The following is a 57,671-nucleotide window of genomic DNA, read 5'->3' on the forward strand; positions in this document are numbered from 1 at the left end:
TCGACGAGGTCCTCGAGACCCCCGTCAGCCTCGATATCTACGTCAAGGACCGCACAGCCAGCGTACGCTTCACTGGCGACAGCTTCGTTCTGCCGTCGACGGCCCGCCGCGGGATCCCGATCGTTTCCGTCAACATGCCTTCCGCCAATCTGAAGCTCTATCGTATCGGCGATCGCGGCATCGCTCCGCTTTTGACGAGCTCGCAATTTTTGACCCAGCTCGACGGATACAGCGCACAGCGCATCGAAGACGAGAGCGGGGAACTGGTCTGGCAAGGCTCGATCGAGATGACCAACGACCTCAACAAGGATGTCGTCACCAGCTTCCCGGTGGATGAGGCGCTGCCCGAGCGAAAGCCTGGTGTCTATGTGCTGACGGCAACGGCGCCGAACGCCCCGGATCAGGATTGGAATGCGCAGGCGACACAATGGTTCGTGGTTTCCGATATCGGGATCACGACATACGCGGGTACCGATGGCCTCAACGTCTTTACCCGATCGCTCGCCTCGGCAAAGCCGATCGCTGGCGTTGAGCTCCAGCTTCTGGCGAAGAACAATGAAGTACTCGGCACTGCAACGACCGATGAGAACGGTCGGGCGACGTTCACCGCCGGTCTGATGCGTGCGACGGCTGCCCTGACGCCCGCTGTCATCACCGCCCGGAAAGGGGGCGCCGACTATGTCTTCCTCGATATGACGCGCGCGGGCTTTGATCTCTCCGATCGCGGCGTCACCGGGCGTGCTTCTCCCGGCGCCATCGATGTCTTGAGCTGGACGGAGCGCGGCATCTACCGGGCCGGGGAAACGGTCCACGCCGCTGCCCTTGCCCGCGATACCGATGGCAAGGCAATCGAGAACCTGCCGCTGACCTTCATCTTTCTGCGCCCCGATGGTGTCGAGGATCGCCGGATCGTCAGTCAGACCAGCAATGTCGGCGGCTATGCGATCGACCTCCCCGTTCAGGAAAATGCCATGCGCGGCACCTGGACGATGAACATTCACACCGACCCAAAAGGCTCGCCGATCGCGACGAAAACCTTCCTGGTCGACGACTTCGTGCCTGATCGTACCGACATGGAGATCAAGACAGAGGCGAAGGTTATCGGTCCGGAGACGTCAGCGACAATCAATATATCAGGCAAGTATCTCTATGGCGCACCTGCGGCAGGGCTGTCGCTCGAAGGCGATGTCGTGATCAAGCCGACCCGCGAGGCGGCCGCCTTCCCCGGCTATTTCTTTGGCCTTGCCGACGAGGAAGCCAGCGAAGAGACGCGCCAGACCATAGAAGGCCTGCCCGACCTCGACGAAGATGGCGAAGGTATCACCGACCTGACTGTCGGCGATCTGCCGGCGACGACGCAGCTTCTGAACGCCACGGTCTATCTCCGCATGCAGGAAGCCGGTGGCCGCGCCATCGAGCGTTCGCTCGTGCTTCCCGTCAAAAACCAAAGCCCGATGATCGGCATCAAGCCGGAATTCTTCGGCGACCTTGGCGAGAATTCGATCGCGAACTTCACCGTTATCGGCGTTGATGAAGACGGGGCGAAACAGGCGATGAGCGGCCTGCGCTGGAAACTCTACAAGCTGAACCGCGATTATCAATGGTATCGCGACGGTACCGCCTGGAAATACGAGCCGATCTATACCGCCGAGCAGGTCGCCAACGGCAATCTCGATGCGTCCCTGGACGGAGCGAAGATATCGTCTCCCGTCGCCTGGGGGCGCTACCGCCTCGAGGTCGAAAGCACGCAGACCGACGGCCCTGCTTCGAGCGTTGAATTCGATGCGGGATGGTTCGTCCAGGCAACGTCGACGGAGACGCCTGACGGGCTTGAGATCGCGCTCGACAAGGAGAGCTACAGGATCGGCGAGACGGCCAAGCTGAAGGTCTCATCGCGCTACGCAGGCGAATTGATGATCGCGGCCGGTACGGAAACCCTCGTGGCCATCCAGAACGCATCCATTGGCGAGAACGGTGGCGAAGTCGATATTCCTGTCACTTCAAATTGGGGGGCTGGCGCCTATGTCACCGCGACATTGTTCCGCCCCGGCGATGCTCAGGACAGCCACATGCCGATGCGCGCGATCGGCGTGAAATGGCTGAAGGTCGATCCGGCGGAGCGAGCATTGCAGGTAGCGATCGATGCGCCGGAGAAGATGCTGCCGCGCGCACCGCTGCCGATCACCCTTGCCGTTGCCGGCGCGGGCGCCAACGAAGACGCCTATGTGACGGTTGCGGCTGTTGATGTCGGCATTCTCAATCTGACCCGCTACGAGCCACCAAACCCAGAAGACTGGTATTTCGGCCAGCGCCAGCTCGGTCTCGAAATTCGAGATCTTTACGGACGGTTGATCGATGGTTCGCTCGGCACTGCCGGCAAACTGAGAACCGGCGGCGACGGAGGCGCTGTGGCTCTTCAGGGAAGCCCGCCGACGCAAAAGCTGGTTGCCTTCTTCTCAGGCCCGGTGAAACTGGATGCCCAAGGCAAGGCGAATGTGAGCTTCGACATTCCCCAGTTTAACGGCACTGCCCGCGTGATGGCGGTCGCCTGGTCGAAAGCCGGCCTTGGCCATGCGACGAAGGACGTCATCATTCGTGACCCTGTCGTGGTGACGGCGAGCCTGCCGGGCTTCCTCGCGCCCGGAGATACCTCCGAGCTTCGGCTCGATATCGCCAATACGGACGCGCCGGCAGGCGACTTCAAGCTGACCGTTGCCGGCAATGATGCCGTGCGCATTGGCGAGGCGTCGCAGACTGTTCATCTCGAGGCCGGCGCCAGATCAGCCGTGACACTCGCTGTTACCGGTACGCAACCGGGCCATGGCAGCGTTTCGATCAATCTCGCTGACGCGGCCGGCCTGTCGCTGGAACAGACGGTTGACGTTCCTGTTCGACCAGCTGTTCTGCCGATGACCGAACGCCGCGTCCTGGCGCTCAATCCATCAACCAGGCTGACCGTCGACAAGGCATTGCTGGCAGACAGCGTTCTACAGGGCGCCTCCGTCAGCGTCAGCGTCACGCGTTCGGCCGCCTTCGACATTCCGGCTCTGCTGATGTCGCTCGACCGCTACCCATTCGGCTGCGCCGAGCAGACGACCAGCCGTGCCCTGCCGCTGCTCTATCTGAGCGAGCTTGCCCATGAGGCCGGTCTGGAGGATGACGCCGACGTCAAGAAGCGCGTTCAGGACGCAATCTACCGCGTGCTTTCCTATCAGGCGTCCGCCGGAAGCTTCGGCCTTTGGGGACCTGACAGCGGCGACCTCTGGCTCGATTCCTATGTCACCGATTTCCTGACCCGCGCACGCGAGCAGAAATACGAGGTCCCGGATCGTGCATTCGCGCAAGCTCTGGAGAACCTTCAGAACGCTTTGAGCTATGACGTCAATGTCAAGGATCAGGGCGACCAGATTGCCTATGCGCTCTACGTTCTCGCCCGCAACAAGAAGGCAGCGATCAGCGACCTTCGCTATTATGCCGATACGATGATCAACGACTTTCCGACGCCGCTTGCAAAGGCGCATATCGCAGCGGCACTGGCGCTTTATGGCGATGCGACGCGATCGAAAAACATCTACGTCGACGCATTGCAAATGTCGGAACAGTCCATGGTGACGCGCGTCAATCTTTCGAGAACGGACTATGGCTCTATCCTGCGCGATGGTGCCGCAATCCTTGCTCTTGCCGCCGAAAGCCGTCCGGTCCCGCCGGTGGTTCCGGAATTGGCCAAAGCGGTCGCCAAGGAATGGAACCGCAGCAAATACACGAGCACCCAGGAACAGGCCTGGATGCTGCTTGCCGCGCGCGCCATTCAGGGCGGTGACGACTCGATCAAGATCGACGTCAACGGCGCGCTGCACAATGGTGCCTACATGGCGAAGATGACCGGGGACGCCTTGATGGGCAACGCGCTCACGCTCACCAACCAGACCGGCGAGCCCGTCTCGGCGGTGGTGACGACGGTTGCTGCCCCTGTCGTGCCGCCGCCCGCAGGCGGTGACGGCTTTGCCATCGAGCGCACCTACTACACGATGGATGGCGAGCAGGCGAATGTGACCGAAGCCAAGCAGAACGAGCGCTATGTCGTTGTGCTGCACGTCACGGAAAGCAACAACTGGCCGTCGCGGATCGTCGTGACGGACCTGCTTCCGGCCGGCTTCCAGATCGACAATCCGAACCTGGTCGACAGCGCGCAACTGACGAACTTCGACTGGATCGGCGAGGTGACGGCGGCCCACACCGAATTCCGCAATGACCGCTTCGTGGCCGCGTTCAATCGGTCGGCGGACGACAATCGCGAAATCAATGTCGCCTATGTCGTGCGCGCCGTGACACCCGGCATCTACGATCATCCGGCCGCCGTCGTCGAGGACATGTATCGACCGCAGCTCTCCGCGCGCACCGCGACTGGCAAGATGGAGGTTACCGCAGCGTCGAAATGAGACTTGCAAGGAAGCTCGCGATCGGAAGCGCTGCCGGGATCATCCTTGCCGGCATCGGGTTGGTCTTGCTTGACATCGCCGACCGGGCCTATCCGCCGCCGCTCGACAAGGCGGAAACGGTCTCTGCGGAAGTGGTCGATGCGGATGGTCAGTTGCTGCGTGCCTTTGCAACGCCTGAAGGCCTCTGGCGTCTGAAAACCACAGCCGCCGATGTCGATCCACAATTCCTCAAGATGCTGATCGCTTACGAGGACCGGCGTTTTTACAGCCATGCCGGTGTCGATCTTCAGGCAATGGCACGTGCCGCCCTGCAGTTCGTCACCAATGGCCGCATCGTCTCAGGTGCATCGACGCTGTCGATGCAGGTCGCCCGGCTGATCGAGCCGCGTCAGGGCCGCTCGCTGTCGGCGAAGCTCCTGCAGATGGCACGCGCCATCCAGATCGAGCGGCGGCTATCCAAGGAGCAGATCCTCGATCTCTATCTGACGCATGCACCCTATGGCGGCAATCTCGAGGGTGTGCGGGCGGCGAGCCTCGCCTATTTCGGCAAGGAGCCGCGACGGCTGACGGTCGCGGAAGCCGCTCTCCTCGTCGCTCTGCCGCAATTGCCGGAAAAGCGTCGGCCGGACCGCAACCTCGCGACAGCCGAGGTGGCGCGCAAACGGGTGCTCGAGCGAGTCGCTGTCGCCGAGGCTGTCGGCGAAGGTGAGGCGGCGCGTGCCGAAATCGTGCCGGTGCCGTCTCAACGCATGCAGCTTCCGGCGCTTGCGGCGCATGTTGCCGAAGCAGCACGACGCAAGGATCCGAAAGCAAGGCAATACGAGACGACCCTGAAGAAGCAGGTGCAGGCAGGATTGGAGGCCGTTGCCCGCGCCTCCGCCTTGAAACTGGGCCCCAAGCTGTCAATCGCCATGGTCATGGCCGATGCACAAACGGGCGACATTCTCGGCGAGGTTGGCTCGGCCGACTACTTCGATGCCAGCCGCTCGGGCTGGATCGACATGACGCGCGCCAGCCGTTCGCCAGGCTCGACGCTGAAGCCATTCATCTATGGCCTCGCATTCGAAGAAGGCCTTGTCAGCCAGGAGACGATCATCGAGGACCGCCCCGCCGATTTCTTCGGCTACAGGCCGCGGAATTTCGATATGAGCTATCAGGGCGACGTCACGGTGCGCGAGGCGCTGCAGCTGTCGCTGAACGTCCCGGCGGTGAAGCTGCTCGATGCCGTCAATCCGGCCAAGCTGCTGATCCGCTTTCGCCGCGCGGACGTAAGTCCCCAGCTGCCCCCGGACGAAACACCCGGCCTGGCCATCGGTCTAGGCGGCCTCGGCATCACGCTGAAGGATCTGGTCCAGCTTTACACTGCGCTTGCCAATCGCGGCCAGCCGGTCCGCATCGGCGATGGCGTCAACGACCGCCCCGGCAAGATCGATGGCGAGGGAATGCTTGATCCGGTGGCCGTCTGGAATGTCGCCGATATCCTCTCGGGCGTCATTCCACCAGCCGGCGCTCCGAAACGCGGGATCGCCTACAAGACCGGCACCAGCTACGGCTATCGCGACGCCTGGTCCGTTGGCTACGATGGCCGCTACGTGCTCGGCGTCTGGGTCGGGCGCCCCGACAACAGCGCTGTCCCGGGATTGACGGGTTACGGCACCGCGGCGCCGATCCTCTTTGAAGCTTTCGCAAAGTCAGGGATCGCGACGACGCCCCTCCCGCGCCCGCCCTTGGGAGCAATACGGATCGCCCAGGCCGAACTGCCGATCAGCCAGCGTCGCTTTGCCATCAATCCAAGCGGCCTTTTGGCGTCCACGGGACGTGAACCGGCGCCGCAGATCGTCTATCCACCGGAGGGCGCACATGTCGACCTTGGGGCGAAGAGCGGCGGTCTCTCGCCGTTGATGCTGAAGTTGCAGGGCGGGCGGGCGCCTTTCCGCTGGCTCGCCAACGGCAAGCCTTTGCCCGATATTTCCCGGCGCCGCACCAATCAGTGGATGCCGGACGGCGGCGGCTACTCAAAGCTCACAGTGATTGACGCCATGGGCCGGGCCGCAAGCGTCGGCGTCTTCATCGATTGATCGTCTGCAGCGATCAGTCATATTTCCTCCAGGTATGCCGGATCCAGAACGCGTTGACCGGCTCCAGCGTGGTTCGCCGAACAATCTGGTGACCATCGCGATTCGTGAGACTAGTCCGCGCGCGGCCGGAGGGCCCAGTTTGCCGCAAACCCCAGGCCGACGCCAATCGCTGCACCGACAGCCTTTACAACAGCGTCCTCAAGCCGCGCATGCCGGGTTGGTGAAAGATACTGAAGGAACTCTATTGCGGCCGCTCCGAATATGACCAGCACAGCGCAAACCCAAAAACGGCGGGGATAGGCTACGACGAACAGGAAAGCCATTGTCGTGAAGGCGAGCGCTCGGTCATCGCGCACGGACATGACGTCGTGCGGTCGCAGACCGATCGGCGAAACGGTCACGAACAGGATGGCGGCAAGCGACAACCAAGCGGCGATCTTCAGGAGTCGGTCGAATAGCATGTACTCAGGATAGCGAAGTGCTCCAGCTGTATCCAGTCGGGTTGGTCGGCTAAACCATGCATTTCAATGCACCAACAGGTCTTTTTGCCACCTGGATGGAGAGTTCCGGCTTCGAGCATGGCGGCACCACAGGAGATGTGCCCTTTATTGCAATATTACTACATCTGAATGTACAACTTTTGAGCGATAAAATCGGCCAATTTGGGAAGTAGCGCGTTCAACCCCATACGTTCAGAATTGCAGGTGTCTACATGGGGATTGTCGATGGCTGAAGAATATAGTCTCCGTACTGAAGACTCAGGCTGGTCTATCATCGATCGGGCGACGCACGAGCCAGCGCGCCTGGACGGCATCCCACTGTCCGCGATGGATGCCGAGGAAGCCAAGCACATGTTGGCCATTCTCAGAGGCATTGATCGCGTGCGGACAGCGTCAAAAAGAGCCGCATCATTCGCGAACAAGAAACGTGCCAATGCGGGCCAAACCGCGGCAAGTCCTCAAATCAACGCAGGTTTCGGAATGCTGAGACCCTTCAGAGGCGACTGAGCGCGCTGCGGCAGCTGCAGGCAGATATGCGGACGACGTCGATGAATTGTCAGATCGCGCGAAGGAAGCTGCCGGTTTCGGCAGTAATGAAACAGTCGCAAAATAAAGCCCTAAACATGTCACTTACGAAGTCTCTTCCCGCTCGGACCCTTCGGTATCAGTGCGCCGGCCGAGAGATGCGACCCCATCAGCTTTGATCGGCAGATGCTGGTTGGCGCTGAGCGTGGCGATACGAGCGCGCAGGGCCACGGAATGCGGCTACACCCAACGGAGTACGTGCCATCGAAGGGGAGTTGCGACACTATTGGATCATACCAGAACGATCGGTTGTATTGGATACCCCATCACTCTTCGTCGGCTTTTCCTTGTTTGCGTCGTCGGCAAGCCAAGTCTGCATCCCGCAGTGCGATCAACAGGGACGTGAACATGAACAACAGCGAAGAACCCCAGTGGGAGCTCGACGACGAGTTCAAGACGTTGACGATCACCTTTCCGACAGATCCGCCCGTCGCATTCGTGCTTGATACCGAGTCCCTATCAAAGCTCATTGAAGGCGCCGGCCAGATCAGGGCGGAGATGCCGCCGCCTCACGACGAGACCTGGGAAGGCGGGAAAATGGTCGACGCCGTGCTTGATCCACGCTGGTACACAGAGCCCGACGCATTGCTTGGAGAACCGCTTCTGCACATTCGCGATCCTCGCTATGGATGGCTGCACTACGCCCTGCCACGAGAGTCAGCCAGAGCGCTCGGAACCCTGCTAATTCTTCAGGCTGATGAAGGCCCGGCGGACGATCAGGAGCAGCCTCGCAAGAACTGACTGAATGACGGGCCTCGATACTGCTTTTTCCTGAGGTGCGACCCTTAGCCGGGTGTGGTGTTATGTCTCGCAGGATGCGGAATTTGTTACTAGTCGTATTTCAATATCGGCCATTATCTCAAGCAAGGCCTGCCTCGCGGCAGGCCTTTTTGTTTCACGACGCCGTTTCTTGAGGCGATGATCGGGGGCGCGCCGACCGCAGCCTCAACTGTCGCAACCGCTGTCTTTGCCGTGAGAGGTTCCTGCTACTCGGGGCCATGTTTCCCGTTCGCCCGGGCAACCTTACGACAGGCGCGTCAGAAGCGCGTCGAAATGCAGCCGCAGGTCCGATTGCACTGTTCAATCCACTTTCGTCGTTGCGCAACTTTCCCCTTGACCTTCCAGTTGCTGGAAGGTTCATAAGGGTGTCCAATGCCGCATCGGGCAAGGGAGATTTGTATGGATAGAACGCACGACAATCACAACCACGGGCATCATGGCCATGACCATGAGCACGGCGCTTCCACTGCGGATGACGTTGTGCGCGATCCAGTATGCGGCATGACCGTCGATCCCCAGGCAGGCAAGCCCTCGCTCCGGTATGACGGGCATGCCTATCATTTCTGCTCGGAAGGCTGCCTGCGAAAATTCGAGGCTGCGCCACAAGACTACCTGACAGCGAAGGACCCGGTCTGCGGCATGACCGTCAACCGGGCGAGCGCCCGGCATTTTCTGAAGCAAGAGGGCGAAAAGTTCTACTTCTGCTCGGCCGGCTGCAAAACGAAGTTCGAAGCCGATCCCGCCGCCTACCGCGATGGAAACCGCCCCACCCCAAAGCCGATGCCGAAAGGGACGCTCTATACCTGCCCGATGCACCCAGAGGTCGTCAGCGATCATCCAGGCGACTGCCCGAAATGCGGCATGGCCCTGGAACCGATGGGTATTCCACCGGTCGATGAAGGTCCCAACCCGGAACTCGTGGATTTCACCCGCCGGCTCTGGGTGAGCGGTGTGCTCTCGATCCCGCTGCTTGCAATCAGCATGGGGCCGATGATCGGCCTGCCGCTGCGTGACTGGATTGGAGAGCCGCAGGCGACGTGGATCGAGCTCGTTCTTGCGACACCTGTCGTCCTTTGGGCCGCCCTGCCCTTCTTCCGCCGCGCCTGGGCTTCTCTTGTCAACCGCAGCCCGAACATGTGGACCCTCATCGGCCTCGGCGTCGGGACGGCGTATCTTTATAGCGTCGTAGCGGCGATCCTGCCTGGCATCTTCCCCCATACCTTTCGCGGCCATGGCGACACGGTTCCTGTCTATTTCGAGGCCGCCGCCGTCATTGTCGCTCTGGTGTTCGTGGGTCAGGTTCTGGAACTGAAGGCCCGCGAGAAAACCGGTTCGGCCATCCGTGCATTGCTTGATCTTGCGCCGAAGACCGCGCGCCGCATCAACGAAGACGGTTCTGAAACCGACGTACCGGTCGATGATGTCCGGGTTGGCGATCATCTTCGAGTGCGCCCTGGCGAGCGCATCCCGATCGACGGATCCGTCAGTGAAGGGCAGTCGACGGTCGACGAGTCGATGATAACCGGAGAACCCATCCCGGTCGAAAAACAGAAAGGCGACGCGGTTACCGGCGGTACCATCAACAAGAATGGCACCCTGGTGATGTTGGCAGAAAAAGTTGGCGCCGACACGACCCTGTCGCGCATCGTCGACCTTGTCGCAAAGGCACAGCGTTCGCGCGCCCCGATCCAGGGCGCGGTGGACCGCGTTTCTGCCGTCTTCGTGCCCGCCGTCGTTGCCGCGGCTGTCGCTGCCTTTGTTGTCTGGAGCCTTGTTGGCCCCGAACCGCGCATGGCGCATGCGCTGCTCGCGGCCGTTGCCGTGCTCATTATCGCTTGCCCGTGTGCGCTCGGTCTTGCGACCCCCATGTCGATCATGATCGCAACCGGGCGCGGCGCTCAGGAAGGCGTTCTCATCAAGGATGCAGAAGCGCTTGAGCGCTTCGCGCGCGTCGACACTCTGATCGTCGACAAGACGGGCACGCTGACAGAGGGAAAGCCGAGGCTTACGGATGTCGTCGCGCTTGGCGGTATTAAAGAGGCTCGCCTCCTGCAGCTGGCCGCCAGCCTGGAGCGTGGATCCGAACATCCGCTGGCCGAGGCGATCGTATCGGGTGCCGGGGAGCGTGGCATTGAGCTCAGCGATGTCACCGACTTTGAAGCACGAACGGGCAAGGGTGTCGTGGGCAAGGCAGGCGGGACAGTCGTTGCGCTCGGCAACGCCGCAATGATGGATGATCTCGATATGGACATCACGCCGCTCGCCGAGCAGGTTCGGTTACTGCGCGACGAGGGCAAGACGGTGATGTTCGTCGTCATCGATCAAGATCTCGCCGGTTTCGTTGCCGTTGCCGACAGGATCAAGGCAACCACGGCGGCTGCGATAAAGGCGTTGCACGAGCACGGCCTGAAAATCATCATGGCCACCGGCGACAACGAGCGCACTGCGCGCGCCGTCGGAAAGAGCCTTGGCATCGACGAGGTGCGCGCCGACATCCTGCCCGAAGGCAAGAAGGCTCTGGTCGACGAATTGCGCGGCAAGGGTGCCGTGGTCGCAATGGCAGGCGATGGCGTCAACGATGCACCAGCGCTTGCGGCAGCCGATGTGGGTATCGCGATGGGCACCGGTGCCGATGTGGCCATGGAAAGCGCCGGCCTGACCCTGGTCAAGGGCGATCTGACGGGTATCGTGCGCGCCAGACGCCTTGCCATGGCCACCATGCGCAACATTCGCCAGAACCTCGGCTTTGCCTTCGGTTACAACGCACTCGGCGTGCCGCTCGCCGCTGGCGTGCTCTATCCGGTGTTTGGCCTGCTGCTATCGCCGATGATCGCCGCGGCCGCCATGAGCCTGTCGTCCGTCTCGGTCATCACCAACGCGCTTAGACTGCGGCTCGTCAAACTATAGGAGATTGGCATGAACATTGGGCAAGCATCGGAACACTCCGGACTGGCTCCGAAAACGATCCGCTACTACGAGGACATTGGCCTGATCCGCCCCGACCGGGGCGGAAATGGCTATCGCGACTATGCCGAGGCCGATGTTCACAAGCTGCGCTTCCTTCAAAGGTCGCGCGGCCTTGGTTTTTCCGTCGAGGAATGCCGCCAGTTGCTGGCACTCTACGAAGACAAGAGCCGGGCGAGTTCGGATGTAAAGGAACTGACGCAGGCGAAGCTGACGGAGATCGATCGGAAGATCAGGGAACTTACCGAACTGCGCCGGACATTGGAGCATCTGGTCCACGCATGCCACGGCAATGACCGGCCTGATTGCCCCATCCTTGAGGAGCTGTCGGACGCTCGGCCTGAATAAGGTCCCGCAGCCTCCTGCGTGTCTTTGCCTCAGCGTCATCGCGACGCCAGCCCTCCGGCTTCCTACCGATCCGCGGAAAACCAAAATTTTTTGGCGGCGGCTGGAATAACTCTTCGCTTGCATCCGTATACTCAGTCATGGAACGGAAAGAACGCCCATTCGATGTCATAAGCCAGCTTGCGGCGCTTCGGCGCTACGCGCGCTCGCTCGTGCGCAATTCGGATGATGCGGAAGACCTCGTTCACGACGCGCTGATGCGCGCCTACGAGAAAAAGCAGAGTTTCCGTCGTGGCGGCAACCTGCGTACGTGGCTGCTGTCGATCATGCACAATGCTCATATCGACCGCATCCGCCAGGACCGCTCCCTGGCACGCCGGCACGACGAGGCAGCTCTGGAGACCGAACAGTCTTTGCAGGCCGGCCAGGAACACGCCGTTCGCCTCCAGCAGGTGCGGGACGCGTTCTTCCATCTTCCGGAAGAACAGCGCGAAGCTTTGCATCTCGTTGCAATCGAGGACCTTTCCTACCAGGAAGCGGCAGCGGCCCTCGGCATCCCAATCGGCACATTGATGTCGCGCATATCACGCGCCCGTGCCCAGCTTCGCGAGTTCGAGGAGAAGACGCCGCGCGCAGTACATCTGAGACTCATCGGAGGGAACGGCAATGAAGGCAATTGATCCTATCGTCGACGCTGATCTCGATGCTTATGTCGACGGTGAACTCGATGTGGCGCGCCGCATTCAGGTGGAATCCTTCCTGTCAGAGAACCCGGCGATTGCCGCCAAGGTCATGGCTGACCTCAGCATGAAGGGTGAATTGCGCCTTGCGCTTGCCAGCGAAAACGCCTTCGGCCGTCCGGAGACGCGCGATGCTGCTCGACGCCTGGAGCGCGGCCTCACCTATGGTCGGATCTTCCATTCGATGCAGCGGATTGCGGCTGTCGCCGTTCTCATCTCCGCGGGCTGGGTCGCTCACACTTCCTTCGGCGCGTTTACTGCGACCGAAGTAGCCGCCTCTGTGCCGGCGCCGGCCTATGTCGAAGATGCAGTGCGCGCCTATCAGACGGCGCTGCTTCGCCAGTCCGTGCCGTCTCAGCCCGTCGCGAGCTACAAGGCCGAGGACATTCGCGCAGCAACTGCGATCGTCATGCCGCAATTGCCGGAGAACTGGAAGATCTCCGACGTACAGATCTTCCCGTCCGAGTTCGGTCCGAGCGTCGAAATGGCGATCAAGACGTCTGAGGACAAGCAGATCTCGCTTTTTGCCGTCCGGCCGGGTGTATTTGCCGTGCAGTCCGTAAAGCATGTCGCCCTCGACAAGGCCGAAGCAGCCTACTGGCAGATAGGCGAAGTGGCGTATGCGCTCGTGACCGGCGATCGCGACATAAATCTCGATGCGGAAGCCGACCGGCTTGCCCGCACGCTCTACTAGTTCACTCAACCGAGGAGATCAGTATGAACCCCACCAATCCGCGTTTTGGCTACGGCTCGGCCGCCGGCTCTCAGGCGCTGTTCGACGAGGGCCTGCGCCGGCATATGCTGCGCGTCTACAACTACATGGGCCTCGGCCTCGTCATCACGGGCATCGTCGCATTCATCGTCGGCAGCACACCGGCGCTCTACGTGCCGATCTTCCAGTCCCCGCTGAAGTGGGTCGTGATGTTTGCGCCGCTTGCCTTCGTCTTCTTCTTCTCGTTCAAGCTTCAGACGATGTCGGCCAGTGCGGCCCAGATGACCTTCTGGGCCTTCTGCGCAGTCATGGGCCTGTCGCTCGCATCTGTCTTCCTGGTGTTTACGGGTACGAGCATCGCGCGCACCTTCTTCATCGCCGCGACCATGTTCGGCGCGACCAGCCTTTACGGCTATGTGACCAAGCAGGATCTCTCGCGCTTCGGCTCGTTCCTGATGATGGGCCTGATCGGCGTCGTCATCGCGAGCATCGTCAACATCTTCCTTGGCTCGAGTGCCCTGCAGTTCGCCATCTCGGTGATCGGTATCCTCGTCTTCGTCGGCCTGACCGCCTACGACACGCAGAACATCAAGGAACAGTATTCCGAGAATTATGATCAGGAATCGAACCAGAAGCTTGCCGTCTTCGGTGCGCTGTCGCTCTACCTGAACTTCGTCAACATCTTCCAGCTGCTGCTCAATTTCACGGGCGAGCGGGAATAGGGCTAAGCGCTTCTGGGGGCAATGGAAGCGCTAGGCACCCGGTTCGCGATCTGTGACAGGATGCGCGGATCGGGTGCTCACTAACGACAGCGGCCGGGTCTCCACGCCCGGCCGCTTTCGTTTCTTCTGAAATCAGATGATGCCCCAGGCGCGGTAGCGCCCTCGCCCGGTAATTTCCCGGATGCCGATATCATTCAGCAGATTAAGCGCACCACGGCTCGTTATCCGCAACTCGCGGGCCACCATTGCCGAGGAAACCATCGGCCGCGACAGGACAAAATCCGCAAGCTGCGGCAGGCTGCTGTTCGAGCGACGATCCCTGAATCGGATTTCCATCTGTGTACGCGCCAACGAAAGCCGGTCCATTTCCTTCAAGCCCGCAGCCGCGCTTTCCGCCATCGCTTCAAGGAAGGCCTGTAGTCGCGTCAAGCGATCGCGCGAACGTCGTCGCTCATAGCGTATCGTCTTGAGGCCGGCATAGAAGGCGAAAAGGTGCGATGTGACTTTGCCGCGGGCGCGCAGATAGCTGGCAACCAGAAGCCCACCAAGCCAATGCTGACGACGAAGTGGCTCCATCCGTTCCCACGCATCAAACAGTAAGGCCGCACCAAGCGCTGGGGGCAGGCTGTCGGCGATCGAAATGGTCTTGCGCCAAGCGCGAAGGCGCGCCGCCTCATCCCATTCTTCATCGTCGAAGAGGCCGAGAGGGTCGTCGCTCCGCTTCTCGCGAACGCGGTCAGGCGCCTCATGCGGCTCCGGCGCACCAGGACTGCCATGGCTGTCCAATAGCCGCTGCGATCTCTCCAGGATCGCATCAATCTCGGCCAGTTCAGCAGAGAGAAGCGCATCTGCTTCATTTTCGGCATCGTCGTCTTCGACCAACGCCTTTGCGCTCCTGGTCTCTGGAGCAGTCCCCTCCCCTCCAGTGTCGCCGCCGAGGATCGACAATCCTGAACCGCTCAAGGCCCAATCCGGCGCTGCCGTCCAGATGCGCCGTCGTGCGCGCAGGATCGAATGGGCAATCGTCAACTCGTGGCTTGGCGTTCGTGTGTCCATATGTGCGTCATGCAGGACAAGGTCCTCGACGTGAACCAACTCGCCTGCGACCCACAGAGCACCGACCGCATCAAAAAAATGCCGGCGCTCGGCAAAGCCTTCAGCGATCGCTGCGCGTGCCGCACGCTCATCGAGCCTCGCCAGGCCATCTTCGGCCTCGACAATCGTCGGCAACAGACTGACCAGCAAAGGACTGTCGATTTCATAGCGCATTGTTAGCTATTTCGATTTCCCCGCAACGGAACCCAAATCAACGTTAACTTCCGTCATGTATGACATGAGTGGAGAGGACATTCAAATCGCCGGACGGGTAAATTCTCGCCTGATACTGAAGATCCAGAGCTTATTGGCAGGTTCAGTGCTGTCGTCGGCCTCGGAAGGTTATTTTCCGCCCCTGAACGCGTCGTAGAGATCGTCGAGGTGACGCGAAATGTAGTCGCCAAAGTCTGATGCATCGCCCGTCTTCAGCGTGATGGTGAACGAATCACCGGTGCTCCTGATGCGGCCCTTGATCTTGCCCGGCTGCTTCGGAGCCCATTCGTACTCGCTCACCGCTTGCCGATCCGGCTTCCTGGCCAGTTCGGCGACAACGAGCTCGAAGCGTCGATCGCTGTCCTGATCGGCGAACTCAGTGGAGCCAAGGAGCTTGCGCAGGCGCGAGGTCGTCGCATTCGTCCAACCTTGCGCAAGGGCAATCCATTTGCGCCGTCCGGCAGCCGGCGCCGCACCGATCGCTCTGATCACGTCCATCGGGATCGTCCTGGCGACCGAGATCAGTTTCGACAATTCCGTCTTGTCGGTTGAAAGCGCCTTCATGATGACGGATCGCTCGAAGCCCTTGCTCTCGAGATTGAAGGCAAAGACGGCCCGCTCGACATAGGACAGGTTGCGCCTCGCAGAGTTCTCGATACCTTGTGCAATGACGACATCAACATCGTCGAGCGTCCTGATGATCGCCTGTACCTTGCGCCCAAGCAGTCGCAGCGCCTGGAGACGCCGATGGCCGTAGACCACCTGGTAACGCGCATCGTCGTCAGGATGCTGGCGAACGAGAATAGGGACCTCCTGCCCATTTTCCTCGATCGAGCGCACCAGCTCATCGGCGAGATCCTGCGGCAGGTCGGCAAGACGATCCCTGACGAAGGACATGTCCACGAGTTCAGGATCGAGTTCGACGACGCGCTCACCTGACAGCAGCGCCTCCTGCATCGCCCTGCTCTCTTCCTCCATGCGCCCCAGCGTCAGCGCCATCGAGCGAACCGGGCCGGCCGGTCCGCGCATGGGCGCTTCATCTTCCGGGTTGGCCGCGGCCAACTCCTGTGCGGTATCGTCGAACAGCCCCTTCAGTCGATCTCGTCTGCTCATGTCCGGCCCCATGCCTTGTGAATTCCGGCAAGCACCTCGCCATTGGCGGCGTTCACCGACTCCAGCGCTCTGTCGTAGGTAGAACGCCGGACCTGACCCCTCTCGATCTCATAGAGCGACTGCTTCGTCAGCCCGGCATCGGCGATCGCCGTGGACTTGAGGATGGTCGCCGTCAGGACATCGTCGCCAAACAGGTTGCGGAGTAGCGCAACGATCTGTGATTGCGGCGCATCGAAGGGCTCATGGCGCGTGACCACGTACTTGATGAAATCATGCTGCAAATCGCCGCCTGCCTTGCGTACGACCGACAGCAAATCGGAGGTCATGAGCAGGAATTGCGACATCGAAGCCACATCGACCATCTGCGGGTGGATGGTGATGAGAAGCGACGTTGCCGCACAGACGGCGCCGAGCGTCAGATAGCCGAGCTGTGGCGGACAATCGATGACGACGACATCGTAGTTGGCCTCAACCTCAGAAATGGCAACGCCGACGCGCCGGAAGAACACCTCGCCGGTCCGCTGGCGATCGCCGAGAGCGCGTGGCGTCTCATGCTCGAACTCCATCAATTCGAGATTTCCGGGCACCAGATCCAGACCGTCGAAATAGGTCTTGCGCACCACGTCCTTTAGCGAGCGGCGGCTCCCGTCATAACGGATCGCACCATATAGCGTATCGCCCTCAGCGAGATCGAATTCCGGCTGGACGCCAAGCATCGACGATAGCGATGCCTGTGGATCGAGGTCGATTGCCAGCACGCGATAGCCGTTCAGCGCCAGATACTGGGCGAGGTAAAGCGTTGTCGTGGTTTTCGCCGAACCGCCCTTGAAATTCGTCACCGCGACCGTCTGAAGCTTTTCACCCGGCCGACGCCAGGGCAGATAGGACAGCGCGTCCTTCGGCTTGATCCTGGCCATATGCTGTCGCAACTCGCTGATCTGGCCGAGCGTATAGGAACGCCGACCGTTTCCGGAGAGCTCCGGCTGCGGCCCCTTGCCGTCGAGTGAGAGCTGCCGCAGGTATCCGTCCGATACGCCGATCATCTGCGCTGCTTCCCCTGAAGTGAATGTCCGCAACGTCTTTTGCGACAATGGCGGGAAGAGCTTTTCGCGGAGGAGCTTCAGCTGACGAGAAAGCTGATTGGCGTGCCGCTCGATGCGCACGTCCGTCGTCGATACGCTAATGTTGTCCAAAACACCCGATCCCTATCAATGCGCTTTTCTATCAACATCGCGCTAAAAAGCGTATCAAAGATGCCATGATTCGCGAATCGCGACAACAACAGCCATGCTGGCCTTTGCCAAGTTGGCCGCGGCCAACTTCTCGCCTTGCCCCTTGCGGAGACAGGCTGGCTGCGCCAGAAACGGACAGAACCAAAGAGGAAAAGGCGTGCGTCGTATTCACATCATCGGCATCGGGACAGGAAATCCCGAGCATCTGACCGTCCAGGCGATCAACGCGATGAATGCCGTGGATGCGATCTTCATTCCGACGAAAGGCGCTGAAAAGGAAGGACTTGCGGCCGTGCGCCGGGAGATCTGCAGCCGATATGTTACAAACAGCCGCACCGCCATCATTGAATTTGCCGTGCCGAAACGCGCCACCACCGACCGGACTTATCTTAAGAGTGTGGATGTGTGGCATGCCGCCATTGCCGAGACCTATGTGCGCCTCATCAAAGAGCTACCGGAAGCCGGCGAGGGTGCATTCCTCGTCTGGGGCGACCCCAGCCTCTATGACAGCACCATCCGCATCCTCGAGCGCGCCCGAAAAGCCGGCACCCTCGCCTTCGAGTTCAGTGTCATTCCGGGCATTACGAGCGTCCAGGCACTCGCCGCAAGCCACCGCATACCGATCAACCTTGTTGGAAAGCCGCTTGAAATCACCACGGGCCGACGTCTCCTCGAACAAGGCAGTCAGGCCGAGAGCACAGTCGTGATGCTCGATGGCGAAACCGCCTTCTCGAAAATCGATGACCCCGACGCGGAAATCTTCTGGGGCGCCTATCTCGGAACGCCGGACGAGATTACCCGGGCCGGCCGATTGGCTGATGTTGCAGAGGAGATCGTCCGGCTCCGGGCTGAAGCACGGGCTCGTCACGGCTGGATCATGGATATCTATCTGCTTCGCAAGGGACATGATTTCGACGATCTTTGACTCGGATCAGGTTTTGCGATGATCACGCCGGCTATATAAGGACGTGATCGAAGGAACGGGCAGTGATGACATTGGGCGAACAGACCGCGCATAGCGGCCGGGAAGAGGCACCCTCGACCTGGCAGCGCCGTGGCGCCTGCCCGACGCTGCTGGAACCGATGCAAACCGGTGACGGCCTCCTGGCGCGGCTGCGCCCCACCGGCGGCATTCTGACTGTCCGGCAATTCATCCGGTTGGCCGAGGCCGCGAAAAGACACGGAAACGGGATCGTCGAGATCACGGCACGCGGCAGCCTGCAGATCCGCGGCCTTCGATCAGGCTCGGTCCAGCCGATCGCAGCCGATCTCGCGGCATCAGCTATCTCGGTTCCCGCCGGCCCGGTCATCGAGCTCTCGCCGCTGCATGGTATCGCGCCCGATGAGATCGGGAATCCGGCCCATATCGAAATGCTGCTGCGCGAAGAACTTGCTGCCGAGCTCCTTTCGCCGCTACTGGCCCCAAAGCTGTCGATTGTGCTCGATGGCGGCGGCAGCGGTGGCCTTGCTGCTGTTACTGGCGACATTCGCGTGAGCGCGGTTTCTGCTGGTGCCTGGCGGGTTGCGATCAACGGTGACGAACGAACGGCGCTGCCGTTGCTGACGGGGAATGCGGCTGAAGCAGTTCGGGCGGTCGGTGAGCTTCTTCGCCAGCTTGTTTTGCTCGGTCGGCACAAACGGTGCCGGGATATCGAGCGTGAATCTCTACTGTCAGCCTTTCCTTCGATGGAGGCGATGACGCCCGCAAGAGCGTCCAAGCGCAAAGATCCTCTGGTCGGCACCCTCGCCTTGCCTGACGGTTCGGCAATCCTTGGCCTCAGGCCGCGCTTCGGCCAGATGCATGCCAGCGAGCTTATTTCATTCCTTGAACAAGCCGAAGCGCTGGGCGCAACACAAGTCCGGCCTGGCCCCGGGCGCATTTTCTTCCTGGTGGGGCTCGACGGCCAGTCAGCCGCAACCGTTGCGGAGATGGCGCCCCGGTACGGACTGTCAGTCGACGGCGACGATCCGTCGATGCATATCGCCACTTGTGCCGGCGCCGGCGCCTGTGCTTCCGGCCGCTTTCAGACCAAGGCCTGTGCCGAGAGATTGGTCGCCAAAGCACCGGAACTGCTGGACGGCTCGATGACTGTTCACCTCTCCGGCTGCGCCAAGGGCTGCGCCCGTCCGCGACCCGCTCTTTGCGTTGTCGGCGCGGACGATGGTTATCATCTCATGTTGGACGGCGTGGCATCGGACATTCCCGATGCACAGATTGCTGGCGGCGATATCGATTCCGCTATAGAGAAACTCGCTCGCCTCATCAAAAACGAGAGACAAGCTGGCGAATCGGCTGCCGCCTGCCTTAGACGGATCGGCAAACACGACGCCATAAAGGCGCTGCGACAGGAATAGGAATGCCTGACTACGACTACATTCACAGCGGGGACGCCATCTACGAGCGGTCCTTTGCGATCATCCGCAGCGAAGCCGACCTTTCACGGTTTTCTGTCGAGGAAGCCGATATTGCCGTGCGCATGATTCACGCATGCGGGCTCGTTGAGGCGGCAGAGCATTTTGTGTTCTCGCCAGGCTTCGTCAGCGCCGCACGCGCCGCCTTGCATGATGGCGCACCGATCTTCTGCGATGCGGAAATGGTGGCGCACGGTGTCACCCGGACACGCTTGCCCGCCCAAAACGACGTGCTCTGTACCCTGCACGATCCGCGCACCGCGGAGCTTGCGAAACAGAAGGGCAATACCCGCTCGGCAGCGGCGCTCCATCTTTGGCTGGACCGGCTGGAAGGCAGCGTCGTTGCGATCGGGAATGCTCCGACAGCCCTCTTCCATCTGCTTGAATTGCTTCGAGATGGCGCACCGAAACCGGCTGCGATCATCGGCATGCCGGTCGGCTTCGTTGGTGCGGCCGAATCGAAGGATGCGCTGGCTGAAAACTCCTACGGCGTACCGTTCGCGATCGTGCGTGGCCGTCTCGGCGGTAGCGCCATGACGGCCGCCGCTCTGAATGCCCTTGCGAGGCCCGGGCTATGACGAATCCTGGCCGTCTCATTGGCGTCGGCACTGGTCCCGGCGACCCGGAACTCCTGACGGTCAAGGCCGTCAAGGCGATCGAGGCAGCAGACGTGGTTGGCTATTTTGCCAAGCGGGGCAGGGGCGGCAACGGCAAGGCGATCGTCGAGCATCTCCTGACCGCGGAAAAGACGCTGCTGCCGCTCTACTATCCGGTGACGACCGAGGTCGAAAAGACGGACGAGGCCTATCGAAACCAGATTACCGCCTTCTACGATCAATCGGCCGCTGCAGTGGCGGCTCACCTGGAGGAGGGCCGCACCGTCGCCGTGCTGAGCGAGGGTGACCCGCTGTTCTATGGTTCCTATATGCATCTGCATGTACGCCTGGCGAACCGTTATCCAACCGAGGTGATCCCCGGGATCAGTGCGATGTCAGGATGCTGGTCGCTCGCCGGCCTCCCGATCGTTCAGGGAGATGACGTGCTTTCCGTACTGCCGGGTACAATGGCGGAGGCCGAACTGCAGCGCCGACTGTCAGACACACAGGCCGCGGTGATCATGAAGGTCGGACGCAACCTTCCCAAGATCCGCCGCGCGCTGGAGGCATCCGGACGCCTTGCCGAGGCCGTCTATGTCGAGCGAGGCACCATGGTCAATGCGGCGATGACGAAACTCGTCGACCGGCCCGACGGCGACGCACCCTACTTTTCATTGGTGCTCGTGCCCGGCTGGGAGTCTCGCTGATGACCGGCAGGCTCTTCGTGATCGGGACCGGTCCCGGCAATCCGGATCAAATGACACCGGAGGCGGCTGCGGCGGTTTCTAAGGCAACGGAGTTCTATGGATACGGACCCTATCTCGACCGGCTGAACCTCAGATCCGATCAGCGGCGACAGGCCTCCGATAACCGGGAGGAGCTGGATCGGGCATCGACCGCGCTGCGGGCGGCAGCAACCGGCGCTACCGTCTGTGTCGTGTCCGGCGGAGATCCGGGAGTCTTTGCGATGGCGGCCGCAGTATGCGAGGCCATAGACAACGGTCCGAAAGAATGGCGCACGATCGACCTCGTGGTGCTGCCGGGGATTACCGCCATGCTTGCGGTTGCCGCTCGAATTGGTGCGCCGCTTGGTCACGACTTCTGCGCCATTTCGCTGTCTGACAACCTAAAGCCTTGGAATATAATAGAAAACCGTCTTGCGATGGCGGCAAAAGCAGGCTTCGTCATTGCGCTCTACAATCCGATCAGCAAGGCACGGCCCTGGCAATTGGGCAAGGCGTTTGACTTGCTGCGCTCGGACCTGCCGGCAACGACACCAGTGATTTTCGGTAGAGCTGCAGGACGCCCCGACGAACAGATCACCATCCAGCCGCTTGCTGAAGCCGACGCGACGACGGCTGATATGGCAACCTGTGTCATCATCGGTTCGCCCGAGACAAAGGTGATCACTCGAGACGGGAAGCCGGACCTCGTCTACACTCCGCGGTTCATCGCAGGGGGAAACAGGTGATCGACCGCCGCGAGCATCGCTTCAACAGTGGCAACCGTCTCCATAGTGGCGGCTGGCGCCCGCGCGACCATGAATACGTCGATGCCGAGCTGGCGTGCAGCCTGGATCTTTGCATAAGTCGCCGAACCGCCACTGTTCTTGGTCACAAGGGCATCGATGCGATGGGTACGGAGCAGCGAAACTTCGCTTGCGACGTCGTAAGGGCCACGATCGAGAACGAGCTGGACGTCGGGAAGAACAAGCGGCGGGTCGACAGGATCAACGCTTCGCACAAGGTAAGAGTGTTGGGGGGCGGCTTCGGCGCGATGGGCTTCCTGGCGCCCGATTGCCAGGAAGACCCGGCGAGGGGAGGGGCCAAGCCGCTCTATCGCTTCCGCGATGGTCGCGACCGGCGTCCACCGATCACCCGGCTCAGCCATCCATTCTGGCCTGCGCAAGGCGAATGCGGGTATGCCTGTGGCAGCAGCAGCCTCACTGGCACTTCTGGAGATGCGAGCCGCGAACGGGTGCGTTGCATCGATCAGAAGGTCGAAACCACCATCACGCAGAAAGGCAGCCAGTCCTTCGGCACCACCAAAACCGCCGATGCGCAGCGGAACCGGCTGATCGGAGGGTTTCTCCGTTCGACCAGCAAGCGAGAGCAAAGTCTCGTACCGGCCAGTGCCCTCAAGCGCTTCAGCGAGAGCGCGCGCTTCGCCGGTGCCTCCGAGCATCAGGATGCGGATTTTGCCCATGTCTGATCTGCCTTCCGCTCCCGGCCAACGCTGGCTGACTATTATCGGCATCGGCGAAGATGGTCCAGCCGGACTGGGTGACGAGGCGAAGCGGCTGATCGCTGCCGCACCGGTCGTCTTCGGTGGCAAGCGGCATCATGAGCTCGTGGCCGGGCTCATCACCGGCAAGAGGCTCGCCTGGGAAAGCCCTTTCGAGAGGTCTATTGAGGCAGTCGCCGCGCATCGGGGCTCACCGGTCGTCGTCCTCGGTTCAGGCGATCCGTTTCTCTACGGTATTGGCGCAACGCTGTCGCGCCGCATAGGTGCCGAGGAAATGCGTGTCATCCCGGCGCCTTCCTCGTTCAGCCTGGCTGCCTCGCGCCTTGGCTGGCCACTGCAAGAGACGGCTACAATTTCGCTGCATGGCCGACCGCTGGATCTGATCCGGCCACACCTGCACCACGGCAGGCGGATCATCGCACTGACCTCCGATGGCGAGACGCCGGCGCAAATTGCGGAGCTCCTTCGCGTCACAGGCTTCGGCGAATCCCGCCTGCACGTCCTTGGGGCACTTGGCGGGGATCGCGAGCGGCAGCGCTCAGCGCGTGCCGATCGCTTCGACCTGGGAGAGATTGACCCGCTCAACGTTTGCGCGATCGAAATCGTGGCAGGGGAGGGGGCGCGAACGATACCGTTCACATCGGGGCTGGACGACGCGCTTTTTGAACACGATGGCCAGATCACCAAACAGGAGATCCGTGCAATCACGCTTGCAGCCCTGGGTCCGCGCCATGGTGAACTGCTTTGGGACATCGGCGCAGGCTCCGGCTCGATCGGCATCGAATGGATGCTCGCCGACCCGTCACTGCGCACAGTCGCCATCGAGCAATCGGGTGAGCGAGCCGCGCGTATCGCAAGAAATGCGGTTTCTTTCGGCGTTCCCGGGCTTGCGATCGTGGAGGGAACCGCCCCCGAGGCACTTGCGAACCTGCCCGAGCCCGACGCGGTCTTCGTCGGCGGCGGCGGCAGCGAGGAAGGTGTACCCGAGGCAGCACTTCACGCCTTGAAGAGGGGAGGGCGTCTCGTTGCCAATGCCGTTACCCTTGAAATGGAGTCCATGCTGTTTTCGTTGCAGCAGCAGCATGGCGGCACATTGACACGTATCGAAATAGCGCGCGCGGCGCCCCTTGGCGGTATGACCGGTTGGCGTCCGGCGATGCCCGTCACGCAATGGCGCTATACAAAGAAGTGAGAGAAAGCAGATGACGACAGTGCATTTTATCGGCGCGGGGCCGGGGGCAGCGGACCTGATTACGGTGCGCGGCCGTGACCTCATCGCCAAATGCCCGGTTTGTCTCTACGCGGGTTCGATCGTCTCCCCGGAATTATTGCAATATTGCCCGCCCGGCGCACGCATCATCGATACAGCACCGATGTCGCTTGATGAAATCGAGGCCGAGTACCTGCGGGCCGCCGCAGCCGGGGAGGACGTCGCGCGATTGCATTCGGGCGATCTTTCCGTCTGGAGCGCCGTTGCCGAACAGATCCGCCGGCTGGAAAAGCACGATATCGGCTATACGATGACACCTGGCGTGCCTGCCTTTGCGGCGGCAGCGGCAAGCCTTGGCAGGGAACTGACCATTCCAGCCGTAGCGCAAAGCCTTGTGCTCACGCGTGTCTCCGGCCGCGCATCCCCAATGCCGAACGAGGAAACGCTGGCGAGATTCGGAGCGACGGGCTCGACGCTCGCTATCCACCTTGCCATTCATGCCCTGGAGCAGGTTGTTGCGGAACTGACACCGCTCTACGGCGCTGACTGCCCGGTTGCGATCGTCGCCAAGGCGTCCTGCCCGGATGAGAGGATCGTCCGGGGGACGCTTGGTGACATCGAGGAAAAGCTGGCTGCCGCTCCCATCGAGCGAACGGCCATCATCTTCGTCGGCCAGACGCTTGCGGCCAGCGGCTTTCGCGAGAGCTCGCTCTATGATGCGTCCTACCAGCGACGCTTTCGCGGTCGGGAGTAGGGGAGGGGACTGCGCGCCTCAGACCTCAGCCGAAAGGTAGTCCATGCTCGCCCGCAGCGCCTTTGCCGGATCGTCGAGGTCATGCACCTTGGCCGCGAACGGTTCGAACGAAAACGGTCCGGCATAACCCGCCTTTATGAGAGCACGCATTTGCCCGGCATTGTCCAGACGATCATCCGCCGCCACCAGAACACGGTGGGGATCGCGCATATCCGCGATCGAGACGGCAGGATCGCTGACACCGGAAATATGAACCAGCCCGGTCAAGTCAGCGAAGAGTTGTTCTTCGCCGGCAAGGTGATGATGGAAGGTGTCATGCACCAGCTTGAACGTGGACCGTCCAGCCACAGCGTCGATTGCCTCGACAGCCTCCGCCTTTGACCGGAGCGAACAAATCTCGAAGCCGAGGGGTTCGACAAGGCCCATGATTCCGGCGGCATCGAGCATCGGCTTCAAGGCAGCCAGCGACCGGCGGAGATTTTCCTGCCGCTCGCCATCGGCACGACCAGTGCCATCGTTTTTCGGGACAAGAACAAGAGCGCGCGCGCCGCATCCCTTGGCATAGTCGATCAGTTCTCGGGCTTCGTCGGCACGCGTGGCGTTCCACTCGTTGAAGCGCTGCAGCGCATTGATCGAGAGAATGGTCAGACCATGACGCTCTGCGGCCTGGGCAACAGTCTCCGGCAACGTCCCATCGAGGATCGCATTGCCCGCAAGATCGTTGCGGATCTCAACCGCGTCAATGCCAAGCGACGTCGCCAACGCAAAGAGATCTTCAATCGCCAACGATGGCGCCGCCATATGGTTGAGGGCAAAACGAACGAGCGGCATTCTTGGTATCCTCCTAAACCTTGGTATTCACGGCAGGTGTTAGGCAACTCTCTATCTCAATCGGCTCCCTGATCCATCCACTGCGAGCACCGAGGCGCTTTCATTCGTGACAGAAAATAGGCCATCCATGAGAGATGTCCCTCATGGCGAGGCTCCCACGGCAGCACAAGGCGCAATAGCGGTCGGGAGCGCGCAACGAACGTTATATAAGAATAGTAGGGTCTGTATATTCGGCGATTGGAAGAAAACTAAACAGTTACTTCGGCGCAACTCAGGGCGCTAGGAATACATAAAATGCGCTTCTCGGGCGTATTTTTGGTTAACAAAGATCCCCCCTGTAACATAATTCAGGATTTTTATTCTAACGCAATTCAGTTGGCATGGCCTTTTAATACTGCGTTTTTATCTATATGAAACTGAATTTCACGATTTACCAAAGATAGGTATAAATTTGTATGCCGTCCTTTTCTGCGTTAACCTTTGGAAATATTTTTGTATTGCTTATTAGCATCTATGTATGTAGCTTCTTTATAAAGTAGAAATTCGACATCCACAAAATAGTTGTTGGGCACAAGTTGGGTCTCTACTTTATGCATACTAAAGGGGATCATCACTGCGTTCAGGGGACCGTCGCAAAGTATTGCGTATACTTGATGCGAACCATCCCCCCAGCACTAAAGGGTATGAGGGCTAGTATGAATTACGTACCTTCGGAATTTGAAAGTGGCAGAATCGCATTGAACAGGCTGCGGCCTGTACCGACACTCTCCAAGGCAAGCACGGAGTTCGAGGATATTGAAAGGGAGCAAGGCGATGATCAGTGCCTGCTGATTATCGACGCCAGAACGCTCGAACGCGAATGCCTTGCGACGACCTTGAAAGCGAACGGCCTTAGCATGGGTGCTATTGCCGTCGGCTCGATTGAAGAGTGGCAGCGCAAGAAAGATACCCACCGCCCGGTTGGCGCGGTCCTTCTCAACATTGCCGGCCGGAGGGCTGAGGATGCCAGCCTGTCCGAAGAAATCGCGACGATCACCGCAGAGCTTGCACCGGCTCCGGTCGTCATTCTGGGCGATGGCGATGACCTCAACCAAACCTTGAAGATGCTCCAATGCGGCGCGCGCGGTTTCATACCGACGTCCGTCGGAATTGAGGTGTGCGTCGAGGCACTTGCTCTTGCGGTTGCAGGTGGCACCTTCATCCTGGCGGGGAACAGCTTTTCTCCGTCTGCAGCAGAAACTGCCTCGATCGACATGAGCCAAAACCAGCAGCGGCCGAAGGAACTCACGCGCATCTTTACGCTGAGGCAAGCCGAGGTCGTACAGGCGCTTCGCAAGGGAAAGGCGAACAAGATCATCGCCTATGAGCTCAATCTGCGCGAAAGCACTGTCAAGGTTCACATCCGGAACATCATGAAGAAACTAAAGGCAACGAACCGGACCGAAGTTGCATACAAGCTCAATGACATGTTCCAAAGCGATGCAAGATGAGCTAAAGCCGCCGAGTAGTTTTTACAGGCATCCACCTTCCGGTGGGAAATGATATCGCGGATGATCTCAGCGTGAAGTTGAGATCATCCGATGTGGTGTGTTTTTATATTGCCCGACAGCCTGGCAAGGATCGCCTACGGTCCATAAGAATGCCACCGCTTAAAGGGCGTTGAGGCTTGCAACTCGCTGACGCTTCAAATCGTGTTGATTTGAGTACCTGCGAGCAACATTTAAACCCGCCGCTTTTGCGCGATATGCTTCATCCGGCTCAGCTGAGCGATTGAAAGCACTGTTTCAGAATTACCTTCAGATTGGTTCCATCAACGTCGATTTGGCGGGTTGGCGGAATCTTGCCAATTAACGCCGCCGTCACTGAGAAAGTAGACTGGCTGGAATGGATAAGCCAATCGCATCGCGCGAGAGCCCACATGTCGATCAAGGCGTTCCGTGCCTCACGCAGCGGATCTTCAAAAGTATCGGCGGCCTCGTGTAGAGGCCTTCCATCACAAGTCAAAGCTTTATCAACTAAAAATACCCGCTGGAACGATTCCTTGATTCTTGTTTGTATTTCAGCGTTGTCGGTAGCAAGAAATATATCCGAGTCTGGAAGCCGCTTCCGCAGCCTCCTTAGTTCCCGCTCGATACGCGAGATGGATACCTTGCGATCCGTAAAGCGGACATGCACCCCGATCACCGCGCGACCGCGATCCGCAAAAAGGGCATCAACGGCGTTTAGCACAAGCGGCGTCGGAGTGAAGTGAAGCTTTAGCTTCTCGTGGATAATTTCGCCGCGCGAGCGACCCGCAAATCGGGGATCACGGTTCATCCGGTGCCGTAGACGCAACAGCTTCGGAAGATAAGACCAGAATACGCCCACAGTTTGCGGCGGATCTTCGCCAGCAAGGTCAATCGACAGCTTTCGGTAGATAAAAGGACTGCTATGGCTTCGAGGGAAGCTCTCGCTCACAATATCGACTGGATGGCTAGCCAGTTGGCCAGACCAGAGTGCCGGTGCCACTTCGCGCTCATCGTCGTAGCAGGCAGGATCAATTCCCACAGGGTCCTGGAACAGCAAAGGATAAACGTTAACTCCTGCCGGAGCATACGTGCCATCGCGCCAGTCAATGACGGGCACCCGTCCCCCGAGTTCGGCAAGCACCACGCCGGTCACTGCCGATAGCATGCGATTACCAAAGCCGCCCTTGGCTTTGATCAAGAGCACCTTCAGGCCTGCTAGCTCGCGATCAACGGAAAAAAAAGACTTCGGCTGCACTGTGCGATTGGAAATCTCGACCATTTCTTGCCTGAGGACCTTTTGCTGAACTCCGATACCTCGTGACACGATAAACTGCTGCCACGTAACTTATGACCGCCCCGACACCTTCTTCTTTGGCGAAGACAAGGCTCTTTGCTTTTTTATTCGCACCCCGACGTTTTAACTGTCATTTAACAGAGCATACATCATACTTAATGTATATTTTGCTTACGCTAACATGCGTTATTAGTATTATGCAACAATTATCAATTTTCTGCTTCGCAGCAAAAACTTGAATATAATTCGCCTTCACAGTATTTCTTTATTCACCCAAAATCGAGCGCAATATATTTTCAGACCAAAAAAGGAACAATGCCCTTTCCGACCGACCATTCTTTTTTGCGGCGTTGATAACAGTCGACTGTGCGACTTTAATGCGCCCAGCGGTTTCTGCGTCGAGTGTTAGTCAGGCGGGCGTCGCTACGGGAGAAGCCATTTGATCGGTTCGGAATCAGAACCATCAGGCAGCCCTTGAAGCCGCATTGAGCCCTGTACGACCGATCGTTGGCAAACTGACAGTTCCTCGCAGAATGGCCCCTCTATTCTAGTTCGGGATTACCGCTGGGTTCGTAACGCGCCTGCCGAGGCGAGCCGCTCGCAGGATGACCTTTGAGCGATGGCGGCTTCCGCCCCAGGATCTGCCTGAACCCTTTCGCAGAAAAGGGCTGCACAAGTTGCGCCAGAAAGCCCTCGGCAACCCTTCCGCTGATTCCGATCTCCACAGGCGGCCTGCGCGCGGGATTGAAATAAGTACCAAATATCTGATCCCACAGCACAAGGTTTTCGCCATAGTTGGTGTTGCCCTCGGCCAACACCCTGGAGTGATGCCATCGATGCAGTCGGGGTGTGCTGAAAATCCAGTCGAGCGGACCTGTCCTGACATCGATGTTGCAGTGGGTGAGAAGGCCGATGAAGGCCGTGACGGCACTGGTCCAGAGAAAGACCGGCAAGGGCGCGCCCAAGAGATAGAGGGGGATCTGGCTAAGCGCTATCTTGAAAAGTGAATCAACGACGTGAAAGCGGCCGGTGTTGACGACCCACAGGCGCTCGACGCTGTGATGCAGGGCATGAAACCGCCAGAGCGAAAGAAACTCGTGCGCAGCACGATGCGCAACGTAGAGACCGAACTCCGCGATGATCAACCCCAATACAGCTTGAAAGAAGACAGGCCAGTGATCCGGCCATATTGATGTTGGCGATGTGACTGCCGGCTGTACAACGGTGGCAATCGCCATAGGGGCTGACGCTCCGATCGCCGCGGCAAGTTGCACGCCGCCTTTTGTCAGGAGCGTGTGTGCGATGTCGTTGAACGTTTCGCCATCGTGCTTCAGCCATTCCTGTTCATAAGGCATCAGCCGCTCGAAGCCTGCGATCGCCGCCACGATCGACAGATAGACGACGTTGAACCACAACAGCGGTGCCCCAGTGTGAAAAGCCCAACCCGCCCCGATCAATCCCGCCGCAAAGAGCGCGGGCCATAGCGCCCACGACGCCACTGTATAAAGCGCCGACTTGCCTTCATTCATCACGCGCACCCTTCTGCCTTGCGTCAGATGGGGCATGATACACCCCAGTTGTGCCCACGAGGCAAGGCCCGATGCGAGGTTCTTCCCACATCAGGCAAAGCATCGGCGTCACCGCGAGCGCCAAGACGCCGGATTGGCCGAGGCAGCTTTGCATTACGATTTCTTGCGATTGTCACGAGGCGAGCTTCTTGATAGGCGTCACGCACAAGACGTAACTCCCGCCGCAGGCCAATGCTCCAACGATCCCCTGACCACGCCCCGAGCCCGCTCGTCGGAATTGCGCTCGCCTGTTCCGGTTATTCACTGTTTGCCATCCAGGACGCGGTGGTGAAGTGGCTCGTGGCGGATTATGCCGTTCCGCAGATCCTCTTCATGCGCAGCATCATGATTGCGGTTATCGCCGGCATCATGGTCCGTCGGCTGCGGCATCCTTCAATGCTCAAAAGCCCACACCGGAAATCGCTGCTGTTGCGGGCGGGCCTCATGCTTTCGGCATGGATGGCCTATTATTCGGCTGCACGCCATCTCGGTCTCGCGGAGATCACGACGATGTATTTCTCGGCGCCCATCATGGTCGTGGTGCTGTCGATCTTCATTCTCAAGGAAAATGTCGGGCCGATGCGCTGGCTCGCGTGCATCGGCGGGTTCGCCGGCGTGCTGCTTGCCGCCAATCCCGCAGAAGCGCCAAGCCTTGTGCCGGCGGGGATGGTCATCTTCGCAGGCTTCTGCTGGGCGTGGAGCACCGTCCTGGTTCGTCTTGTCAGCCGCACCGAGAGCACGCTGAACCAGATGATGGCAACAAGCTTCCTGTTCGTTGTCGCCTGCGGCGCGATGCTGCCGTGGCTGTGGAAGACGCCGGATCTTTTCGGTTGGGCATTGATGATCGGCCTCGGCTTTGTCGCTGCAGCCGGTCAGTATCTGCTCTATGAGGGCTTCCGCCATGCCCCCGCGTCAACGCTTGCACCGATGGAATATAGCGGCCTCGTCTGGGCTTTTCTCTACGGTTATCTGATCTGGTCGGAAGTCCCGACGGTCAATGTCGTTGCAGGCGCAGTCCTGATCGTCGCCTCCAGCCTCATGCTTGTATGGTGGGAGCGCCGACAGGTGCTCTCGGCCCGCCGCCTGACGGCATAGATCATAGCCACGCTGTCAGTCGGAAGGCTCTGCGCGCCTGCCTCTGGCCATGCGCGTGTCAGAACAAACAGACCTCAAGCTACTTTCGAGCCTCCGCATCAGCACGGTCAATCGCCGGTCGCAATCATCCATCTGCCGTCAGGCTGGCTTTCGGAGACCTTGCAGGTGCGGCGCGATCAATGCAATTCGAGAGCAATTGCATGACCGGCATAATACCAGTATAGCTCCAGATGGCGATTTCCAAGAATCTTTTGGCAATCGATCCGTTGCGAGGATAGGCATGCCAGGTATCAGCTTGATCGAACTTGTCAGCAAGGAACTGGGCCTGACGGCACCCGATGTGCCACTTTACAAACGGCTCAAATCGGCAATTGAAGCTGCCATTCGCTCCAATGCCGTGAAGGCCGGCGCTGTCCTGCCGGGAGAGCGGGTTCTTGCCGAGAGCCTGTCACTCTCACGCGTGACGGTTCGCAAAGCCTTGGCATTGCTTGAGGAAGAGGGTCTTCTCAATCGCCGCCATGGCTTCAAGACGGAGGTCGGATCGCGCGTCGAGAAGTCGATGTCGACCTTGACGAGTTTTTCGGAAGACATTCGCGCTCGCGGCATGGTGGCGGGATGTGTGTGGATTTCCAAGCACATAAGCCGACCTTCGCCAACGGAGATGATGGCGCTCGGGTTGTCAGCCAATGCAAATGTGATCCGCATGAAACGCGTCCGCACAGCGGATGGCGCACCTATCGCGGTCGAAACATCAACCGTGCCGACGCGCTTTCTTCCCTCGCCCGATCTGGTCCGGGATTCACTATACGAAGCGCTTGAGGCGCGTGGCTTCATGCCGCAACGGGCAATCCAGCGCATGCGTTCGAGAGCAGCAACCAGCGAAGATGCGCGCCATCTTCATTGCGAGGTGGGTGCACCACTCCTGATGACCGAAAGACGGTGCTTCCTGCCTGACGAGCAGATCGTGGAATACTGCGAGACACGCTACAAAGGTGACGTCTACGACTTCGTCTTCGAGCTTCAGCGATAAGACCAGATACAAACTGGTTGTAATCTGGTATTTTCCTTTTATCGTGATACCGAAATGGAGTGTCACGAGTGCAACGGGAAGACATCAGGAATAGCCTTATCGTATCCTGCCAGCCGGTTCCCGGCGGGCCGATGGATCGTGCCGATTTCGTCGCTGGCTTTGCGAAAGCGGCACTGAACGCCGGCGCCAAGGCACTGAGGATCGAGTCGGTTGCCTATGTGAAAGCTGTTCGCCCCGTCGTTTCCGCTCCGATTGTCGGCATCGTCAAGAGGGATCTTCCAGACAGTCCGGTCCGCATTACACCTTTCGTCTCCGACGCCGAGGCGCTTGCCGATGCCGGTGCCGACGTCATCGCCTTTGACGCGACGGATCGGCCTCGCCCGGCTTCGGTGGAGGAACTGGTCCGCATCATCAAGGCGAGGGGCAAGCTGACGATGGCGGACTGCTCCTGTCTCGACGACGCCAGGCGGGCCCTTGCCGCAGGCGTCGATTTCGTTGGCACTACACTCTCAGGCTATGTTGGCGGACCGGAACCCGTGGACCCGGACATTGAGCTCATCGCGGCGATGCGACAGCTCACGCCCTATGTCATCGCCGAAGGTCGCATCCGTTCGCCGGAGCAGGCTCTGGCGGCCGCGCAAGCGGGGGCGTTTGCGGTCGTCGTTGGTTCTGCCATTACCCGCACCGAGCATGTGACCTCATGGTTCAATGAGGCGATCGCCAAGGCCTATAATGGCGCAAACCGCGAAACCGTCCTCTCCATCGACATTGGCGGCACCAAGACGATGGCAGCACTCGTCAGCGGCAGTACAGTTGTGGAAGAGATCGTCGTTCCGACCGCGCGCGACGCTGGACCGGACGCCTGGCTCTCAAAGGTGGCCGAGAGTACCGCAAATTGGCGGAACCGATACGAACGGATCGGGATTGCAGTGACCGGCTTCATCGAAGGCGGCCACTGGTCGGCGCTCAATCCGGCAACGCTTTCAATTCCTGATCGCTACCCTCTGGTCGATCGCGTCGCTGCACTGTTTGGCAAGCCCACTTTTGCCGTCAATGATGCGCAGGCTGCAGCCTGGGGGGAGTACAGATTCGGGGCGGAGTCAGGTGATGATCTTGTTTTTTTGACGATCTCGACCGGTATCGGAGGAGGGGTTGTCATCAACGGCAAGCCGCTGTTGGGGCTTGCCGGCCACTTTGGCCTGATCCGGTCACCGTCGCAGGGGCAGGCTCCCTTCGAAGATCAGACATCCGGCAGATGGATCGCGAGCGAGGCCCTGAAGGCCGGGCACCCGATCGACGCCGTCGAGGTTTTTGAGCGCGCGCGCAACGGTGAAACTTGGGCAGCCGATATCATGTCCCTTTCGGCCCATCGCGCCGCGACGCTCTGCCGGGATATCCAGCTGATGTTCGATCCCGATGTGATCGTGATCGGCGGCGGCATCGGCCTGGCGGAAGGCTATCTCGATCTGATGCGCAGCCATCTGTCTGGCATGTCGCCTCGGTTCACTCCGCGTCTGGTGGCTGCAAAGCTCGGCCGCCGCGCCGGTATCATTGGCGCTGCAGATCTTGCTGGTGAGGGCAAGTAGCGGCGAGCGAATGGCATGAAACCTGATAAAAGAAAGGGAACGACGATGAAATCCATAACCAGGTCTCTTCCGGCACTGGCTGCGCTCCTTGCGAGCGTCGCACTGCCGGGTATTGCAAACGCGACTGTAACGGTGCTCGGCTGGCCAGGTGGCTCGGAGGAAACCGCGCTCAGAGCTACGGTCGAAGCCTACAATGCTCAGGCCGGCATCAGCGACGCCGACAAGGTGCAGTTGCTGTTCTTCAACCGCGATGGCTTCTTCGACAAGCTGCAGGCCGACATGGCCGCCGGCTCCGATGCCTTCGACGTCAATCTGGTTGCCACTTATTCGATCGGCCGTTACGCGCCTTACATGGAGCCTGTCGAACTGGGTTCGGACGCCGCAAAGGTGTTTGGCCCTTCTGTCCTCAAGACGATGCAGTTCGATGGCAAGCAGTATGGCGTGCCGACAGACCTCTCCCTGCACTTCATGTACTATCGCAAGGATCTCGTCGACGCCCTGATGAAGGACGAGGCGGCCAAGAAGACCTACGGGGAAATCGCTCAGAAGTACCTCGGCAAGGAACTCCAGCCGAAGGATCCCGACAGCTGGACCTGGGACGATTGGGCAGCAACCGCGCTCTATTTCAGCAAGCAGGCGAATTCGGCAAGTCCCGTGCGCTACGGCACTGTCCTGCAGATGAAGAACCTGCTTTTCAACATGATGGTCTTCCAATCCCTGCCACGCTCCTATGGCGGCAACTGGATGGACAAGGACGGCAAGATCACGGTCGATTCCGATGCGTACAAAACCGGCCTCGAGCTCTACAAGAAGCTCTATGATGCAGGCGCTTCCCCGAAGGATTCGCTGAGCTACGAGTACGCCGAGACCAATGCCGCCTATAGCTCCGGCCAGGCTGCAACTGCGCTGCAATGGAATGCAGCAGCGGCCGATCTGACCAACGCTGAAAAGTCGCCGGCCGTTGCCGGAGTGACCGGCATCGTCGCGCCGCCCGCTGGCCCTGACGGCCGCGCGGATCACATCCACGGCCTCGGGCTTGGCCTTAACAAGAATGCCAAGAACAAAGAAGGTGCGACCAAGTTCCTGAAATGGCTGGCAAGCGAGGACGCCGCACTTCTCTATGCCAAAAGCGGTGGTTCTCCGGCCCTTTCGCCCGAAGTCGTCGCCAAGGTCGCCAGCGAGCGTCCTGATCTCGTCAAACTCGGCGAATTCGCGAGCAAGTATGGCTATGTGATGAACGGCGCCACCTCCGCCAATGCCTTGTCGGTCTATGAACTTCAGGCAAAGGAATTCACGGGCTACTGGGCGGGCCAACAGGGCCTCGACGACGCGCTTGCCCATGTGAAGACGGGCATGCAGGATCTCCTGAAGAAGTAGGACGAACCCGGCGTCAGGTTTCGCCTGGCGCCGGCACACCCGGCGGACCATAATGGCTATTGTAAAACGTGCCGAAGGCAGAGCTTATCTCGCACCGCTTGTGGCATTCCTGCTTCTCTTTCTGGGCTTTCCTGCGCTCGTCAACCTCATCTACTCGGTCTCTACCGTCAGCTTCGAGAACCTGCGCAGTCCGAGCCTCAGCGGGCTTGGCAACTACGCATCAGTGCTGGTAGACCGAGAGTTCTGGCAGTCTGTATCTTTCTCGATGCGCTTTGGCATCCTGACCGCGCTTGCCGAATGCCTGATCGGCCTGTTCCTTGCGATCTTCCTTGCGCCACTGCTTGCGAAGCGATCGTTTCTAATGGCGCCGTTGATGCTGCCATTGATGGTCGCTCCCGCCATGATCGGCCTGATGTATCGGCTTGTGCTGCACGAGTTTGCCGGACCGGTGCCCTATTACCTTTTCCTGTGGTTCGGTGACAGCCCGGCCTTCCTCGACATCAATAATGCCTTTCGCACGCTGATCGTCGTCGAAACGCTGCAGTGGACGCCGTTTGCCTTTCTGCTCTTTTATATGGCCTACGTTGCGATACCGCTCGATGTGCGGGAAGCGGCCGAGCTCGACGGCGCCCCGTGGTTCAAGATCCTTTGGTGGATCGAACTGCCGCTGATGCTTCCCACACTCGTCATCGCCTTCTTCATCCGCTTCATCGATGGCTTTCGCGTGTTCGACAACGTTTATGCGCTGACCGGCAGTGGTGCCGGGGGATCAACGACATCGCTTTCGATCTACATCTACCAGGCCTTTTTCAAGGAGGGCGCCATTGGCAAGGCGGTTGCGGCATCCGTCATGCTGTTCGTCGCCTCGCTTGCGGTGCTCTATGGTCTCAACTGGCTTGCCGGTCGCAGGAGGAGATAGCGATGCTGAACACTGCTCGTTGGCTCGTCTTTGCAATTGCTACGGTCGCAATGAACTTTCCGGTCATCGTTACACTCGTCACCTCGTTGAAGAGCGCGAGTGAACTGTCAATCAATCCCGGTCTCTGGATAAGCCAGCCGACACTTGAGAACTACCTTCGGGTTCTGACACACACGGATCGGTTCAATATCTACTCGTATCTTTTCAACAGTACGATTGCCTCGCTCATCGGAACGAGCCTTGCGATCCTTCTGGCCTTCCCGGCGGCCTATGCCATTGCTCGAAGCGAGGCGGGCAAGCGCACCCTGTTGCCTGTCATCATAAACCTGCGAGCCGTGCCACTGATCATTTTCGCGATCCCGCTTTATATGATGTATCAATGGCTTGGCCTCCTGGATACTCGGCTTGGGCTGGGCCTGATCTTGACGATTGTCAATACGCCACTTGCGCTCGTCATCATGGTCAATGCCATTTCCGACGTGCCACTGGAACTTGACGAAGCAGCGAAGGTGGATGGTGCCAGTTCCTGGCAAGTAATGCTGATGATCATCCGGCCCGTCGTCAGGCCGGCATTGGTGACCACCTTCATCTTCGGCTTCATCACCGCCTGGAACGAGTTCCTGTTTGGCCTCATGCTGACGACCAGCCAGGCTGTTCCAATGACGGTCGGCGCCTCCTTCTTCTTTGCCGCCAGCGGAGGCGGGGTGCAGTGGGGAACCGCATCGGCCGTCATGATGCTCGGCGCGCTGCCGCCTGCGGTGCTCGGTCTCGTCATGTACAGGCAGATTTCCGGCTCAATGACCGCCGGCGCCGTGAAGGGGTAGGGACACCTGCAAGCCCCCAGGATCTCTTCCGAAACCCGGAGGAATCTTGTCGATCAGTGATTGCTCATATACCTTTGCAGGGTTGGCAACGAAGGAGCCGGACCATGCTGAGACTATCTCTTGTCGCCTCCGCCCTGCTGTCATTATCCGTGCTCAGTGCTTTCGGTGACAGCCCCTGGTATCGGATGATTCCGGTACCAAATGCGCCAGGCTGCAAGGTTCTTGCCGACCCGGGCGGCCGGCCCATTTTGCAGCGCTACGAAAAAGGCGGCACGCGCATGTATGGCATCGGTGGCAAGGCATGCCCGGAAAAGTTCCCAGGAATAGACTCCGCTAAGATTTCGATCGCACGGTCAATTACGACGGACGGGAATTTTGCGCGTATCACAACAAGGACACGCAAGCTGGTGGTCACCCGCGCGGGCACCGGTAGCAACTATCAGTTCGCCGTCAACAAGCTGGACGTACCGAGATAGGCAAGGCCGGCGGTTTGCCCGGCAAACTCGGTATTTTCAGGTTCGACGACGATCCCGGCATTAACGACTTGGCTTCCGCTCGGCAAACATGGCGCAGGTCGGCGACGAATTAGGCGCACCTAAAGCCGATCTCACATAACCACAGGCGAAAGTGAGCCGATTGAAAACAACAGATCTGGATTAGCCGACTTGCACAAATACAAATTAATAGAAACCCATTCGTAAAATACAATCTGCGCTGCGTATTACAAAAATATACTTTCCGTGCTTCGATATATATTCAGGCATTGTCTCAACGTTACGCAATAAGGCGTATCTGAGGATAATTGTTGGACACGTTTAACCCATGCTAACTATACGGCAGGGTTGAGGGTGTGCTTCATGACCATTCCAGTCGAACAGAACTGGGGCCCGCATCTTTCCGTCAAGAGCGACCGGAAATGGTTCGGCTTCCACAGCATCGCGATTACCTGCATCGCAGCGGCGTTCGATTTTGTCGTCCTCCTTGCGGCGAGCGCCGCAGGGCATTTGTTCTATGAGCAGATGACCTACGGCACCCTGGCTGACCCGTCACGCTACATCGGGATCGGTTTGCTTGTGGCAACGATTTTCGTACTGGCGATGTTCAGCGTCCACGCTTATCGACCAAGCGAAATGTTCTCCTTCCGTCGCCAATTGTTGCTGATCGTCGCGTTTCTCCCCGCCGCCCTGTTCTTCCTTTTCGCAGTCATCCTGTTCCTCAAGATCGACATGGCGATATCGCTGGGCGCAATCGTCACAAGTGCGGCCCTCTCTTTAAGCGGACTGACGGCGTTGCGCTTGTTCTGGTATCGCTACCTTAATAGGGCGATGGCGCGCGCGGTGTTTCCCACCCGTCGGGTCCTGCTTGTATGCCCAGGCGCGATGTCGACGGAACCGGTCGTTCAACGTGCAGCACTCAGCGGTCTCTCCGTTGAGCATACGATGCGAATTTCCGAGGGTGATCATTCGCTGGCTTCCACGAGCGACGCTTATGTGAAGAGCGGCATAGGCGATGTCGACGAGGTCTTGGTTGCCTGGAGCGACTACGGCAATTTGCGGGCACTCGAGGAGTGTCTGAACACCCTGCGCCAGTTCTGTGTGCCGGTAAACGTCATGTTCGGCGGAGTGGTCGGCGATGTCGTCGAGGGCTTCGCGCAGACGGTCGGAGAACGGCGCGTATTTCAGACCCACCGCCCACCGCTCGAGCTTTACGAACGCGGGCTGAAGAGAGCGTTCGATATCGCCTTCTCGATCGCGGCGCTGGTGGTCATGTTCCCGATCTGCGCTGCGGTTGCCGTCGCCATCAAGCTCGACAGTCCGGGACCGATTTTCTTTGCGCAGTCCCGAAAAGGATATAACGGCCGGACGTTTCGTATCCTCAAGTTTCGTAGCATGTCTGTCATGGAAAATGCCGCTGACGTGCGCCAGGCGACACGCAATGATCCTCGCGTGACCCGCGTTGGCGGCTTCATTCGATCAACGAGCCTGGATGAACTCCCGCAGTTCTGGAACGTCCTTCAAGGTGACATGTCGGTGGTTGGCCCGCGTCCGCATGCGTTGGCGCACGATGACCTTTACGGAGCGCTTATTGCCCAATACGCATCCCGTCGCCACGTCAAGCCGGGCCTGACAGGCTGGGCCCAGATCAACGGATGCCGAGGCGAAACCCCGACCGTGGATCGCATGGTTGACCGCGTTCGCCACGACATCTGGTACATCAATAACTGGTCACTGTGGCTCGACGTGAAAATAGTCTTCATGACGATGGGCACTGTGATTGGCCGCCACAACGCCTACTAGCTCGTCAGCCTTTGCAAGTGTTTGCAAGGTGCGTACGCGATGCGTCCGTTTCGCCCACGGCTTTCCCGCACTCTCCGATTCTGCGCAATTCCTCTACAGATGACGGACGTCTACTGGCCCGAGAACGAGCGTACAGTCATCTGAATGACACCTCGCTGAATATTTGCTGGCGATGGGTGTGATGACTGCCTTTCACGAAAGGACGGTGCTCTTCAATAGATGCCGAAGGTTTTGCAGATGCACGGTATTCTTGAGGCTTTCGTTTTCTTCGCATAGCTGTAATTTGCACTTTCTTGCAAACCGGCGACGACAGGATGTCCGACGTGTCCGACCAAATTGCCAGCGGGCTGACCTTCGTCGTCGTTGCCCAAGCAATCGCATGGGTACTGCTTGTGTTCATCCTGTTCGTGACGATCGCTCCCATAAGGCTGCGTCCGCGGACGATCACTCACGTCAATCTTGACAGGAGCCTCGCTTTCGCGGCGATGGCCTTCTTCTTTGTGCTTGGCTATTCGCAGTCTCCGATGCTGATTGCGATCAGTTGCACTGTCGGCGCCGGCCTTTCGGAATTGCTACAAGTGTTTTCACCGTCACGACATGCGCGAATGCCCGACGCCTTGGCGAAATCCGTCGGAGCCGCCGTCGGCGCTATTGCAGCGATGGCAACGCTAACAACGTCCGCTTTGGTAGGACATTGACGCCGCGGCCGGCGGGTTGCAATGACGCTTTCCGGAAACGTTTTAGTATGGCAGATAGGGAGCAGAAGCGTTCAATCGGGGAGGAAGATTGCCGCAAATGAAGGGAATTCGCCAACTCGCCAAACATCTCGACATTTCGATCGGGACGGTTTCGCGTGCGCTGAACGACAGGCCTGACGTCAACGAGGAAACCCGCAAGCGCGTGCTCGCGGCGGCCGAGGAGCTGGGTTATGTGGCGAACCAGTCTGGCCGGAGCCTCCGCCAGGGCACGACCAATGTCATCGGCCTGATGATCGAGTCCAGCAAGGAAACGGTCGAAAACAGCGACAACTTCTTCCTCGGCGTTACTGGTGGCCTGCAGAGTGTGCTGTCCCGTCACAAACTTGATCTGTTGATGTTGCCGTGCCCAAACGACGAGGATCCGCATGAATACCTCAAGCGCATGGTAGCGCGACGCATCGTCGATGCGATGATCATCTCGGCAACGCAGCGGGTCGACAAGCGCATCGATCTTCTGGTGAAGGCCAAGATCCCCTTCGTCGCGCTTGGCCGCAGCACCTCCGGCGGAAGCCACCCCTGGATCGATCTGGACTTCGAGGGCGTTGCAGCCTGCGCTGTCGATCGTCTCGTGTCGAAGGGACATCGCCGTATCGCGATCGCGGCGCCATCCAATGACATCAACCTCGGCTATATCTTCGTCGATGCCTATCGCCAATCACTGGAGCGCCACGGAATAGCCTATGATCCGTCGCTGGTAATCCGCGTCAAATCGAGCGAGCAGGGCGGCTATCAGGCCGGTCATGAGATGCTACGGCTCGACAGCAAGCCGACGGCCATCATTCTGATCTACGAGTTGATGGCGATTGGTCTCTACCGGCGCATGAACGAGGCGGGCATCGTTCCTGGTCGAGATCTGGCCGTTATCGGCTTTCGTGAGGAACCTCGCGGAAAATTTCTGCAGCCATCGCTAACCTGCTTCCGCATGTCACTGCGCGATCTCGGCGTCGAGCTCGCCGAGACCTTGCTCGCGACGATGCCGGCTTACGCCGAGCATTATCCCAGGGGCGCCCGTAGCACGATCTGGCCGCTTGAGCTCGTCCCAGGAGAGAGCGACGCCTTTTCGCTGGAGGCATAGTCTCCAGCGTGGTCGGAAGGCCCTGCTCATCGCTTTCCAGTGCAGGCCGTTTTTGCCACCGCGCATCGGCTTGGTTGGCCCCTAGTGGTTCGAGCCCTGCAAAGCCCTTCCGAAAAAATAAAAAAATCTTCACAAACGCTCTTGCGGTTTCCCCGCGATCCGCATAAATCACGGCCACCGACGCGGCGGACCACACGGGACCGATTTCGCGAGGGCGATTAGCTCAGTTGGTAGAGCGCCTCGTTTACACCGAGGATGTCGGGAGTTCGAGTCTCTCATCGCCCACCATTCCTTCTCCTTGAAATGGTTGAACTATCTGATCTTGCTGCACTTTGCGCCATCCCTCTTGGTACACAAAGGTGGTGCACATGGGTCTTGCGATGCCGTGAACGTCGAGTTCCCATCCATCCCGAGTTACTGAAAGAGGGGCTGATAAAGTTCGTTCTCGGTTTACCCGGACCGGACAACGCCCGCATTTTTCCTCCCCGCTCACAGCCCAACATCTCTGAGTGCCTGCGCGATGAGGTCCAGATCAAACGGCCCGAGTTGGCTCCCCCAATCACGGCTGGCGTCATCTATTCGAGGACCTCTGGTGGGGGGTCCTCGATGCTGCCCGCAACTACATCACTGGCAGATCCACAGGGAAGTCCGATGCTGGCTATGGCAAGAGCCAAGCGATGCTCCCCGGCCTTGCTGCGGAGATGCGGAAGGTTCCATGCTTTCTGTGATGAGGCACGAGGGACTGAAACCACCCCTCGTCCTCAACCCCGTGGGTGTATCCGCTCGATTCGGACTTCGCCATTAGGGCGACGGTAAGCCTCTTCGACGTTGCAGCTTGTCGCAGAATTAGACTTTGCCGATACTCTCCTCGGTTGCTGGAGGGTCGCAATGCAATACGTGATGGCTGCTGTTGTTGGCGTAGGTATCGGCTTCTTCGCCTTTTGTTTGCTTGCGCCGCTGCTCCAGAGGGTGCGCCTTGCTACGATACCATTGGATGGCCTGTCAGAGAGCGAGAGGCGTTTCAGAGCGGTCTTTGCGGTCATGGCAGAAGGGCAGCGGCAGTCGCTCCTCGACCACCACATGCAAAGGCTGGGGTGCAGTAGAGAGCAGGCGATGCGATACGCGGTTGAAGACAGAGAGCGCGATATCAATCGATGGTGAGCTCAGGCCGCGCTTACGAGCGCCTACCCGTTGCCAATTATTTTGCCTGCCTGACGCTCACGGCTGTCGCTCTCAGGCTCCTTAACCGCCCGCTTGTCATCTGCTGACTTCTCTTCAGCGTGATGCTTGCGCCCTGCCTCTTGGTCTTGGGCCTTGCGCTGATCGTGGTTGTCGGCACTCGGCAAAGCGATGTCCTCTCTGTCGCTCGCATCGGGAACGGGCGGGCCGGACACGCGCAGGTCCGAAGCCATTTACCGCGGCGAAATCAGTCAGATTTTTTCCGTGCTGCGGTGCAGCACGTATTAATCTAAAGCCCTAGGTTTGCAGGTGTTTTCCGCAACATATCGCACTGTTTGAACCGCTATTGACACCAAGAAACGTTTCCGCTTAGTATCGTAAACGTTTACGGGATGCGTTTCGGGAGGAAAACCGGAAACGATCCACCGGAGGAAATCGTGATTTTGAATGCCGTTCTGTGCGGGTGCGGAGCCATGTCCAAAGGCTGGTTGCGCGCCATCAAGGAAACCCCGGCTCTCGCAGCCGCGATCAAGGTCAAGGGCCTCGTCGATGTCAATCCGGCAGCCGCTGAAGCACTTGCCGCCGAGTTCGGTCTTGAGGGCGCTGTCATCGGCAGCGACCTTGCCGACGTCATCGCCAGGACCAAGGCCGACATCGTATTCGACGTCGTCATACCGACAGCCCGTTTCAATGTCGTCTCGACGGCGCTGAAGGGAGGTTGCCATGTTCTCAGCGAAAAGCCGATGGCGACCTCGCTTGCAGAAGGAGCCGCGCTGATCGATCTCGCCGCCGAGACCGGCAAGATCCACGCCATCATCCAGAACCGTCGCTTCATCTCCGGTGTCCGCCGCATGCGCCGCTTCGTCGAGAGCGGGGCGATCGGTGACCTGACCGCCATCCATTGCGACTTCTTCCTCGGCCCGCATTTCGGCGGTTTTCGCGAGGAGATGGACAATGTGCTCCTGCTCGACATGGCAATCCATACCTTCGACGCAGCACGCTATGTCGCTGACAAGAAGCCGCTTGCCGTCTATTGCGTCGAACGCAATCCGACCGGATCCTGGTACAAGCACGGCGCATCCGCCAATGCCACCTTCGAATTTTCCGACGACGTCGTCTTCACCTATCGCGGCTCCTGGTGCGCTGAAGGTGAGCGCACGAGCTGGGAAAGCGAATGGCGTCTCGTCGGCTCGAAGGGCATGCTGACCTGGGATGGCGGCGACGTCTTCAATGCAGCTGTCGCTGGCAAGGATCCCGGCCTCCTGCACGGCTTTACGCCCGTAGACGTTCCCGAGCCCGCGCACGAAGAAGAAACGCACGGCCATGCCAGCGTCATTGCAAGCTTCGTCGAGGCGATCAAGACAGGCAAGCGGCCCGAAACCGCAAGCTCCGACAATATCAGAAGCCTCGCCATGGTCTTCGGCGCGATCGAAAGCGCCAAGACCGGCAAGCGCATCGAAATTTCAGCATAAGGAAAAGCGATTGTGAGCAACCCCGCCAAGTCCATTCGTATCGGCACCATGGTCAGCGCCTCCAAGGGCGGCGCCGACAAGCGCATCGGCCAGATTGCCGATATGGGCTTTGAAAGCTTCGAACCCTTCTTCTGGCAGACGACCAACGGCCAGGATCTGGCCGAACTCGGCAAACGCTCGCGCGACGCCATCGGTGACCGTGACATCACGATCTCGACGCTCGGCATGTTCGGCAATCCGCTGGAAACGACCGACATCGACCTGCAGACGCTGCAGGGCTGGAAGGATTGCATCGACAATGCTCACCATTTCGGCGCAACCTGCGTTGCCGGCTTTACCGGTCGAATCCGCAACAAGCCGCTGACCGACAGCCTGCCGCGCTACAAGGAAATCTGGAGCGAGCTTTCAAAGCGCGCCGCCGACAAGGGCGTCAAGATCGCGTTCGAAAACTGCGCCATGGACGGCAACTGGGCGACCGGCGACTGGAACATCGCGCACAACCCGGATGCCTGGGAACTGATCTTCAACGAAACGCCGGACGATCATATCGGCCTTGAGTGGGAGCCCTGCCATCAGATGGTCTATCTGATCGAGCCGCTGCCGCAGATCCGCAAGTGGGCCAAGAAGATCTTCCACGTGCACGGCAAGGACGCGACGATCCGCTGGGACGTCATCAAGGAACATGGCATTTTCGGCAAGGAGAAATTCGTCTTCATGCGTACGCCAGGCTTCGGCGACAGCAACTGGACGGACATCATCTCCGAATTGCGGCTTGCCGGCTGGTCCGGTTCGATCGATATCGAAGGCTGGCACGACCCGGTTTATCGCGACGCGCTGGAAATGACCGGTCAGGTCTATGCGCTCAACCATCTCAAGCATGCCCGGGGCGCCGATTTCGTCGTCGATCCGGTTTGATGACATCGCGGCCGGCGAGGAGGAATCGCCGGCTTCCGACAGGATAACCACAAAGGAGGAGAACTATGGGTATCCGCAAGTTTGCAATGATCGGCGCCTTGGCGCTCGCAGGCGTTTCTCTCTTCGGCCTGGCCGCCAAGGCCGAAGACGTCACCTTGACCCTCTGGTCGCTGGACAAGGACATCCAGCCGGCGCCGAACCTCGTCAAGGAATTCAACGCCCAGAACAATGGCATCAAGATCGAATATCGTCTGATCCAGTTCGATGATGTCGTCACCGAGGCCATGCGCGCCTATGCCACCGGCCAGGCCCCTGACATCATCGCCGTCGACAACCCCGAGCACGCGATGTTCTCTTCGCGCGGGGCCTTCCTCGACATTACCGACATGATCAAGGGATCGTCGGTCATCAAGCCGGAAAACTACTTCCCAGGTCCGCTGAAGTCGGTCGAATGGGACGGCAAGTACTACGGCGTGCCGAAGGCGACCAACACGATCGCGCTCTACTACAACAAGGACATGTTCAAGGCGAAGGGCCTCGACCCGAACAAGCCGCCGCAGACCTGGGACGAGCTTGTCGAGGATGCCCGCAAGCTGACCGACCCCGCTAAGAACGTCTATGGTCTCGCCTTCTCGGCCAAGGCAAACGAGGAAGGCACCTTCCAGTTCCTTCCCTGGGCCCAGATGGCGGGCGGCGGCTACCAGAACATCAATGCCGAAGGCGCGGTCAAGGCGCTTGAAACCTGGAAGACGATCATGGACGAGAAGCTTGCTTCTCCGGACACCTTGACGCGTGGCCAGTGGGATTCGACCGGCACCTTCAACTCCGGCAATGCCGCGATGGCGATCTCCGGTCCTTGGGAACTCGACCGAATGACCAAGGAGGCGAAGTTCGACTGGGGCGTTGCCCTGCTTCCGGTTCCGAAGGAAGGCGCTGAGCGTTCCTCGGCAATGGGCGACTTCAACTGGGCTATTTTCTCCAGCACGAAGCATCCGGCCGAAGCCTTCAAGGCACTGGAGTTCTTTGCCTCGAAGGACGACAAGATGTTCAAGAACTACGGCCAGCTTCCGGCCCGTGCCGACATCACCATCCCGGAAACCGGCGAGAAGCTCAAGGATGAGGCGCTGAAGGTCTTCATCGAACAGCTGAAATACGCCAAGCCTCGCGGCCCGAATCCGCAATGGCCGAAGATCTCCAAGGCGATCCAGGACGCAATCCAGGCTGCCTTGACCGGCCAGATGAGCCCGAAGGACGCGCTCGATCAGGCTGCCGACAAGATCAAGGCCGTGCTCGGTTAATCCACTCTGCATAACCGGATGGCTTTCGGGCCATCCCTACCATTTCCTCCCGGCAGGGGCTGTCTTGCAGCGCAAGCTTCAGGCAGCCCCGTTCGGAGTATTGGAGGATCGATGAAACGGATTCTTTCAAGCGTCAGGGACGGCCGCGGCTTCGACATCACCCTGGTCGCCTTTCCGCTGGCCTTCCTGTTCCTGATGGCGGGACTGCCGCTCATCTACAATGTGGTGATGAGCTTCCAGGAGGTTGACATGTTCAGCCTCGGAACCTTCTCGCGCCCCTTCGTCGGCTTCAAGAACTATACCGATCTCTTTGCCCAGCCGGAAACCTGGCCGATCCTCGGCAATACGGTGATCTTCGTCGTCGGCTCGATCGCAGGTCAGTTTCTGATCGGATTTGGCCTGGCGCTGTTCTTCTGGGTCAATTTCCCCGGCGCCTCGTGGCTGCGCGGCCTGTTTCTCGTCTCCTGGGTCATGCCCGGCCTTGTCGTCGGAGCGATCTGGAACTGGATTCTTTCCGGCGATTTCGGCGTCCTCAACTTCATCCTGAAGGAGAGCGGCATCATTAGTAGCAACATCTTCTGGCGCTCCGATCCGCATTTTTCGCTCTATGCGGTCATCATCGCCAATGTCTGGCTGGGGACTGCCTTCAACATGATCCTGCTGTCGGTCGGCCTGTCCGGAATCCCCGGTGACCTCTATGAAGCCGCCGAACTCGACGGTGCCAATGCCTGGCAACGCTTCTGGACGATCACGCTGCCGATGATGCGCTCCACGATCGGCGCCATCATCGCACTTGGGCTTATCTTCACGCTGCAGCAGTTCGATCTCTTTGCCGCCATCACCTCGGGCGGCCCGAACAACTCATCCAACGTCACGCAGTACTGGGCCTGGGACCTGTCCTTCCGCCAGTATGATTTCGCCAAGGGCGCGACCATCTCCGTCATCATGATCATCTTCGTCATGTTCGCCTCCGTCGTCTATGTCCGCTCCACACGTCATGAGGTGCGCGGATGAGCGATACGACACGCAACCGCCTTATGCTCGTGATCGCCATCCTCATGGCGGCGATCTATCTGTTCCCGCTCTACTGGATGTACATCACGGCCCTCAAGGGCGGGTCCGAGATGTTCGCAACGCCCCCGAGCTTCTGGCCGGGCGACCCGCAATGGGGAACCTTCGGCTATGTCTGGGAAAGCCGCGGCATGGGCCGGTATCTCTGGAACTCGCTGGTCATCGCCGTCGGCGCCGTTACCCTGATCACCGTTCTTGGCGTCGGCTGCGCCTATGTTCTGGCGCGCTACCGCAACGTCTGGGTCGATATCGGTCTGTTCATGATCCTGATGCTGCAGGTCCTGCCGGCATCGTTGATGGTGACCCCGATCTTCGTCGGCTTCTCGCAACTGGGCATGCTCGACTATCCGCGCCTTGCCGTCATCATCGCGATCGCCGCCAAGAGCATGCCCTTCTTCGTCGTCCTGGTGCGCGCCACCTTCATGGCGGTGCCGATGGAACTCGAGGAGGCCGCGCTCGTCGATGGCAACAGCCGCGTCGGTGCCTTCTTCAGTATCGTGCTGCCGCTTGCCCGCAATGGCATCCTCGTCAGCGCGATCCTCATCTTCATGCAGGCATTCGGTGAGTTCGTCTACTCGAAGTCGATGATCCAGGCTGCCGAGCTTCAGCCGGCGAGTGTCGGTCTCAACTCCTTCATGGGACCGAACACCAACGAGTGGAACAACATCATGGCCTACGCCACGATGTATGTGACGCCGATCCTCGCCATCTTCGTTCTCTTGCAGCGCCGCATCGTATCCGGCCTCACCTCTGGAGCCCTCAAATGACCAATCAGATCGAGCTCAGCGGCGTCAACAAGCACTACGGCGCGTTCCATGCCCTGAAGAACATCAACCTGTCGATCGCAAAGGGAACCTTTGTTGCACTCGTCGGTCCGTCCGGCTGTGGCAAGTCCACACTGCTTCGTTCGCTCGCAGGCCTCGAGAGTATCTCTGAGGGTGAGTTGAAGATCGCCGGCGAGTTGATGAACAACGTGCCGCCGCGCAAGCGCGATGTCGCCATGGTCTTCCAGTCCTATGCGCTCTATCCGCACATGACCGTGGAGGAGAACCTGACCTATAGCCTCCGCATTCGCGGCGTCGCCAAGGCGCAAGCCAAAAAGGCGGCAGAAGAGGTCGCTGCTACAACTGGCTTGTCGCATCTGTTGAAGCGTTACCCGCGTGAGCTTTCCGGCGGCCAGCGCCAGCGCGTTGCAATGAGCCGCGCCATCATCCGCCATCCGAAAGCATTCCTGTTCGACGAGCCCCTCTCCAACCTCGATGCCGCACTGCGTGTTCACATGCGCAAGGAAATCCGGGCGCTGCACGACCGTCTGCATGCCACCTCGGTCTATGTCACCCACGACCAGATCGAGGCCATGACAATGGCCGACCATGTGGTCGTCATGCGCGAAGGCGTGATCGAGCAGCAAGGCAAGCCTCTCGATCTCTACGACAAGCCCGCCAACAAGTTCGTCGCAGGCTTCATCGGCTCTCCGGCCATGAACTTCATCCCGGCGGTAGCAGTCGAAGACGGCAGGAGCCTGACCATCGATCTCGGCAGCGTGAAGCACAAGATTGCGATCGACCATCAGATCCAGCCAGGCCGAAAGGTGACTGCCGGCATTCGTCCCGAGCACATCGGCGTAACGGCACCGGGGCAGGGCACCTTCGATGTGCCTGTCGCCGTGGTGGAATCCACCGGCTCATCCACCTTCGTCACGGCGGCGACAACGCCTGAGCTGACGATCGTCGAGACGGGCCGCGGTACAGCACGCGCAGGCGAAACGGTCGGCGTGACCGTCGATCCGTCGCAACTGCACCTCTTCGACGACGCGAGCGGCGTGCGCCTCTGAAGAACAAGGCGGCCGGAAAATTCCGGCCGCGCACCAATCCTACCGCCCGCCTTCGATCTTGCGATGGCGCTGGTTTGTGCCGCCAGCCCCATAGGGATAGTCGGCCACATGCGGCTGGCTGACATCGCTAAGCTTCGTCATTTCCTCTTCGGAAAGCAGAAGCTTTGCAGCAGCGAGATTGTCTGCGAGCTGCTCGCTCGTGCGCGCTCCGAGAATGACGGATGTTACCGCTGGTCGCGCTGCCGTCCAGGCAAGGGCGACCTGCGCCATGCTGACACCACGGGCCTTGGCGATCGCCTCTACCGTCTCGATGATCGCCCATGTCCTCTCCTGCGCATTCCGCTGGGCGTAGGATTCCATGCCGCGGCTCGGGTTCTCCCCCAAGCGGGTAGCGCCCGTCGGCGTCTGGTCGCGCCGGTATTTGCCCGTCAGCCAGCCGCCGCCGAGCGGCGACCAAGGCAGTAGCCCCATGCCGGCATCCTGGCATGCCGCGACGATTTCCAGCTCGATGTCGCGCACCAGCAGATTATATTGCGGTTGCAGCGTTACCGGACGAGTGTAGCCGCGTGCCTTGGCGATTTCGGCTGCCTTGGCGATCTGCCATCCGACATAGTTGGAGAAGCCGTAGTAGCCGATCTTTCCGGCAGAGACGGCGTCGTCGAGGAAGCGCAGCGTCTCCTCGATCGGGGTCAGTGCGTCCCATGCATGCATCTGATAGAGATCGATATGTTCGACGCCGAGGCGCACAAGAGAGGCGTCGAGCGCCTGGTTCAGGTGGCGGCGCGAAAGGCCGATGTCGTTCGGACCTGACCCCATCGGGAACCGTCCCTTGGTCGCGATCACGGCCTGCTTTGCCTCGCTCGGGCGCGCCTTCAGCCATCGCCCGATGATCTCTTCCGACTTGCCGGCACTGTAGACGTCGGCTGTGTCGATGAAGTTTCCGCCCCAGGCGAAGTAATCGTCGAGCAGTTTGTGCGAGGAAGCTTCGTCGGCCTCCGCACCGAACGTCATGGTGCCGAGGCAGTAGGCGGTTACAATTGCTCCACTATGGCCAAGCTTGCGGTAATCCATAAAAGATCCTCCTCTTCGAATAGTGACGTTGCTTGGAAGGCGAGATTTATGTCGCTGAACCGTTCGCCGTCGTCTCTTCGAGCACGGCATCGGGAATATCGTCGAAGGACGCGTAGTTCAGGTTATAGAGCCGCGAATAGAGCTTGCGGTTTTTCATCAGCTGTTGGTGGTTACCGCTTTCGATCAGCTCGCCATTCTGCAGGACGATGATGCGGTCCGCCTCTCTGATGGTGGCGAGGCGGTGTGCGATGACCAGCCCTGTTCGGTTTTCGAGCAGCTTGACGAGTGCCTTCTGGATCAGCATCTCGGTATAGCTGTCGATATTGGCGGTTGCCTCGTCCAGCACAAGGATTTTAGCATCGGCGACCAGCGCACGGGCAAAGCTCAAAAGCTGGCGCTGGCCGAGCGAGAGATTGCCGCCGCGCTCGCCGAGCATGCTGTCATAGCCCTGCGGCAGGCGCATGATGAAGTCATGAGCGCCGACCGCCTTGGCCGCCTCGATGACCTGTTGGCGTGTCGCTTCCACCTTGTGATAGCGAATGTTCTCGAACACCGTGCCCGTAAACAGGAACGGCTCCTGGAGAACCATGGCGATCTGGTTGCCGAGCGAATCCTGGGTCAGGTCGCGCACATCATGCCCACCGACCAGGACTTGTCCCTGCTGAACATCGTAGAAGCGATGGATCAGCGACATGCAGCTCGACTTGCCGGAGCCGGTTGGCCCGACAAGCGCAACGGTTTCGCCAGGGTTCACCTTGAAGCTTACATGCTTCAGGACCGGATGCTTGGGATGATAGCCGAAAACCACATCGCGAAACTCGACGGAGCCATCCATATCGGCGGAAAGCTCCTTTGCGTCAGGCGCGTCCCTGATTTCGACGGGAACATCAAGAACCTCGGTCAGTCGTTGTCCGGAGGCCATGGCGCGCTGCATCACCGAATATTGCAGCGTCAGCGAGCGAATCGGATCGAAAAAGCGCTGGATGTAAAACAGGAAAGCGACGAGAACGCCGACATCGAGCGCCTGATTGAGAACGCGTGCACCGCCAACGACAATGACAAGCGCCATGGCAACGCCGGTCAGGGAATCCACGATCGGCACCATCACCTGGGCATAGCGCGCTGCCGTCAGGTGTGCCTTCAGGTTTGCCCTGGCCTTGTCGTCATAGAGCGTGAAATTGACGCCCTGGCGATCCATGCTCTGGACGGCGCGCACGCCGTGGATGGCCTCGGCCAGCGCGCCCGCCGCAACGGAATTGGTCTCATGTGCTGCCATGAAGGACTTGCGCGCCAGCGGCAGCCAGAAGAGGCGAACGACAAACAGGATCGGCAGGACCGACAGCGTCAGAAGACCGAGCTTGAAGTCGAGATAGAGCATGACGAAGACGATGCCGAACAGAAGCGTGATATCGCCGACAGACAGGACCGACGTTTCCAGGAACTCCTGCATCGAATTGACGTCGCCCTGCAGGCGCGACATGAGACGGCCGACCTCGGTCTTGTCCATGAAGGAGAGCGAAACCCGCTGGAGATGCGAAAACATCGCCTTGCGGATGTCGAAGAGCACCTCTTCCGCGACGTTGCCCACCAGCGTCTCTTGCCAGTAGCTGGCGCAGTAGTTGATGAGGATCGCGGCGAGAAAGGCGATCATCGCAAAGGTCAGCGCCGAATGACTTCCACCCGGCTGCATGCCGTGATCGATGGCGTAGCGGATGATCAGCGGGATCAGCAGCTGCATGGCCGTGAACGTCAGAACGGCAGCGACCGATAGCAGAACCTGCCTGCGGTATGGGTGCACGAACGCCCAGATGCGCTTGATGATGTTGCCGTCGAAGGCCTTGCCGAACATCTCCTCTTCGATGCGATGCGAGCCAACGACGGCGCGCGGCGGTCGGCGTCCATCCTCGCGAACATCGGAGCGTTCGGTTTCCAGTTCCTCGGCCATTTCATTCCTCCCTAGGCGCTAAGCGCCTCATCGCCCGGCCGTACCTGCAGATCGTAGAGCGCCTTGTAGCGCCCGCCCGCGGCCAGCAACTCCTCGTGCGTGCCACGTTCGACGATTTGCCCGTTCTCGACGAACAGGATCTGGTCGGCATGCATCAGCGAGCTCAGGCGATGCGCAACAATGATGGTCACGCGATCAGCCGCGTACTTGCGCATCGCGGAGCGAATGCGCTGTTCGGTGGCCGCATCGATTGCCGCCGTTGAATCATCGAAGACCATGACGGCGGGTTTCAACATCAGGGCACGGGCGATCGACAGGCGCTGGCGCTGTCCTCCCGAGAGCGACACACCGCGTTCTCCAACGACCGTGCCGTAGCCGGTCGGCAGGCCGAGCACGTAGTTGTGCAGTTGGGCACTTTCGCTCGCGCGCTCGATGCGGCTTTCCTTTGCCCAGGGGTCGCCATAGGCGATGTTGTTTTCAATCGAGGTGGTGAACAGGAAAGAATCCTGCTGGACAACGGCGACCGCACGACGAAGCGACTGCAGCGTCGCCTTGCGGATATCCTGTCCATCAATGGTGATCTTGCCCGTGGTGACGTCGTAGAAGCGCGGGATCAGATGCGCAAGCGTCGATTTCCCGCTACCGGGTGGCCCGACGATGCCGATCGTCTCGCCACGCTTTGCCTCGAAGGAGACCTTGCTCAGGACCTCGTGCATCGGTGAGCTCGGATAGGCGAAGCTTACATTCTCGAAGCGAAGCGTCCCGTCGCTGAGCACCAGATCCCTGGCGTCAGGGGCATCCCGCACGGCAATTTCGAGGTCGAGCAGGTTGAACAGCCGGGTGCCGCAGGTGGAGGCGCGGGCGAAAGCATTGACCATCAGGCCGAGCTGGCGGACAGGCATCTGCAGGATCGTCATGAAGGTCAGGAACGACGTAAGCGTACCGACCGTCATCTCGCCAGCCATCACCTTGCCACCGCCAACCCAGAGGACGAGGCCCATGGCTGCGAAGAAGGAGAAGGTCATGGCGCTGGTATTGATGACACGGATGCCGACGCGTTGGTGGGCGAGCGCCAAGGCGTTCTTGGAAGCGCCCTCGAACTTCATCATCTCGTGCGCCTGCGCGGCAAAGGCCCTGACCACGCGGATGCCACCGAGATTTTCCTCCATGATCCGGGTCAGCACCGACAGCCGCTCCTGCAGGTCGAGCCAGGTCGCGCGCAACCGCAACTGTGTGACCGAGGAACGCCAGGCAACGAAGGGCACGAAGCTCAAGGCAAGCAAGCCGAGGACGACATCGGTGGAAAGCAGCATGTAGGCGCCGATACCGATCAGCATGGTCAAGAGCACCATGCGCACCAGCGCCGTCGAAAAATACATGCGCACGCCTTCAAGGTCGAGCAGCCCGACGGTGATCAGATCGCCAGAGTGGACACTGTCATGAAAGCTGAAGGAAAGGCGCTGGATTTTCTCGTAACAGGCAAGACGCAGCTCGTAGCCCATGTGGTGGCCGACGCTCTCGCTGTAGTAGTTCTGGATCATCGTGAAGATGCCACGCAGAACGCTGGCGCCGAGCAGCATCAGCGCCGTGGTCAGCAGCGCATCCTGTGCGATCTGTCCCGCCTGGCCGCCTTCCATCGCGACCTGCGTATGGTCGACCGCGCGCCCGAGCAGACGCGGGATCATCAGCTGGAAGGTCGAGGCAACAAGGGTCGCGCCGATGGCGAAACCGGATTGCCAGGGATGGCGGAACGCCATGACGGTGATGCGGACGAGCGTAAAGAGGCCCTTGCCCCAGCCTGCCGCGGTCGCCTTCGCCATCGAAGCGGATGGCTTCGTCGCGCGTGTTAAAGCATTGCTGCTCACGGTCATATTCCAAAACAGAGGTGTGGTCGGACGTTGGTCCGGAAAGACGTCGAATCCATGAAGGGATTGATTAGCGCCCTTACTTTTGCCGATTCCTTTCGGCCCTTCAAGTCAAGAATTCACCAACTGGTTATTTTATCGTGAGTGCAACAAAGACAAGGAAGCACAATTTTGACCGCGCCTGGCGTCTCGAAATGTCAAAACGGTTTCAGACACTTATCCGCACCAGACGTTGGCACTCGGAACAAAGGCTTGCCTAAATCATCTTTTGGCGCTTTGATACACGACTAGTTTGATAGACTATAGGGCGGTTCAAAACCGCGTGAACCAGCGCAGCGCGCGAGCGTTTTATTCCCGCGTTGAAACCAATCGAGACACGATGCGCAGACGGTCGCAAGGGAGTTGAGATGACGGTTCAAGGCCTGTTTTCTTCGAAGTCAGCGGCGGCAGCAAAGATCTCCGCCGTGCCGCGTTTTGCCATTGTCGGCCGCGGCTTTTCCGGAATGATGATGGCTATCGCGCTGATGAAGACAGTGCGCCTGCCTTTTCATCTGCAGCTCTTCGACCCCAACTCTTCGGTGAGCGGGGGCCAGGCACTCTCGTCGGCGCGAACCTCGACGATCCTGAATACGCGTGTTCGCGATCTTTCCGTCTCCGTGGGCGATACGGATGATTTCAACGACTGGCTTTGTAGCAACGCGGAATTCCGCGCCGCCGTGCCTGCGGCGATCCCGGGATTTCGCCAGATCTTCGTGCCGAAAGACATTTTCAGCGACTACGTCTACCAGCGCTTCTCTGAAGCCTTGTCCGCCCGCAAGGACATTACGGTTCAGGTGTGCCATGAACCGGTTGTGGCGATCCGCAGGAGCCACGGCAACCGTTTCCTTCTCGAAAGCGCCAATCCAGCCAATCCCCTGTTCGACACCGTCATACTGGCCACTGGCTATGGTCTGCCGGAAACCGAGGAGACTGAGCAGGAGCCGTCGCAGGTGAGAGCCCAGCGCCTGGTCGCGCGCCCACACACGGTCCTTCTCGGCAGCGGCATCAGGGTTGTCGATCAGCTCCTGCAATTGCGCGACGCCGGCTACGCGGGGCAGGTTACCATCCTTTCCCGACATGGCTTCCTGCCGCAGAGCCATACGCCGAACTCCGCCGACCCGGTTTTTCCGGCCGACGCACTGCCAACAAACCTCCCTGACATCCTGCGCTTCATCCGCACGGCCTGCCGCGAGGCAGAGGAAGATGGCAGAAGCTGGCAATCCGTCATGAACGGGTTGCGCAAACACGCCCGCTCTCTGTGGCGCGCACTGCCAGCCCATCAGAAGCATCAGTTCAACCGGCACTTGCGGGCGATCTATGACAGCCACCGCAACCGATTGCCGGAGGCCATCTACGCCCGTCTCCAAAGCGAGCTCGTCAGTGGCAATACCGTACTGCGCCGTGGCGTCGTGGGTCGGCAGGGCCTGAGCGGTCTCTTCTTCCGGCCCGCCGGCTCGCACGCCGACGAGATCGTTCATGCCGAGCGTATCCTGGATTGTCGCTGCCGCGCGCCACAACTGACCTCGCCATTGCTGGCAAGCCTTGTGAGCGGAGGTTTGGCCCTGGCAGACGAATTGTCGCTCGGGCTTGCCGTCAATCAGCGGGGCCAGCCCTGCCTTGAGGATGGATCAATGGTCGATGGACTGTTTGCCGTCGGGCCCCTCGGCCTCGGCAGTCTGCCTGACATCGACCTCGTACCCGAGATCGTCAGCCAGGCCTATGCGGTCGGCGAACACATGGCTGAGCGCTTCTATCCCCGGAGCAAGGCCGTCTGATCAGGATCGACGCGCGCGCAACTCGCCGCGGACGACGAAAGCGAGCAGTCCAGCGGCCATGACCGCAAGTGCAAACCAGGTGATCGCGTAAACCAGATGGTTGTTGGGGAAGGCGATCTGCGTCAGCCCACCGACCGGCAGGCCGCCTGGGTTTGTCGTCGCATCAGCATCGATAAAGTAGGGGGCGGCATCTGCCACGCCGCGACGATCGGCGATCGCGGCGACATCGCGTGAATACCAGCGATCATTGGCCGGATCATTGGACTTGATCAGCGTGCCTCCAGGCTCGGTAATCCGCAGCAGTCCGGTGATTTTCACCGGGTTTGCTATCTGCCCTTCGCTGCGTGTTGCCGGATCGCGCTTTTCCGTCGGGACGAAACCGCGGTTGATCAATACCGAGGTGCTGTCGGCGAGCTTGAGCGGGGTGATCACCCAATAGCCGGGCCCGAGCGACGTCGACGCGTAGATCAGCGTTTCCCTATCGTTTTGCAGGGTCCCTTCGGCAGTCACATGGCGATATTCGTCATTGGCGCGGCTGACCTGTCCCCACTGCGCGCGCACTGGCGCGGGAACCGGCTCCGCATGGACGCGCTGATCGACGCGGGCAATCAGATCCTCTTTCCAGGAAAGCCGCTCGACCTGCCAGACACCAAGCGCAAGCAGTGCGGCAATCAGCACCAGCATGAGACCGCAGAATATCGCAAGCCCGGCGGCAGTATGCTGTCCTGGTGCTTTCTCGGAGGGGATGTCGGCCATTGCCAGAAAACCTTGGCGGGCGGCGTCACCACCGCCCACTCCTGCCCTTTAGGGCATATTCTTCATCATTTCCGGGCTCATCGGCATCATGTTCGTATTCAGATGATGCATGACCCAGAGCGAGCCGGCCAGCGCGATGGCGACGAGCAGAAGCGTGAAGATCAACGCCATCATCGTCCAGCCGCCTTCCGAGCGCGGGTTCATATGAAGGAAGAAGATCATATGAACGACGATCTGGACAGCGGCAAGCCCCATGACCCATGCAGCCGTTACCGATGGATTTTCGAAGACGCCGGCCATGACCAGCCAGAACGGGATCGCTGTCAGGATAACCGACAGCACGAAGCCGATCATATAGCTCTTGAAGGTGCCGTGGGCGGCCACGTGACCATGGCTGTGACCATGATGGGCTTCGTGGGCGTCCTCGGTTACTGGTGCGTTAGAGGTCATCCGAGGACTCCCATAAGGTAGACGAAGGAGAAGACGCCGATCCAGACGACGTCAAGAAAGTGCCAGAACATCGACAGGCACATCAGGCGGCGGCGGTTTTCCGGGATCAAGCCACGGATCGACACCTGCACCATCAGGGTGATCAGCCAGACGATACCAAAGGTGACGTGCAGACCATGTGTGCCGACCAGCGTGAAGAAGCCGGACAGGAAGGCACTGCGGGTTGGACCTGCGCCCTCGTGGATCAGGTGCGAGAACTCGTAGAGTTCAATCCCAAGGAAGGCCAGGCCGAAGAGGCCGGTAATGGCCAGCCAGAAGAGTGTGGCACCCTTCTCCTGCCGCTCCATCTGCAGCATCGCAAAACCGTATGTGATGGAGGACAGAAGCAGCATCGAGGTGTTGATCGCCACCAGCGGCAGATCAAAGAGATCGGCCGGCGAGGGCCCGGCCGCAAAATTGCGGCCGAGGACGGCGAAGGTTGCAAACAGCACCGCGAAGATGAGGCAGTCGCTCATCAGGTAGAGCCAGAAGCCCAGCATTGTGCTGCCTTCCGGATGGTGCTCTTCGGTGAGGTAGAATTCAGGCTTGTCTGCCTTGTCGATCACAGCATCGCTCATGGTCTTACACCTGCTCGGCAAGCAGCGCGGTACGCTTGCGTTCCGTTTCCGTGACTTCTTCGGCGGGGATATAGAAGTCGCGATTGTAGTTGAAGGTATGGCCGATCGCGACGGCGATCATGGCGACGAACGAAAGCACGACCAGCCACCACATGTACCAGATGAGGGCAAATGCCAGCACGACGCTGATCGCGCCGAGAATGACACCGGTTCCGGTGTTCTTCGGCATGTGGATCGGCTTGAAGCCTTCCAGCGGGCGGGCGTAGCCGCGCGCCTTCATGTCGTACCAGGAATCATGGTCGTGGACGACGGGCGTGAAGGCGAAGTTGTAGTCCGGCGGCGGCGACGAGGTCGACCATTCCAGCGTGCGGCCATCCCAGGGATCGCCCGTCGTGTCGCGCAGCTCTTCGCGCTTGAAGAAGCTGACGACGAGCTGGATTATGAAGCTGGCGATGCCGATCGCGATCAGGACGGCGCCGAAGGCGGCA

The 57,671-nt window shown here is 59.8% G+C and carries 50 protein-coding genes and 1 tRNA gene (2 of these 51 running past the window's edge); 36 read left to right on the forward strand and 15 right to left on the reverse strand.

Annotated elements, in window-relative coordinates:
* Window positions 1–4,439: the 3' portion of an alpha-2-macroglobulin family protein gene (locus AS026_RS00970; RefSeq protein ID WP_062368382.1), read on the forward strand. The gene continues 1,039 nt to the left of window position 1, outside the view; the window shows 4,439 of its 5,478 coding nt (coding positions 1,040–5,478); the start codon falls outside the window, past its left edge; its stop codon occupies window positions 4,437–4,439.
* Window positions 4,436–6,517, forward strand: coding sequence for a penicillin-binding protein 1C (gene pbpC, locus AS026_RS00975; protein WP_062368383.1), 2,082 nt, complete (start codon window positions 4,436–4,438; stop codon window positions 6,515–6,517). The genes AS026_RS00970 and pbpC overlap by 4 nt, the downstream gene beginning before the upstream one ends.
* A gap of 110 nt (window positions 6,518–6,627) precedes the next feature.
* Here the strand turns inward: pbpC and AS026_RS00980 are convergent, their stop codons facing one another.
* A complete protein-coding gene (locus tag AS026_RS00980; RefSeq protein WP_062368384.1) occupies window positions 6,628–6,978 on the reverse strand; it encodes a VanZ family protein in 351 nt (116 codons plus the stop codon).
* Between the two features lie 264 nt (window positions 6,979–7,242).
* Here AS026_RS00980 and AS026_RS00985 point away from each other — a divergent pair, with 264 nt between their 5' ends.
* The 7 genes from AS026_RS00985 to AS026_RS01015 all read left to right on the forward strand — a co-directional run bounded on the left by AS026_RS00985 (window position 7,243) and on the right by AS026_RS01015 (window position 13,865).
* The gene (locus tag AS026_RS00985; RefSeq protein ID WP_062368385.1) at window positions 7,243–7,524 is read left to right on the forward strand and encodes a hypothetical protein; all 282 of its coding nucleotides are present in this window, start codon (window positions 7,243–7,245) and stop codon (window positions 7,522–7,524) included.
* Window positions 7,525–7,950: 426 nt separating this feature from the next.
* The gene (locus tag AS026_RS00990) at window positions 7,951–8,343 is read left to right on the forward strand and encodes a hypothetical protein (protein ID WP_062368386.1); all 393 of its coding nucleotides are present in this window, start codon (window positions 7,951–7,953) and stop codon (window positions 8,341–8,343) included.
* Between the two features lie 438 nt (window positions 8,344–8,781).
* A complete protein-coding gene (locus tag AS026_RS00995; RefSeq protein WP_062368387.1) occupies window positions 8,782–11,289 on the forward strand; it encodes a heavy metal translocating P-type ATPase in 2,508 nt (835 codons plus the stop codon).
* A gap of 9 nt (window positions 11,290–11,298) precedes the next feature.
* Window positions 11,299–11,694, forward strand: coding sequence for a Cu(I)-responsive transcriptional regulator (cueR, locus tag AS026_RS01000; RefSeq protein ID WP_018856710.1), 396 nt, complete (start codon window positions 11,299–11,301; stop codon window positions 11,692–11,694).
* A 137-nt stretch (window positions 11,695–11,831) separates the two neighbouring features.
* Window positions 11,832–12,371, forward strand: a complete 540-nt coding sequence (locus AS026_RS01005) for a sigma-70 family RNA polymerase sigma factor (RefSeq protein ID WP_018856709.1) — start codon at window positions 11,832–11,834, stop codon at window positions 12,369–12,371.
* Entirely contained in the window at window positions 12,358–13,125 is a 768-nt protein-coding gene (locus tag AS026_RS01010) for an anti-sigma factor family protein (RefSeq protein WP_062368388.1), read from the forward strand. The genes AS026_RS01005 and AS026_RS01010 overlap by 14 nt, the downstream gene beginning before the upstream one ends.
* 23 nt (window positions 13,126–13,148) lie before the next feature.
* A complete protein-coding gene (locus tag AS026_RS01015; protein WP_025660499.1) occupies window positions 13,149–13,865 on the forward strand; it encodes a Bax inhibitor-1/YccA family protein in 717 nt (238 codons plus the stop codon).
* A 132-nt stretch (window positions 13,866–13,997) separates the two neighbouring features.
* Here AS026_RS01015 and AS026_RS01020 read toward each other — a convergent pair whose 3' ends face one another.
* The 3 genes from AS026_RS01020 to repA form a co-directional block, all read right to left on the reverse strand.
* Window positions 13,998–15,134 carry an RHE_PE00001 family protein gene (locus AS026_RS01020; protein ID WP_062368389.1) on the reverse strand — a complete coding sequence of 379 codons (1,137 nt, stop codon included), beginning with the start codon at window positions 15,132–15,134 and terminating at the stop codon, window positions 13,998–14,000.
* Between the two features lie 168 nt (window positions 15,135–15,302).
* Window positions 15,303–16,286, reverse strand: a complete 984-nt coding sequence (gene repB / locus AS026_RS01025; RefSeq protein WP_062368471.1) for a plasmid partitioning protein RepB — start codon at window positions 16,284–16,286, stop codon at window positions 15,303–15,305.
* Complete coding sequence (gene repA / locus AS026_RS01030) at window positions 16,283–17,479, reverse strand: plasmid partitioning protein RepA (RefSeq protein WP_025660496.1); 1,197 nt, start codon at window positions 17,477–17,479, stop codon at window positions 16,283–16,285. The genes repB and repA overlap by 4 nt, the downstream gene beginning before the upstream one ends.
* 196 nt (window positions 17,480–17,675) lie before the next feature.
* Here repA and cobF point away from each other — a divergent pair, with 196 nt between their 5' ends.
* From cobF to AS026_RS01055, 5 genes are all read left to right on the forward strand, one after another.
* Complete coding sequence (cobF, locus tag AS026_RS01035; protein ID WP_062368390.1) at window positions 17,676–18,443, forward strand: precorrin-6A synthase (deacetylating); 768 nt, start codon at window positions 17,676–17,678, stop codon at window positions 18,441–18,443.
* Window positions 18,444–18,508: 65 nt separating this feature from the next.
* Window positions 18,509–19,873, forward strand: a complete 1,365-nt coding sequence (gene cobG, locus AS026_RS01040) for a precorrin-3B synthase (protein ID WP_062368391.1) — start codon at window positions 18,509–18,511, stop codon at window positions 19,871–19,873.
* Window positions 19,874–19,875: 2 nt separating this feature from the next.
* Window positions 19,876–20,508 (forward strand): precorrin-8X methylmutase, encoded by a 633-nt coding sequence (locus AS026_RS01045; RefSeq protein WP_062368392.1) that lies wholly within the window; start codon window positions 19,876–19,878, stop codon window positions 20,506–20,508.
* Window positions 20,505–21,233 (forward strand): precorrin-2 C(20)-methyltransferase, encoded by a 729-nt coding sequence (locus tag AS026_RS01050; RefSeq protein ID WP_062368393.1) that lies wholly within the window; start codon window positions 20,505–20,507, stop codon window positions 21,231–21,233. The genes AS026_RS01045 and AS026_RS01050 overlap by 4 nt, the downstream gene beginning before the upstream one ends.
* The gene (locus tag AS026_RS01055; protein ID WP_062368394.1) at window positions 21,233–21,997 is read left to right on the forward strand and encodes a precorrin-3B C(17)-methyltransferase; all 765 of its coding nucleotides are present in this window, start codon (window positions 21,233–21,235) and stop codon (window positions 21,995–21,997) included. Before AS026_RS01050 ends, AS026_RS01055 begins: the two co-directional genes overlap by 1 nt.
* Here the strand turns inward: AS026_RS01055 and AS026_RS01060 are convergent.
* Complete coding sequence (locus AS026_RS01060; protein ID WP_062368395.1) at window positions 21,961–22,731, reverse strand: cobalt-precorrin-6A reductase; 771 nt, start codon at window positions 22,729–22,731, stop codon at window positions 21,961–21,963. The two genes, AS026_RS01055 and AS026_RS01060, sit on opposite strands and share 37 nt — an antisense overlap.
* On the opposite strand from AS026_RS01060, the gene AS026_RS01065 reads away from it, so the two are divergent.
* Complete coding sequence (locus AS026_RS01065) at window positions 22,730–23,962, forward strand: bifunctional cobalt-precorrin-7 (C(5))-methyltransferase/cobalt-precorrin-6B (C(15))-methyltransferase (protein WP_062368396.1); 1,233 nt, start codon at window positions 22,730–22,732, stop codon at window positions 23,960–23,962. The genes AS026_RS01060 and AS026_RS01065 overlap by 2 nt on opposite strands.
* Before the next feature lie 10 nt (window positions 23,963–23,972).
* On the forward strand, window positions 23,973–24,734 hold the full coding sequence (gene cobM / locus AS026_RS01070; RefSeq protein WP_062368397.1) for a precorrin-4 C(11)-methyltransferase: 762 nt from the start codon (window positions 23,973–23,975) through the stop codon (window positions 24,732–24,734).
* An 18-nt stretch (window positions 24,735–24,752) separates the two neighbouring features.
* On the opposite strand, the gene AS026_RS01075 is transcribed toward cobM, so the two are convergent.
* The gene (locus AS026_RS01075) at window positions 24,753–25,565 is read right to left on the reverse strand and encodes a TIM barrel protein (RefSeq protein WP_062368398.1); all 813 of its coding nucleotides are present in this window, start codon (window positions 25,563–25,565) and stop codon (window positions 24,753–24,755) included.
* A 695-nt stretch (window positions 25,566–26,260) separates the two neighbouring features.
* Between AS026_RS01075 and AS026_RS01080 the strand changes: the two genes are divergently transcribed.
* Window positions 26,261–27,055, forward strand: a complete 795-nt coding sequence (locus AS026_RS01080; RefSeq protein WP_062368399.1) for a response regulator transcription factor — start codon at window positions 26,261–26,263, stop codon at window positions 27,053–27,055.
* A gap of 268 nt (window positions 27,056–27,323) precedes the next feature.
* Here the strand turns inward: AS026_RS01080 and AS026_RS01085 are convergent, their stop codons facing one another.
* Both AS026_RS01085 and olsE read right to left on the reverse strand, forming a co-directional pair.
* Complete coding sequence (locus tag AS026_RS01085) at window positions 27,324–28,397, reverse strand: nodulation protein NodZ (RefSeq protein WP_205634439.1); 1,074 nt, start codon at window positions 28,395–28,397, stop codon at window positions 27,324–27,326.
* A gap of 512 nt (window positions 28,398–28,909) precedes the next feature.
* On the reverse strand, window positions 28,910–29,896 hold the full coding sequence (olsE, locus tag AS026_RS01090) for an ornithine lipid hydroxylase OlsE (protein WP_062368400.1): 987 nt from the start codon (window positions 29,894–29,896) through the stop codon (window positions 28,910–28,912).
* Window positions 29,897–30,127: 231 nt separating this feature from the next.
* Between olsE and AS026_RS01095 the strand changes: the two genes are divergently transcribed.
* From AS026_RS01095 to AS026_RS01185, 18 genes are all read left to right on the forward strand, one after another.
* A complete protein-coding gene (locus tag AS026_RS01095; protein WP_062368401.1) occupies window positions 30,128–31,030 on the forward strand; it encodes a DMT family transporter in 903 nt (300 codons plus the stop codon).
* Window positions 31,031–31,310: 280 nt separating this feature from the next.
* On the forward strand, window positions 31,311–32,060 hold the full coding sequence (locus AS026_RS01100) for a GntR family transcriptional regulator (RefSeq protein WP_062368402.1): 750 nt from the start codon (window positions 31,311–31,313) through the stop codon (window positions 32,058–32,060).
* Between the two features lie 68 nt (window positions 32,061–32,128).
* Complete coding sequence (locus AS026_RS01105) at window positions 32,129–33,646, forward strand: putative N-acetylmannosamine-6-phosphate 2-epimerase (RefSeq protein WP_082728403.1); 1,518 nt, start codon at window positions 32,129–32,131, stop codon at window positions 33,644–33,646.
* A gap of 45 nt (window positions 33,647–33,691) precedes the next feature.
* Window positions 33,692–35,023 (forward strand): extracellular solute-binding protein, encoded by a 1,332-nt coding sequence (locus tag AS026_RS01110; RefSeq protein ID WP_062368404.1) that lies wholly within the window; start codon window positions 33,692–33,694, stop codon window positions 35,021–35,023.
* A 52-nt stretch (window positions 35,024–35,075) separates the two neighbouring features.
* Complete coding sequence (locus tag AS026_RS01115) at window positions 35,076–35,942, forward strand: carbohydrate ABC transporter permease (protein ID WP_062368405.1); 867 nt, start codon at window positions 35,076–35,078, stop codon at window positions 35,940–35,942.
* A 2-nt stretch (window positions 35,943–35,944) separates the two neighbouring features.
* Window positions 35,945–36,766, forward strand: a complete 822-nt coding sequence (locus AS026_RS01120) for a carbohydrate ABC transporter permease (RefSeq protein WP_062368406.1) — start codon at window positions 35,945–35,947, stop codon at window positions 36,764–36,766.
* Between the two features lie 104 nt (window positions 36,767–36,870).
* Complete coding sequence (locus AS026_RS01125) at window positions 36,871–37,242, forward strand: hypothetical protein (RefSeq protein ID WP_062368407.1); 372 nt, start codon at window positions 36,871–36,873, stop codon at window positions 37,240–37,242.
* 381 nt (window positions 37,243–37,623) lie between these two features.
* The gene (locus AS026_RS01130) at window positions 37,624–39,063 is read left to right on the forward strand and encodes an exopolysaccharide biosynthesis polyprenyl glycosylphosphotransferase (RefSeq protein ID WP_062368408.1); all 1,440 of its coding nucleotides are present in this window, start codon (window positions 37,624–37,626) and stop codon (window positions 39,061–39,063) included.
* Window positions 39,064–39,377: 314 nt separating this feature from the next.
* Window positions 39,378–39,761, forward strand: coding sequence for a hypothetical protein (locus AS026_RS01135; protein ID WP_062368409.1), 384 nt, complete (start codon window positions 39,378–39,380; stop codon window positions 39,759–39,761).
* Between the two features lie 97 nt (window positions 39,762–39,858).
* Window positions 39,859–40,896, forward strand: a complete 1,038-nt coding sequence (locus tag AS026_RS01140; RefSeq protein ID WP_062368410.1) for a LacI family DNA-binding transcriptional regulator — start codon at window positions 39,859–39,861, stop codon at window positions 40,894–40,896.
* Window positions 40,897–41,108: 212 nt separating this feature from the next.
* A tRNA-Val gene (locus AS026_RS01145) sits at window positions 41,109–41,184 on the forward strand.
* Between the two features lie 600 nt (window positions 41,185–41,784).
* Window positions 41,785–42,057, forward strand: a complete 273-nt coding sequence (locus AS026_RS01150; RefSeq protein ID WP_062368411.1) for a hypothetical protein — start codon at window positions 41,785–41,787, stop codon at window positions 42,055–42,057.
* A 410-nt stretch (window positions 42,058–42,467) separates the two neighbouring features.
* Window positions 42,468–43,547: a Gfo/Idh/MocA family protein gene (locus AS026_RS01160; protein WP_082728404.1), complete on the forward strand. Its 1,080-nt coding sequence runs from the start codon at window positions 42,468–42,470 to the stop codon at window positions 43,545–43,547.
* A 12-nt stretch (window positions 43,548–43,559) separates the two neighbouring features.
* Window positions 43,560–44,462, forward strand: coding sequence for a sugar phosphate isomerase/epimerase family protein (locus AS026_RS01165; protein WP_025658231.1), 903 nt, complete (start codon window positions 43,560–43,562; stop codon window positions 44,460–44,462).
* Window positions 44,463–44,527: 65 nt separating this feature from the next.
* A complete protein-coding gene (locus AS026_RS01170) occupies window positions 44,528–45,760 on the forward strand; it encodes an ABC transporter substrate-binding protein (RefSeq protein WP_062368413.1) in 1,233 nt (410 codons plus the stop codon).
* 111 nt (window positions 45,761–45,871) lie between these two features.
* Window positions 45,872–46,774, forward strand: coding sequence for a carbohydrate ABC transporter permease (locus tag AS026_RS01175; protein ID WP_018856679.1), 903 nt, complete (start codon window positions 45,872–45,874; stop codon window positions 46,772–46,774).
* Window positions 46,771–47,598 (forward strand): carbohydrate ABC transporter permease, encoded by an 828-nt coding sequence (locus AS026_RS01180; protein ID WP_018856678.1) that lies wholly within the window; start codon window positions 46,771–46,773, stop codon window positions 47,596–47,598. The genes AS026_RS01175 and AS026_RS01180 overlap by 4 nt, the downstream gene beginning before the upstream one ends.
* Complete coding sequence (locus AS026_RS01185) at window positions 47,595–48,665, forward strand: ABC transporter ATP-binding protein (protein ID WP_062368414.1); 1,071 nt, start codon at window positions 47,595–47,597, stop codon at window positions 48,663–48,665. Before AS026_RS01180 ends, AS026_RS01185 begins: the two co-directional genes overlap by 4 nt.
* Window positions 48,666–48,704: 39 nt before the next feature.
* Here AS026_RS01185 and AS026_RS01190 read toward each other — a convergent pair whose 3' ends face one another.
* From AS026_RS01190 to AS026_RS01200, 3 genes are read right to left on the reverse strand one after another with little or no spacing between them, the layout of a single operon-like run.
* The gene (locus tag AS026_RS01190) at window positions 48,705–49,736 is read right to left on the reverse strand and encodes an aldo/keto reductase (protein WP_062368415.1); all 1,032 of its coding nucleotides are present in this window, start codon (window positions 49,734–49,736) and stop codon (window positions 48,705–48,707) included.
* 46 nt (window positions 49,737–49,782) lie between these two features.
* Entirely contained in the window at window positions 49,783–51,681 is a 1,899-nt protein-coding gene (locus AS026_RS01195; RefSeq protein ID WP_062368416.1) for an ABC transporter ATP-binding protein, read from the reverse strand.
* Window positions 51,682–51,692: 11 nt separating this feature from the next.
* On the reverse strand, window positions 51,693–53,501 hold the full coding sequence (locus tag AS026_RS01200; RefSeq protein WP_062368417.1) for an ABC transporter ATP-binding protein: 1,809 nt from the start codon (window positions 53,499–53,501) through the stop codon (window positions 51,693–51,695).
* Between the two features lie 452 nt (window positions 53,502–53,953).
* On the opposite strand from AS026_RS01200, the gene AS026_RS01205 reads away from it, so the two are divergent.
* Window positions 53,954–55,360 carry an FAD/NAD(P)-binding protein gene (locus tag AS026_RS01205; protein ID WP_062368418.1) on the forward strand — a complete coding sequence of 469 codons (1,407 nt, stop codon included), beginning with the start codon at window positions 53,954–53,956 and terminating at the stop codon, window positions 55,358–55,360.
* Here AS026_RS01205 and AS026_RS01210 read toward each other — a convergent pair whose 3' ends face one another.
* The 4 genes in view from AS026_RS01210 to cyoB are tightly spaced (at most 48 nt apart) and all read right to left on the reverse strand, a layout consistent with a single transcriptional unit that may run on beyond the window.
* Entirely contained in the window at window positions 55,361–56,116 is a 756-nt protein-coding gene (locus AS026_RS01210; protein ID WP_062368474.1) for an SURF1 family protein, read from the reverse strand. It lies immediately after the preceding gene.
* Window positions 56,117–56,164: 48 nt separating this feature from the next.
* Window positions 56,165–56,566 carry a cytochrome o ubiquinol oxidase subunit IV gene (gene cyoD, locus AS026_RS01215; protein WP_025658240.1) on the reverse strand — a complete coding sequence of 134 codons (402 nt, stop codon included), beginning with the start codon at window positions 56,564–56,566 and terminating at the stop codon, window positions 56,165–56,167.
* Entirely contained in the window at window positions 56,563–57,183 is a 621-nt protein-coding gene (gene cyoC, locus AS026_RS01220; RefSeq protein ID WP_018856668.1) for a cytochrome o ubiquinol oxidase subunit III, read from the reverse strand. The genes cyoD and cyoC overlap by 4 nt, the downstream gene beginning before the upstream one ends.
* A 4-nt stretch (window positions 57,184–57,187) precedes the next feature.
* Window positions 57,188–57,671, reverse strand: the 3' end of a protein-coding gene (cyoB, locus tag AS026_RS01225; protein WP_025658241.1) for a cytochrome o ubiquinol oxidase subunit I. Its footprint extends 1,520 nt past the window's final position; 484 of the gene's 2,004 nt are visible here — the last part of the coding sequence; its start codon lies off the right edge, out of view; it ends in the stop codon at window positions 57,188–57,190.

Origin of the sequence: Rhizobium altiplani (genome assembly GCF_001542405.1) — a bacterium.
Taxonomy (GTDB): domain Bacteria; phylum Pseudomonadota; class Alphaproteobacteria; order Rhizobiales; family Rhizobiaceae; genus Rhizobium; species Rhizobium altiplani.

What these genes read in the sequence shown, in the direction of transcription:
- pbpC (WP_062368383.1), top strand. Translation starts at nt 4,436, where the DNA reads ATGAGACTTGCAAGGAAGCTCGCGATCGGAAGCGCTGCCGGGATCATC.
- cyoC (WP_018856668.1), bottom strand. Translation starts at nt 57,183, where the DNA reads ATGAGCGATGCTGTGATCGACAAGGCAGACAAGCCTGAATTCTACCTC.
- AS026_RS01045 (WP_062368392.1), top strand. Translation starts at nt 19,876, where the DNA reads ATGCCTGACTACGACTACATTCACAGCGGGGACGCCATCTACGAGCGG.
- repB (WP_062368471.1), bottom strand. Translation starts at nt 16,286, where the DNA reads ATGAGCAGACGAGATCGACTGAAGGGGCTGTTCGACGATACCGCACAG.
- AS026_RS01180 (WP_018856678.1), top strand. Translation starts at nt 46,771, where the DNA reads ATGAGCGATACGACACGCAACCGCCTTATGCTCGTGATCGCCATCCTC.
- AS026_RS01095 (WP_062368401.1), top strand. Translation starts at nt 30,128, where the DNA reads ATGCTCCAACGATCCCCTGACCACGCCCCGAGCCCGCTCGTCGGAATT.
- AS026_RS01195 (WP_062368416.1), bottom strand. Translation starts at nt 51,681, where the DNA reads ATGGCCGAGGAACTGGAAACCGAACGCTCCGATGTTCGCGAGGATGGA.
- AS026_RS01010 (WP_062368388.1), top strand. Translation starts at nt 12,358, where the DNA reads ATGAAGGCAATTGATCCTATCGTCGACGCTGATCTCGATGCTTATGTC.
- AS026_RS01130 (WP_062368408.1), top strand. Translation starts at nt 37,624, where the DNA reads ATGACCATTCCAGTCGAACAGAACTGGGGCCCGCATCTTTCCGTCAAG.
- AS026_RS01135 (WP_062368409.1), top strand. Translation starts at nt 39,378, where the DNA reads ATGTCCGACGTGTCCGACCAAATTGCCAGCGGGCTGACCTTCGTCGTC.
- AS026_RS01210 (WP_062368474.1), bottom strand. Translation starts at nt 56,116, where the DNA reads ATGGCCGACATCCCCTCCGAGAAAGCACCAGGACAGCATACTGCCGCC.
- AS026_RS01020 (WP_062368389.1), bottom strand. Translation starts at nt 15,134, where the DNA reads ATGCGCTATGAAATCGACAGTCCTTTGCTGGTCAGTCTGTTGCCGACG.
- AS026_RS01015 (WP_025660499.1), top strand. Translation starts at nt 13,149, where the DNA reads ATGAACCCCACCAATCCGCGTTTTGGCTACGGCTCGGCCGCCGGCTCT.
- AS026_RS01140 (WP_062368410.1), top strand. Translation starts at nt 39,859, where the DNA reads ATGAAGGGAATTCGCCAACTCGCCAAACATCTCGACATTTCGATCGGG.
- AS026_RS01125 (WP_062368407.1), top strand. Translation starts at nt 36,871, where the DNA reads ATGCTGAGACTATCTCTTGTCGCCTCCGCCCTGCTGTCATTATCCGTG.
- AS026_RS00980 (WP_062368384.1), bottom strand. Translation starts at nt 6,978, where the DNA reads ATGCTATTCGACCGACTCCTGAAGATCGCCGCTTGGTTGTCGCTTGCC.
- AS026_RS01185 (WP_062368414.1), top strand. Translation starts at nt 47,595, where the DNA reads ATGACCAATCAGATCGAGCTCAGCGGCGTCAACAAGCACTACGGCGCG.
- AS026_RS01170 (WP_062368413.1), top strand. Translation starts at nt 44,528, where the DNA reads ATGGGTATCCGCAAGTTTGCAATGATCGGCGCCTTGGCGCTCGCAGGC.
- AS026_RS01200 (WP_062368417.1), bottom strand. Translation starts at nt 53,501, where the DNA reads ATGGCGAAGGCGACCGCGGCAGGCTGGGGCAAGGGCCTCTTTACGCTC.
- AS026_RS01005 (WP_018856709.1), top strand. Translation starts at nt 11,832, where the DNA reads ATGGAACGGAAAGAACGCCCATTCGATGTCATAAGCCAGCTTGCGGCG.
- AS026_RS01150 (WP_062368411.1), top strand. Translation starts at nt 41,785, where the DNA reads ATGCAATACGTGATGGCTGCTGTTGTTGGCGTAGGTATCGGCTTCTTC.
- cobG (WP_062368391.1), top strand. Translation starts at nt 18,509, where the DNA reads ATGACATTGGGCGAACAGACCGCGCATAGCGGCCGGGAAGAGGCACCC.
- AS026_RS01120 (WP_062368406.1), top strand. Translation starts at nt 35,945, where the DNA reads ATGCTGAACACTGCTCGTTGGCTCGTCTTTGCAATTGCTACGGTCGCA.
- AS026_RS00990 (WP_062368386.1), top strand. Translation starts at nt 7,951, where the DNA reads ATGAACAACAGCGAAGAACCCCAGTGGGAGCTCGACGACGAGTTCAAG.
- AS026_RS01205 (WP_062368418.1), top strand. Translation starts at nt 53,954, where the DNA reads ATGACGGTTCAAGGCCTGTTTTCTTCGAAGTCAGCGGCGGCAGCAAAG.
- AS026_RS01175 (WP_018856679.1), top strand. Translation starts at nt 45,872, where the DNA reads ATGAAACGGATTCTTTCAAGCGTCAGGGACGGCCGCGGCTTCGACATC.
- AS026_RS01055 (WP_062368394.1), top strand. Translation starts at nt 21,233, where the DNA reads ATGACCGGCAGGCTCTTCGTGATCGGGACCGGTCCCGGCAATCCGGAT.
- cyoD (WP_025658240.1), bottom strand. Translation starts at nt 56,566, where the DNA reads ATGACCTCTAACGCACCAGTAACCGAGGACGCCCACGAAGCCCATCAT.
- AS026_RS01060 (WP_062368395.1), bottom strand. Translation starts at nt 22,731, where the DNA reads ATGGGCAAAATCCGCATCCTGATGCTCGGAGGCACCGGCGAAGCGCGC.
- AS026_RS01110 (WP_062368404.1), top strand. Translation starts at nt 33,692, where the DNA reads ATGAAATCCATAACCAGGTCTCTTCCGGCACTGGCTGCGCTCCTTGCG.
- AS026_RS01075 (WP_062368398.1), bottom strand. Translation starts at nt 25,565, where the DNA reads ATGCCGCTCGTTCGTTTTGCCCTCAACCATATGGCGGCGCCATCGTTG.
- olsE (WP_062368400.1), bottom strand. Translation starts at nt 29,896, where the DNA reads ATGAATGAAGGCAAGTCGGCGCTTTATACAGTGGCGTCGTGGGCGCTA.
- AS026_RS00995 (WP_062368387.1), top strand. Translation starts at nt 8,782, where the DNA reads ATGGATAGAACGCACGACAATCACAACCACGGGCATCATGGCCATGAC.
- AS026_RS01050 (WP_062368393.1), top strand. Translation starts at nt 20,505, where the DNA reads ATGACGAATCCTGGCCGTCTCATTGGCGTCGGCACTGGTCCCGGCGAC.
- cueR (WP_018856710.1), top strand. Translation starts at nt 11,299, where the DNA reads ATGAACATTGGGCAAGCATCGGAACACTCCGGACTGGCTCCGAAAACG.
- AS026_RS01100 (WP_062368402.1), top strand. Translation starts at nt 31,311, where the DNA reads ATGCCAGGTATCAGCTTGATCGAACTTGTCAGCAAGGAACTGGGCCTG.
- AS026_RS01080 (WP_062368399.1), top strand. Translation starts at nt 26,261, where the DNA reads ATGAATTACGTACCTTCGGAATTTGAAAGTGGCAGAATCGCATTGAAC.
- AS026_RS01115 (WP_062368405.1), top strand. Translation starts at nt 35,076, where the DNA reads ATGGCTATTGTAAAACGTGCCGAAGGCAGAGCTTATCTCGCACCGCTT.
- AS026_RS01190 (WP_062368415.1), bottom strand. Translation starts at nt 49,736, where the DNA reads ATGGATTACCGCAAGCTTGGCCATAGTGGAGCAATTGTAACCGCCTAC.
- AS026_RS00985 (WP_062368385.1), top strand. Translation starts at nt 7,243, where the DNA reads ATGGCTGAAGAATATAGTCTCCGTACTGAAGACTCAGGCTGGTCTATC.
- cobM (WP_062368397.1), top strand. Translation starts at nt 23,973, where the DNA reads ATGACGACAGTGCATTTTATCGGCGCGGGGCCGGGGGCAGCGGACCTG.
- AS026_RS01065 (WP_062368396.1), top strand. Translation starts at nt 22,730, where the DNA reads ATGTCTGATCTGCCTTCCGCTCCCGGCCAACGCTGGCTGACTATTATC.
- AS026_RS01160 (WP_082728404.1), top strand. Translation starts at nt 42,468, where the DNA reads ATGCGTTTCGGGAGGAAAACCGGAAACGATCCACCGGAGGAAATCGTG.